The organism is Shewanella sp. c952 (assembly GCF_019654975.1).
In the GTDB taxonomy this organism is placed as follows: Bacteria; Pseudomonadota; Gammaproteobacteria; order Enterobacterales; family Shewanellaceae; genus Shewanella.
The window spans coordinates 1-57,671 of record NZ_BPEW01000005.1; the positions used below are offsets into that span (position 1 = coordinate 1).

Here is a 57,671-nt window from a genome sequence, read left to right on the forward strand (position 1 = left end):
TTGAGAGCATACAAAGACAGGAAGTTGAGGCTGCTGAAGTCGCATTGGCGAACGGCCATTAATACACTGCAAGGCTTAGTTCGGGATCCACAAGCAAGCTATTAAATTCGTGGGGATCCCTCAGGGTCAGTGTAAACTTTAATTGATACCCATACATTTGCTAATTCCACGACTCATTCCTAGACCCTTTGCACTAACGCGTTCCTGTCCAATAATGACTTACCGACTAAAATGCACTTGCTAGTTATTCATCTGAGTTGGGCTGTGCAAGCTTCTAAATCAGGGATGATTTAGCAGAGCCTATAGGGATATATTCACGGCGACTTGCAAAGGCTCAATGCAGCTGAATTACTTAAGCTCGATACTGATCTTAAGGCTCGCTACGTTAAATCTATCGTATCCAGAAATAAGTCACCAAGCGAGATTTTACAGTTACAGTCGAGGAACTACGCTCGACGACTCTGGCTGCATGCTTTGCTCTGCTAACCAGCGCTTTGCACTTGATTGCCCCATAATCTTAATCAGCGTCGGCTCTAGGTAACGGCCTAAATCGGGTTTGCGCCAATACATGTAACCAGGTAAAGGTTGTACAGTGCCTGCGCCAAAGGTGCGTTGTATAAGGCTAGAAAACTCGGCAATGCTGTCATCATTAGGTACTGTTAGCAGCGGCCAAAAATCGGTTAAAAAGGCATTGAAACTATCAAAGGATTGCAGCTGTTTTACACTGTAACGCTGTAATACTTGCGCCAAAATAGGAACGCTCCAGTGGGACATAAACTCGGTATTGGCTATCACATCGATATTGCGCCTATGGTATTGCTGCCAAGCTAAATCTAGGCTATTCGTTTCATTGGCTACTCGCCAAACTAGGTAAAGATCAGATAACCACTCATGTTGGTAGGTGCTGTTAATCTCTAGATTTAAGCTTTGCATTGCCGCTATCGCTTCAAGGTGACCCAACTCATGCCAGTAGGTCAGTTCATCTTGCCGATTAAGCGCTAACGAGTAATGACCCGTGCCCCAGTTTACGCTGCGCTTATGCGGCAGTTTATCAAAATCAGTCACCAAGACTCCGGCAATTTCGCGGTGAAGGATCGGTAACACCATGGCTGCACGTGCGCCCATTGAGAGCTGAAGTAATTGGCTGTTAGGCAACTGGAATCTAGCTGACTGCGGCAGTGTTTCTAAACAAGTCGCTAGTGTGTCACGTTCGCAGATGAGAGCCTTTTGGCTTGCAACATCCTCCCAAAGAAAACCACTTGAAAGCAGTAAACTCACAGCCAATGCTATAGCCATTGTAGTACTGCGCTATTGGGTTGCCATGGTGGTCTTAATCGGCTCAATGGGAGTTCCTCTGCAAACCAATAGCAACATGACTGCTGCACTTTGCTGCACTTAAATGTAGGAAATAACGCCACTATGGGGGGTTCTTTCACAGATTTAACCCTGATTGTACCTAATTTTTAATGATGTTGAGTAAATGTGGGCGAGATTGCGTTAGAATAATGAGTAATTTTTCAATGTATTCGAGTTTTCCGTGGTAGAAAAAGCCCAGTTTTCATCTCATCTTTATCACCCTAAGTACTGGCTCCTTTGGCTAGGTGTAGGCCTTATGCGCCTCACACAAGTATTGCCTTTGCGTATTCAAATGAAAATGGGCGCAGTGCTTGGCAGACTGGCAATGGGCATTGTTGGCAAACGCGTTAATACTGCTAAACGTAATTTGCAGCTGTGTTTTCCCGAAATGAGTGATGCCGAACAACAAACTCTGCTGCGTGAGAATTTCGAACAAACAGGTAAAGCCATTTTCGATACTATTAATGGTTGGTGGTGGTCGGATGAAAAAATTCAGCAGCATATGACCATAAAAGGCCAACAACATGTGCAGCAGACACTCGATAATGGCCAAGGGGTGATCTTGTTTGCTGTTCACTGTTTACCATTAGAGATGGGCGCACGGATCTTTGGCCAGTTCCAACCTGGTGTCGGCGTTTACCGTCCGCACAACAATCCGGTGATGGAATATTTGCAGGTAAAAGGGCGACTACGATCTAATAAGGCCTTAGTACCGAAAAGAGATCTACGCCAGATGGTGCGAAGCTTACGAGCGCCTAATGTTATCTGGTATACCGCCGATCAAGATTTTGGCCGTTCAAGTGCCACATTCATCCCATTTTTTGCCGTTGAAGAAGCCGCTACAATTACCGGAGCCACTACACTGGCCAAACTGGGGAAAGCTAAAGTGCTGCCCTTTTTTGTAGAGCGCAACAGCAGCGACACCGGTTACAATATCGAGATCCAAGCGCCACTGGACAACTTTCCTGGTGAGAATGAAATTGAAGATGCTAAGCGCGGCAATCACATCATTGAACAGATTATTAGCCGCAATAAATCACAATACATGTGGCTGCATAGACGCTTTAAAACCCGTCCTAATCCAGAAGATCCATCATTGTATAAGTAATCATTACAGCCCTTTGTAAAATTGACACCGGGCAACCGCTCACTTTGCTGCTAACCAATAGCAGCAAAGTATTATACCCGTACTACCTGAAGTCACTGTTTGTATAGATTTTATCCAGTCTAGTCCCCCACCTGCAGTGTTAAAGTATTAACTCATTGTCAAAAAGACACGCATTGTCATATAGACACTTGCAAATACTGTCCTTATGACAACGCTTTATTATCAACAAAAACACATACTCTATATAAATCAATAGTATAGACAATTGGCATATTATCTGCTCTAGCAAGGTTCGCCTGAATAACAATAACGTTGCGCTAAGAGGATTTATGAGCAAACAAAGACTAACTGCAATCGCACTACTGCTGGTGCTAATTGCTTCATTTACCGTACTGCTGAGTATTGGTAGTGAGATCTATCGAGAGAAGCCGCCTATCCCGACGGCTTATGTCGATAACCAAGGACAAACACTGTTTAGCAAAGATGATATCGAACAAGGTCAGTTAGTTTGGCGCTCTATGGGGGGGCATCAACTAGGGTCTATTTGGGGTCATGGTTCATACGTTGCACCAGACTGGACTGCAGACTGGTTACACAAAGAAGCTCAAGCTTGGTTAGATATCACAGCGATGCAGCGCTTTAATAAAGACTTTGCTCAACTCGATTCGCAGCAACAAGCAGGACTTGAGCAAGCTTTGCGAGAAGATATTCGTCGCAATACAGTCGTTCAGCAAGCCAATGGCGATACAGAGATCACTCTTTCAACCACTCGTATCGCAGCGATTAAACAGGTAGAACAGCACTATATAGCACTATTCGGTGACGACCCTAAGCTATCATCGCTACGCGAACAGTATGCGATGAAAGAGGGAACCGTTCCTAGCTTAGATCGCCGTGAAAAACTTAATGCCTTTCTATTTTGGGGAGCATGGGCTGCTGTTACTGAGCGTCCAGATACCGACTATACCTATACCAACAACTGGCCATTTGATCCGCAAATTGGTAACACGCCAACCTCTGACAACGTTGTTTGGTCTATTTTAAGTATTGTGACCCTAATTGCCGGTATTGGCGCACTTGTCTGGCACCATGCCAGCGGCAAACATGAAAGCTTACCCAAGCCTGCCGATCAAGATCCTTTGTTTTTTACTAAACCGACGAAGTCGCAGAAGGCTGTAGGTAAATACTTTGTCACCGCAATAGGTCTGTTTTTACTGCAGATATTGCTCGGTGGGATCACCGCCCACTATGCCGTCGAAGGGCAAAACTTTTATGGCATTCCACTATCAGAGATTTTGCCATACTCGGTCACCCGAACCTGGCACACCCAGCTGGCAGTATTTTGGATTGCCACAGCATGGTTAGGCACGGGGCTTTACATTGCACCTGCACTGTCAGGTCACGAACCTAAGTTTCAGCGCATTGGCGTTAACGTACTCTGGGTTGCCCTAGTGGTTGTAGTCCTTGGCTCTATGGCCGGTGAATGGATAGGCGTACAGCAGTACTTTGACCTAGACATGAACTTCCTATTTGGCCATCAAGGTTATGAATATATTGATTTAGGCCGCGTGTGGCAGGTGCTATTACTTGCTGGTCTGCTTATCTGGCTAGCGCTAGTTACCGCAGCCATGCGTCCGGCGTTAAAAGTTAAAGGTGAGATGCGTCCAGTTATTTGGGTGCTATACGCTTCATGTGTTGCGATTGGTCTATTTTACGGTGCAGGCCTATTCATGGGTAAACACACTAACCTCGCAATTGCCGAATACTGGCGTTGGTGGGTCGTTCACTTGTGGGTTGAAGGCTTCTTTGAAACTTTTGCCACCTCTGTGATCGCCTTGATGTTGGTTCGCCTTGGACTCATCCGTGCTCGCAGTGCTAATGCTGCAGTGCTATTTGCTACGGTTATCTTCTTAACAGGTGGTTTGATTGGTACTTTGCATCACCTGTACTTTACCGGCACACCAACCTCAGTGATTGCTTGGGGCGCAATTTTCTCTGCACTTGAAGTGGTTCCGCTAGCATTGATTGGTTTCGAAGCGGTTGAAAGCTACCGTCTACGCGCAGCAAGTCCGTGGATGATCCGTTACAAATGGGCGATTATGTTCTTTGTGGCAACAGCCTTCTGGAACTTAGTGGGTGCGGGCATATTAGGCTTCCTAATTAATCCACCTATTGCGCTGTACTTTATTCAAGGTCTAAACACCACAGCAACTCATGCTCACGCAGCATTCATGGGTGTATATGGCATGTTAGGCATGGGACTGATGTTGTTCTGCTTACGCGGACTAACTGGTCAAATGCAGTGGAATGAAAAGCTATTAAAAGGTGCTTTCTGGACCATGAACATTGGCTTAGCGGCAATGGTGTTTATGTCGCTACTGCCTGTGGGTATCGTGCAGTTCTTTGCTGTTATCGATAATGGCTACTGGTTTGCTCGCTCACCAGAGGTGATCCATAGCCCACTGGTTGAAACCTTAGTGTGGATGCGCATGCCTGGCGACGTATTGTTTAGCTTTGGCGGTCTGTTTATGGGCTACTTCCTATTCGACATTATCAAAAAAGCGCTTGGCAAAAAGAAAGCCGCTGAACTGGACAATGACCAAGCTTCAGCAAGTGCATAAACCGTAAAAGAAGCATAAGGTTAAGGGCGCTGTTATCTAGCGCCCTTTTTTATTCTCTATCTATACCCGTTCTACTTGAAAATGCTCGTTTCAGAGGCGTTGTGCCAGGTCAATTCTAGGCGCGTTAACGTAGAAATGGTTGTTCCCTTTTAAGTTAGTGCAACAACGAAGTGGGCTGGCACAAAGCCTTCTACGATGGGTTTTAATGGGCTTTACTCTGTGTTATTGATTTAACCAAGGGAATGACCATTAGTGGCAATCAATGCCGTGATTAAAGTCCATTAAATTCCCACTGAATTCTGCATCTTCAGGTAGAACGGGTATAACAGTATATTTGACACTGCCCACATTGAGCTTTAATGTCAAAAAGACAAAACACACATCGCACTTAGCAAAACAGCTCGCAGCTTAGCGACGCTATGGATATAACCTATGTCTTTAAGCCAAACCGATCTTACTCGTATCGCCTTAGATATTACTGCGGGTCTGTCTGATCACGACCGCTTCTCGCGCTTACTCGATACCATAAGACAAACCTTGCACTGTGACGCTGCAGCGCTGCTGCAATTTACTGGTCAGCAATTTAATCCGCTTGCTATCGATGGCCTCAGCCCAGATGTGCTTGGACGGCGCTTTATTCTCAGCGAGCATCCAAGGCTTGAAGCTATCGCTCGTGCTGGTGATATTGTTCGTTTTCCCGCTGACAGCGAACTGCCCGACCCTTACGATGGCCTTATTCCCCATCAAGGCGATCACTTAGTGGTGCATGCCTGTATTGGCTTGCCGCTATTAGCTAATGGCGATCTTATTGGTGCGGTCACCATCGATGGTTTCGATCCACAGCAGTTTAACGCCTTCAGCGACAATGAACTGCGCACCCTAAGCGCGATTGCAGCGGCATCACTCAGTAATGCCTTGATGATCGATAAACTGGAGAAACAAGCGGTACAGTCTCAAGAGGTCACGGCTGTTGCACGGATTAACACCGATGCGCCAGTGGAGATGATAGGTCAGTCGACTGCCATGAATGCGCTGAAAAACGAGCTTAATGTGGTGGCCGGCACCGACTTAAATGTGTTGATTTTAGGTGAGACCGGTACCGGTAAAGAGCTGGTTGCTCAATCAATACATCAGCTATCGAACCGTGCTAAGCAGCCGTTGGTTTATCTGAACTGCGCCGCACTGCCTGAATCAGTAGCTGAAAGCGAGCTTTTTGGCCATGTAAAAGGCGCATTTACCGGCGCGATAAGTCACCGTAGTGGTAAGTTTGAAAAAGCCGACAACGGCACACTCTTTCTAGATGAAATTGGCGAGTTACCGTTAGGGCTGCAAGCCAAACTATTACGAGTGTTACAGTATGGCGATCTACAAAAAGTCGGTTCAGATAAGAGCCTTAAGGTCGATGTAAGGATCATTGCCGCAACCAATAAAGATCTCAAACAGGAGGTGCTTGCAGGGCGCTTTAGGGCTGACTTGTATCATCGACTCAGTGTATTTCCGATTATGGTGCCGCCACTAAGAGAGCGAGATGGCGATATTACCCTGCTGAGCGGTTTCTTTGTCGAGCGTTGCCGCCAGAAATTAACCCTGAAAAGCTTAAGACTCGATAGCCACAGCTTAGCGCTACTCAATGGTTACGACTGGCCTGGTAACATTCGAGAACTGGAACATGTTCTGCACCGCGCGGCAGTGCTTTCGAGAGCGCAATCAACATCTGATAGTTGTCTTATCGCGCCGCAGCATTTTGACTTTCAAGCAGAAGCAATCCAGAGTGTTGCGAGCAAACCTAAATCTGGCGCCAAGGCATTGCCAAGCAACCAAACCTTAAAACAGGCTACGGCGACATTTCAGTCGCAATACATACAGCAGGTACTCACAGAAAACCAAGGCAACTGGGCTGCTACAGCCAGAGCATTAGCACTCGACTCAGGTAATTTGCACCGATTGGCTAAACGTATTGGCATAAAATAGCTAATCTAAACAAACGCTAGGCAAGATAGTAGCTAGATAGCAGCTAGATAGCAGCTAGATAGTAGCTAGATAGCAGCTAGATAGCAGCTAGATAGCAGCTAGATAGTAGCTAGATAGCAGCTAGATAGTAGCTATAAGCAAAACAGAAAAAATCATGTCGTTCTATTACGTTGCAAAAGGATTAAGCACATTGAGAACATTGGCAAACAGCTATTTTTTAAGCAAGCTAATTTGTATTGTAAGCATTAGCTGCAGCAGTGCTTATGCTGCAGAGGTTCAACAGCCGAGCAGCGTTAATGGCAGTTGCGATCTTAACGCCCAAGCGGCGCCTTTGTATCAAGCTGAGCAGCGGATCCAATATCGCCAATTAAGCAATGGCTTACAAGTGAGAACTTTGGCTGTCGACGGCTCATCATCGGTGTCTATTGCTAGTCAATTTGATGTCGGTTCTAGAGATGAAGTTAAGGGGCAGACGGGTTATGCCCACCTGTTTGAACATATGCTGTTTAAAGGCAGCAAAAACGCTCCCGGCGACAGCTATACTCAAACCATGAGCGAGCTGAGTGGTCAATTCAACGCCAGTACCTTTTTCGACTTCACCAATTATTACCTCACGATTCCAGCTCCGGCATTGGAACTCAGTTTGTGGTTAGAAGCTGATCGCTTCCGCTACCCCGCCCTCACTGCAACCACGGTAAAAAATCAGCAAGCTGCAGTGCTTGAGGAGATGGCCACCAGCATTGATAACCAACCTTATGTGCGCAAAGCAATGGAGTTCTTGTTATCTCAAGTTGAAGGCACGCCGTACGGCCATGCGGTGATAGGCTCTGTTGCCGATGTAAAAGCGGCGACGCCTGCATCGCTCAATGCGTTTCATCAGCGTTTTTATCGGCCAGATGCCATGCAATTGAGTTTAGTTGGCAATATTCCTAAGCAGACCGATACCTGGATAGACAATAGCTTTGCCAGCTGGGAACAGCCGAGTGATAAACGTCAGCCGTTGGCAGATCTCAACATTAATGCCAAGGCTGTACATGGTGAAATTATCGATGATCGCGGCCCCTGGCCTGCTGTATTGCTGGCTTGGCATACCGCCGGCGCCAGCTCCGAAGATGCACCAGCACTCGCACTGCTAGAGGCTTATCTGTTTCAAAATAAAAGTAGCCTCATTGAGCGCACAAGCCTAAAAGACCCCGACCAACTACTGACTTATTCTATTCCGCTACAAATGCAGCATCATGGAGTCACTAATCTGGTGCTCGTGCCTCGGGCGCGTACCTCACTTGATACATTAACCGACAATGTAGAGCAGCTTATCGCATCGGTAACGACTAAGCCGATTGCTGCGCAGCAGCTTTGCCAGCTAAAACAGATCTGGCTCGATAAACGTTTAGCAAGATTAGATAACCCCTCACTAATGGCTCGAGCCTTATCAGCGACTCAGCTACGTGACAGCGCTGCGCCATTAACTGGCGAGTGGCGAAGAATAAATACGGTTACTGCTGCCGATCTACAACGGGTTAGTGAGCGCTACTTTAGTCACAAACGAGTACGGTTGGATCTACTGCCACCGTGGCATATACGTGCAGCGAAGACAGTTCTTGAGTGGCTGCCAAAGGGCGCTGCAGATAGCCTTGAAGAGAGTGTAATGTGATGAGACATTGGATAAAGCAGCGGATGAGAGTGACAAGTATCGCATTGATAGGCTATTTAGGTCTGTACCTATTAGGTTGCCAACAAACTCACATTAAGTTTACCGATAGCGCATCGACCACATTACCGCAGTTCAACAACATCCAAGCAGCGCCTGTGGTTAATGCAATGCACTTTGAACTTACACATAGCGTTGAACAGCAAAACTATGTTGATGGCAGCAAATTATTTGTATTCTCTGACCCACAATCAGGCCTTGATAAGCTAACTCTTGTGGCATACAGCAAACAGCCTTTTGCTAATATGGATGTTTTACTCGCAGCATTTGAACAGAAGCGTCGCTGGCTAAGTGCAAAACAAAGTTTGAGCTGCGCCGATAGCATTCGTTTTCGCCCCACCTTGCACAGTATCGCCATCAGTATTAGCTGTCATCAACTGCCTGCTGAAGCCGCCACGCTATTAAGCGATTTTTGGCAAACAGATAGCTTTAATGAGATTGATATCAGCAACGTAAAACGTCAGTTAAAACTTGCTAAACATATCAACGCCTTTAGCGGTGCAGAGATAGACACTGTTTGGGCAAAAACCATTTTGGGCGAAACCCACACCTACAACCAAGCGCTCAATGACAGCGAGCTTGCCGACAACTTAACACTTGCAAGCCTCAACGCAGTTAAAGATAGAATACTCTCGCAATCATCTTGGGCAGTATTGAGCAATCAAGCTCTACTTTCCGGCGAAACTGGCGAAAAAAGCTTACCAAATATTCTCTTGTCTGATGCTGTAGCATTATCGGTAGCAGTCAATGCAGCAACAGATAACAGTGATGTTCTCCCAATAAATCAGCCCGATATCGCGCTCGGAAATGAACAGAAAAACCTCTATATTATCGACGCGCCAGGTAGCGTACAGACACAAATAAGAGTCGGTTATCCGCTAGCTAGAAACTCGAGCACGACAGCACCCCATCAAAAACCAGTCACCTTAGATAGCAGCGCTAGCGCACAAGACTGCCAACTATTAGCCAGCTGGCTAGGTCGCAGCTTTAGCGGCCGACTGTATTACGATTTGCGAGAGGTGCGCGGCCTAACTTATGGCATCTATGGTCGCTGCTATGACAATCCGCTTTCACGCACGATTAAGTTTTATGGCAGCACTCAGTTACAGCATAGCGGTGCCTTTATTGATGGGGTACTGAAACATCTTACACTCGCGGCCGACAGCCCTGTCAGCCAAGCTGAACTAAAGGCAATCAAGACCTATAACAGCAGTAAGCTGCTGCTTCGTCAAGATAACCCAATGGCACTAGAGGTTGATACGATTCGCCAGTTGACCTCAGGTTATTCTCCGGCATACCAACAGATGTTTGCCGATAAAATTGCTCAGTTGAATGCTGACGAGTTGCAAGCTATCGCCAATAATGTGTTCAGTCGTACACCCTATATCGTGATCCGCGGCGATCTAGATAAAATACGTCAGGATCTACAGCAGAAATTACCGAGTTGGCAAATTATTGAAGTGTCAGCCAATGACTAAACTTTTTAAATTAGCTTGTTATAATGCGCGCCATTGTGAGTAATAAAACGAATTATCGATGACATCTTTTAGCGCACCATTGCAACAATCTACTGCAAACGTTGAGCAGCAAAAATCTGGCCCATTGGCGCGCTATAAGCAGCATCTAAGTCAATCAGGCTTTGTCGACGATAAAAGCCAATATCAAACACTAGAAGCTTTAGAGAGTTTGTACCAAGCACTCACATCGACACACTCTAATAAGCCGCCCTATAAAGCAATTAACGGCTTATATTTGTGGGGAGATGTTGGCCGTGGCAAGACCTTTTTGATGGACATTTTCTATGAAAGTGTTGCAGGATTGCCGCGGTTAAGGTTGCACTTTCACCGCTTTATGGCACGTATTCACAAAGCGTTAATCGCCGAGTCAGGTCATAGAGATCCGCTACAGCGTATTGCTAAAAATATTGCAGCTGAGTGCCGTGTGCTCTGTTTTGATGAGTTCTTTGTATCGGATATTGGCGATGCAATGCTGCTTGGTAAACTTTTTGAAGCATTGTTTAGTGAAGGGATAACCTTAGTCGCCACCTCAAATATCCCTATCGATGAGTTATATAAGAACGGCCTGCAAAGACAACGTTTTCTCGCCACCATTGAGCAGTTAAACCAGCATACACAACAGTTACACCTTAGCGGTGAAGTTGACCACAGGCTGCATGATACTGCTTACAAACAACGTTATTTTGTTAACGATGCGAGGCACCAACATAGTGACTCTGCAGCGCACTTTGACTCAATGTTGAATTCATCAGTGCCTATTTCAACAGCACTCATCGTTCATGGGCGGGTGATTGAGACTATCAAATATAACGAGCATATAGCCTGGTTTAACTTTGATGCCCTATGCGATGGCCCACGTTCACAATTAGATTATATCGACATCGCCAGCCGCTTTAAGGTGGTGATCTTGTCTGCGGTGCCAGTACTAGGCGGTGAGCCGAGAAGCTGGATCCGTGCCCGTGGCACCGAAGATGGCGCTGTAGCGATAGAAACCGGCGAGAGACAGCTGTCCTATGCGGTTAATGATGATCCTGCCAGACGCTTCATCAGTTTGGTCGATGAGCTATACGATCAAGGTGTCACTTTGTATATCCAAGCCGATGTACCTATGGAGGCACTATATACCGGCGGCGCGTTAAGCTTTGAGTTTAGGCGAACCTTAAGTCGACTCACCCAAATGCAGTCAAAGGCCTATTCAAGTGATTAAGCCATCCTTCGCTGGTTAGACAGCTTAAGCTTGCTACAAGCCCAAAGACTCCGCTGCACTGAAGTTTGCTTTAAACGTAAAGGCAAAAGGAGAGTCACCATTATCTCGTAAGTGCTGCAGCCTATGCAGCGCCTCATCGATACTCGGAATATGCCCCACTGGCACCCACCACAGTACATAAGTGTCATCAGGCAAACTATGAAACCACTCTTTTTTACGACGTAAAAAGTCACGATGATGGGTACGGAACATGAAATTCTTTAGCGCATCAACCGAGGTCCAGGTCGACATGTTAATAATTACACTTGGATCCTCAAAAGCTTGTATAGCAGTGGCATCACCCGCTTCATCTTGTAAGCGCCATACAAAGCCATCACTAGCCTCTGCAGTGTGATTAACTGGATCTAAATTATCAACAAAATCACTAAGCTCTGGCGCCTCTATAGCGAACTTAGCTTTCGCGATATTAAGTTGCGCTAAATGCATGTATATCCTCCTTGATGGTGTTGTTGGGTTGCGGCTAAATAAACAGCTTTTCATTCCCTCTATCTTGGCTAGCTTCAAATATTAAGCTGCCTAGCTCAGTCCGAGTGAGTTCAATATGCTTGATTAACGCCTCTTTTAACGCAGACACCGGCATAGTGTTAACTAAGATATATCCCAGCAAACAGCTCTTTGCCAATTGCTTGCTCCTTCAAGCATCTCACAGCTATTTTTGATGATTAATCTCGTAGTCAAAATGATAACGGTGAACACCAGATTCTATCTTTATCATCATCGAGCCAGAGATCCCGGCAAGTTCTGCAGTACCAGAATCGGGCACCACCAGCACAGATAAACTGTCCGCACCTTTATCCATCACACCGGTATGGTGAAAAGAGACCTGGCCTTGTCGCCCATCAATAGCGCCAACAAAGGTTTCAATGGCGACGTATGCTGCCGATCCGACAGTCGCAGTGCGCTTACTCAACATCTGCCCTTCACTCGTGCCTGCAATATCACCAGAAAACAACTTAGTAAATGACATTCTACCCGCTTCAATGGCATCATCTTCAGCAGGGGTTAGCTCTATAGAAAACTCTCCAGTCGCAATCATTGCTATCTCCTTTATTTTATCTACTCGTTAAACTCAGCTCTGTAACCATCTCGGCGGACCCCTTACTCATGATATTTACGGATCATCGCTACTTTGCCATCTTCAATCTCTAACACTTCCATCATAATTGAAGTATAACTAACTGGCTGATTACTCTGCGGGTGGATCCCTTTAGCACTATGAGTGTAGCGAATCGCAATCGCTGTATCGTTAAAGGTAAAAAGATTGAGTAGTTCTGCGCTATATTCGCTATGTGCGCCTAGATAAAAAGTCATCCCTTTACGCATACTCTGCTTACCATCAGGGTGACGACTGTCATCGGTTTCATAGGGAATATGCTGGTGACCGACATCGTCGCTAAGTAACGCTAAATAATTCTCCAACTCTTTCTCTGTCGCACCGGGGGCTTGAGACGCAACCATCACCTCAAAATAATGCTGGGCAATTTGTTGCATCGTCGCTTTATCGTCTTCAGCTTGAACACCATTAATGCTTAATAAACCTAATGCTGTAATCAATACTGCAATCATCAAACGCTTCAAAATAAACTCCCTTTACTTGGAACTAGCTCCCCTGCAATCAAATCAACAAGAGGTTCGACATTAAAAGAGCTACCATAACACCAGTTTGATTTACCTTTCAATTATTTAGCAAATTACGATATTAGATATCGAATGAAGAGAATTAAGCTTATAGGAGGGTTAGCGATTAGCGATTTAAGCTAACTCACTTAATGAATATGAAGTTGGGTTGCTTGCTGAGCTGCTCATAAGTGGTAGCCGATTTGGCTTTGGCCTCAGCAACTTTACCAATGCTGTTCCACGCTTGCTGCACCAACTCTCTTGCAAAATAAATACCTGAGTACGAACACGAGAAACCAGCAAAAGGATGATGGGGCGACAGCCCCCAGTAATCGCCAAGTTTCCCCTCTTACTAAGCGGGTGTTTTCAGTTGATAACCAATTAAACTAATACAGCTTATTGAAAGAAGTGTCTTAAGTGAATGACTAAACCATTAAATAAACATCGCGATCATGCCGCCAATTGTCGCAGCCGCTTTAACATATTGACCTGCAGTATAAGAAGAGTCTTCTTTCTCTTCGACTTTATCTGGGTGATCAAGCCCTAACGCGCCAAAAGTAAACGATTTTAAATCAGACCCTTCATCACTTTCTGTGGTTGTGGTTGCACTTGCTTGTTGCTCTTGTGCAAGTTTGGTTTTTGCTGCCTCAGAGAGAGTCACCGAAGACTCAGCGATCTCTGGTTTAGCCGTTGAAGTAGAGGGGATATCTTTAGCTATAGCATCTGTACTGACTGCGGATAATCGACTTTTAACGTTTGCTAACGCATCTAAGTTATTGGTCAAATTACTGTTGACCCCGTTAACGTATGTCATCAAATAGTCCTATAAACAACAGCAAGTTATATTGATGTGCATAGTAGCAGTAATTTAATAAAATCCTAGTTAATGGAAAGTAAAATATGCTACAAAACGTATCAAGTTAAATCGCTGTTATAATTAGAAAAAACCGACGAAGTCATTAAAGGCTAGATAATGATGTTCAGCCCCACCGAATGCGCTAACCTCCAGCTGAGTGAGTCCAGTCAGTAAGGTTAAAAAGCCATCTCCTTTAGGATTAACAATCCTATCTGAGGTCAACAGCATTAAGTTACTCCTAGCGGTAAATTTTTCACCAAACTGGGCAACACTGTCTTTATGCTGTACCAGATAGTGTTTATCAACCCAACGTCCAGCGATGTAGATAGCATCACTGGCAGCTGCAGCAACCATCACTACCCCAACGTAGTTTTGCCCATCACTAAGCGCTTGGTTTATCTGCGAGAATGGCTCTTGAGTTTCATTAAGCACAAGTAGGTCTATATCGCCTTGTAACCTTTGCAATAAACCCTCTAAATCTTGCACGCTATTATCTACAATGACCAAAACCTTTGAGCTTTCAACATTGAGCAGAGTCGCGGCTAAAGGTTGTTCTGTTGCTGTTACCTCGTTCACGAAGAGCAGGCAGCACAGCAGAAGTAACCATGAGATAGGGAACTGTCTTGGAAACTTTATCTCCCTCGCCGCCTGATCTGCTCCTGCTTCGCTAAATAACTCCAGATGAGTCAAGTTGTCGTTAAAGGTTGAGTAAGTTGAAACATGCTTAAGGCTGTCCATATCACACCTCCTAGATTAAATAAGTCTATCGACCGTTAACCTAGGCAATGCATAGAACGAACCAAAATAATAACCAACTGATTTAATGGCTATTAACGCCGTAATGCTAAGTGGGAATACATAAAAACCTTGCGACAGTCTTATTTTGCGGAGCAATTTGCAGATAGCAAACAGACATAAGCTAAAGCTTATTTCTGTTTGCTAATAGATGGATTAAAGACGCTGAGCTAGTGCAGGATCTGCTGATAGATCTCAATAACCTTATTAGCATGGTGCTGCACGGTAGCTAAAGGTAAGGTCGTTTCAACCTGCTGCAGCGTTAACCTGTGGCTTTCATCGCGTAGGTAACAATAGGCTTGCGTTAACGCTTGAGCACTCGCGATTGGGATCAGTTCCAACTCAACTAACTGCTCAAAGATCCGTACATTGTCAGACCAAAATGACAATGCTTGATGTTCACTAGCGTTAGCCAGCACTAGATACTGCGCGATAAACTCAATATCAGCAATACCGCCAGGGCTTTGTTTAAGATCGAACATCCCTTCGTTTACTTTAAGCAAGTGCTGGCGCATTTTAAGCCGCATATCGCGCACCTCTTTAGCCAGCGCGGTATTATCACGGTTAGATTCTAAAACTTCTGAACGCAACTCATTAAAGCGACTCGACAAACTATTATCGCCGAACATAAAGCGGGCACGCACTAGGGCTTGATGCTCCCACGTCCAGGCATCAGTGCGTTGATAATCACCAAAGTTTTCAATTTCACTCACCAGTAAGCCAGATGCACCAGAAGGGCGTAAACGCATATCAACCTCATACAACTCACCCGATATTGTGCGAGTTGAAAATAAGTGCAGTATTCGTTGCGCCAACTTTAGGTAGAAGTGCCCGACATCAATCGCCCTATCACCGTCAGTTTGTCCACCTTGCTTAGCATTATGCAGAAACACCAAATCAAGATCTGAGCCGTAGCCCAACTCTAAGCCACCAGCCTTACCGTAGCCAATAACCGCAAAACCCATTTCATTGGCTTTTAGGTTGTCAGGCACACCATGGCGAGCAGAAATCTGCGCCCAAGCTTGTTGTACAACCTGCTCAATAATGGCTTCAGCCAAAAAGGTAAGGTGATCGCTCACCTGCATAACCGGTAAAACGCCTGTGACATCAGCAGCAGCGATCTTCAATTGCTGCGACAGCTTAAATTGTCGCAGTGCTTCCATCTGCTGCTCCATATCATCTTCGGGTACTCGAAGTAGATACTGCCTAAGTTCACTGCCGTAATCATCCAGAGCCGTAGTATCATATAATTGAGCGGGATCAATAAGCTCATCGAGCAACATTGGAAATTTGGCAAGCTGCTGGGCAATCCAAGGACTGGCGCAGCACAAACTAACAAGCTGCTGTCGTGCACCAGGGTTTTCACAAAGTAGTTCAAGGTAAGTCGTGCGAGTTAGGATTTGATCTAACACTTTAGATACAGGATCAAATGCCTTGGTTGGCTGAGAGTGAGCGGACAGGTCGCATAATAACCGTGGCATCAATTTATCGAGTGTTTCTCTACCACGTGGGCCAATTGTTCTGCGCACGACAGTATCGTGCCACCGGTTCAACATAGGCCACAGTTGAAGATCAACCTCTTGCTCTTCCAAAATCGCAAAAGCGGTCTCTTTCTCTTGGGCATTCCACAGTTGCTGTGACCAAGTTTCACTGTTGTCATCTTGATCATTACCACCGACTGTATCTTGAAAATGACGGTGAATACAGCTCATTGCGACTTCGATCTGTTGTCTCAGGTCCATTTCATTGTCAGCGTCAAATGCCCAACATAGCCGTTGCCAGTCAAGCTCATTGGCAGGTAATGTTTGAGTTTGCTCATCGTTTATCGCCTGTAACAAGTTTTCGACGCGACGCAGTAACAAATAGCTTTGCTTGAGTTCATCTAGCGCTAAATACTCAATTTGTCCTAGGTTATACAGAGTCTCAATCGCGGCAAACAAGCTCTGCTGCCGTAATGATGGTTCGCGACCACCACGTATAAGCTGAAAACTCTGCACCACGAATTCAACCTCTCGAATGCCACCCGCACCCAACTTTATGTTGTCATTTAGCTTTCTACGACGTACTTCTTGAGTAATAAGGCCTTTCATTTTTCGTAATGATTCAATAGCGGAAAAATCGAGGTAACGGCGATAAACAAAAGGTCTTAGCAAGTCGTGTAATTCATCAGAATCTGCGGTCCACGGACCTAACGCCCGCGCTTTGACCATGGCATAACGTTCCCAATCACGCCCCTGCTCTTGATAGTAATCTTCAAGACCACTGAAACTAACAACCAATGGGCCGCTTTCACCGTAAGGGCGCAACCTCATATCCACTCGATAAACAAAACCGTCTACCGTGACTTGGTGCAATAGGTTAACCAAGCGCTGCCCCATGCGGATGAAAAACTGCTGATTGTCGAGGGAACGGCGGCCACCAACCGTTTCACCATGCTCAGGAAAAGTGAATACAAGATCAATGTCAGATGAAAAATTAAGTTCTCTTCCGCCGAGTTTCCCCATCCCTAAAATCAACAGCTTTTGTGCAACCCCTTCAGGGCTAGTAGGCGTGCCAAGTGAACTGCACATATCTTGGTATAGCCAATCACGACCAGCAATAACCAATGCTTCGGCGAGCGCAGATAGATCTAATAGCGACCCTTCAAGCGAGGTATAGCCCATAAAGTCTCGCCATGCGATACACACCATTTGTCGGTTACGATACTGGCGGATGATTTTTTTGACTTGCTCTTCATCGCTTAGCGCACTTAATAACTCATGCAGTTCACTATCAAATAATTTTCTTTCTAGATCATCAAGTTGTTGTGCGAAAAGGCTGCCAATCCAACTTGGGTGTCTACACAGCTGTGTTGCGACGAAATCACTTAGCGCCATTATGGTTTTAAGCTCTTGCTGCTGCTCGTTAGATAAAGAGGCGAGCGCCTGTGGGGAGGTATCGACTAATCTTTGCCAGTAGTTTTCAACGTTAGCAGCCATTTGAGTGGAAACTTCTCTTTTACCCAGTAAAGCCGCGCGCATAATAATCCCTAACAATTTTGACTCTCGACATATTATGTCTTGAGTGCTATAAAAATGTGATTGAGTTTTTTAATTGATGTTGGCTGCATGAGTAAATTAACGCTTATATGCCTTTGAAACATCAATCATTGTATTTTTGTGCTCTAATACAGAATACTATACCCAAAGCATTAGTAATTGCAGTACAGCAAAGCTGTTTCTCTTGAGAATTCAATATTTCAGCACATGAAAGATCCAGTTCATGTACTAAAATAGCATGCTAGGCAGAGAAAATAGCCGCTAGAAACTGACAACCACTGATGCCTTACCTTAACTGAATATTTGGAGAAAGCATGGCAGGAATGCTAATTCGTGTTCTCACCGTTATTTTGGCGTTTTCGCTCGCAGGATGCGGTGATGATAGACCAGAGCAAATTGCAAAGTACCAACAGCTGACTCAACAGCGCTTGGACTCGCTTAGTACCATGCTCAATGACGGCCAAGTGCGTAATGCAAATTTATTGCAGCAATACACCAGCGTCCTATCTCAGCAGAAACCCGACTTGGCGCCGTTGCTAAATGAGTTGGCAACCGATGCGACCAATCGAGGCCCAATGTTTACCTCGCTGGTTAGAAGGTCAACCGAGGCTCAGAATGCGGCTAATTTTGTCGATCTTGATCAGCAATTGGCCGAAGTAGAGAACCTCTATCAAGCGGCAGATCCTAGCCTATATAACGATATGTTGTCCGATCCTCTCAACGTTGTAGCAGATATGTCTGACGGTGCACTGGCGCGGGTTAACTCTATTAGCCGTGAAGCTGCTGCATTAGCCAATGGTTCTGAAGATTTTGGCGCTGGTAGCCAACTAGTCGGCAACCCCTCTTACGGTAACTGGCAAACAGGCTCTAATGGCATGTCATTTTGGGCATGGTATGGCATGTATTCCATGTTCTCCAACCTGACTCGGGGCCCAATTGGATATGACCGCTGGTCTAGCCGTCGTAACTATAGCTATTACAATGATGTTGGCCGGTATCGTTATACATCGCCCAAACAAGCACGAGCACAAACTCAAACCTATGAGCGCACCAAAAAACAGTACAGCTCTCAGGGTAAAAGATTTGATAGCCCCTATGCCAAGTCGCGTACCGGCTCGACCAGTTTATCGAGGCAAAGTACTAGCACACCAAAAGCAAGTTCAACAGGACGCACTGCAAGTAGTAAGAGCAAGTTCCGCTCTAACTATTCTAAAGACAGTAGCTTTCGTAATTCCAGCAGTCGTACTACTCGCGGTGTTCGCCGAGGCAAATAATTAAGGGACTCTAATGACATTTTTTCTAAACAACGGCATTACGCCAGATCTGCTGATTATTTTAGCGATTGATCTTACTATCGCAGTTTTACTGCTGACCTTAATGCGTTATTTGCAAGGCTGGACAGTAAAGGTTAATAGCCGCCATGAACTTGCTGAGAATGATAACTTTGCCTTTGGGATCAGCACTGCTGGTGCTGTAGCTGCGCTAGGTATTGTACTTACAGGCGCGATTACAGGTGAAGCTGCTGAGTCATACTTAGTGGAAGCCATTGGCATGAGCGCTTACGGCTTATTTGGCTTATTCCTCATCAAACTTGGTCGCTTTTTACATGATAAAGTGGCACTGAATGAAATTGATAAGAATGCACTCATCGTAAAGGGCAATGTGTCTGTGGCGATTGTAGATGCCGCCGCCGCTATCGCAACCGCAATTATTATTCGCTCGGTATTGATGTGGGCAGAAGATCTAACCGTTTATACCTTCATCGCTATCTTTAGTGCCTTTGCTATCTCGCAGTTGATGCTAGTGATCCTGACTCGTGTGCGTGCCAATCGTTATGCTAAGCGTAACCAAGGCGCTTCAATGCAAGACGCATTAGCCCAAGGACACACAGCATTAGCTATTAGACACGCTGGATACATGCTGGCAATGGCATTCAGTTTCAATGCCGCAAGCCACTTTATTATTTTCAATCCAGAAGCCTATGTTGCTAACTTAATTGGTTGGTTGATGTTCTCAATCATTATGTTGTTGTCACTGTCTATTTTAATAAAAATCGTTAAAAAGTTAGTACTCGCTAACATTGACCTTTTTGATGAGGTAGAGAAGCAACATAATGTCGGCGTCGCCGCTGTTGAAATGGCGATCAGTGTTTCCATAGCACTTATTCTCGCCGCATTAATGGCCTAGTGAACATCTAAAAATGGGAGCGACCTCGCTCCCATTTTCATCATACAGTTAACCCAATAGACTCAGCATGCCAAACAGCTCTCAAATAGACACCTTAGCACCAAACACTGCAAAACCAGGTAAACTTGGCTGGTTTGATGACGTACTACTGCTTGGAATAATGGCAGTACTTGCAGGCTGTGGCCTGATATACGAATACCTGTTATCCCATTATGCCGGCCGCATTCTTGGTGCACTAGAAGCCGCTATTTACACCATGATAGGGCTGATGATTGTCTCTATGGGAGTCGGTGCTTTCGCTGCGCGTAAAATCCGTTGTGCATTTACCGGCTTTGCCGTACTTGAGCTCACTGTCGCACTATGTGGCTCATTAGCCATTTTAATCACAGCCGCGGTCATTGGCTTCGGCCAACAACTGCCATTAATTGTGGCCCAAACACTCGGCCTTCCCAGCGATCAACTACCTGATGGTGGCTTTATTGGCACCTTACAGAAACTCAGTGAGTACTTACCCTACTTTTGGGGCGTGTTGTTAGGCTTAATGATTGGGATGGAGATCCCGCTCATTGCGCGGGTACGCCAAGCACTATCAGAAGCTCACCTGATGCATAACGCTGGCACTATCTATGGTGCTGATTATATCGGCGCAGGCATTGGGGCGGCTATTTGGGTGATGTTTATGCTCGCCATTGATATCCAATTGGCGGCAGCGCTAACCGCTAGTTTTAATCTACTCGCGGGTTTACTGTTTATCTGGCGCTTTTGGGCACAGATCCGTCACGTAAAAATCCTGCTAGCAGGACACATAGCTGCCACCGGTATACTCATTATGTTGGCACTGCATGGCCCCACTTGGGAGCAAAGCTTTAATAACTTGCTCTATAAAGATAATGTGGTTTACGCCAAGGCGACACGTTTTCAGCAACTGACTTTCACAGAGCGACTCCGCGGCAATGGTTTAGGCCCTGTTCACTCGCTCTATATTAATGGTCGCTTGCAGTTCTCTAGTAGTGACGAACATATCTATCACTCTTTCTTAGTGCATCCGACATTGGCTGCTAGCGCCCGCCATGACAAAGTATTGATCATTGGTGGTGGAGATGGTTTAGGGCTCACTCAAGTGCTTAAATGGCAGCCTAAACAAGTCACTTTAATGGATTTGGATGAAGAGCTAGTTAAGCTATTCAAAAAACCGGATACCGATATGCCAGCGTATTTATCCCAAGCCTTGATGTCGCTTAATAAGGACGCGCTAAATGATCCAAGAGTTAGATTAATTTTTGATGATGCGTTTAATGGTGTCGATAAACTGCTTAAAAACGAGGAGAAGTTCGATGCGATTATTGTCGACCTTCCCGATCCAAGCCATCCGGATCTTAATAAGCTTTATTCCGATGCTTTCTATTTAAAGCTTAAGGAACTTATGAGTCGTGATGCTGCCTTAACGGTACAGTCAACATCGCCGTATCATGCACCGAACGCATTTATCTCTGTCGGCAATACCTTAGAGCTAGCAGGCTTTAAAGTTGACCAGTACCACCATAATGTACCTAGCTTTGGCGAATGGGGTTGGACTATTGCCACTTTAAGTGGCAAAAGCGCCAAATCTAGACTAAATGAGATACAGCAACTGCCTATAGACGATGCTTGGTTTACCCCTGAGCTGATGCACGCTGCTTTTGCTTTCCCGGGTAATTTTTATATCGACAAGCAAGCAATTAAACCCAATACCTTAGGCTCAAGCCAGCTGTATCAGTACCACCAGCAGGCTTGGCTAGAAAATCAGTAAGGTTTATTTTTAAACACTGAAGATAGCGCTTGACATATTATGTCGTGGTGGTATCTTTAATCGCAGACATAATATGTCAATGAGGACAAATATGAATATCCACAACATTGCCAACCATCTAAATGAACTTGGCGACAATAGCCACACTGGCTTTCAATTTGATTGTTATCCAATTGATGGCGACGTGGAAGTCTTACAGGTTAACGTTGTTGGCCGAGAAGAGATCCCCGTATTCGTATCGGTTACGGACAACCAAATCCTTTGCATCAGCTATTTATGGGGCGAGGATGAAGTGAATCAAGAGCGTCGTAGTGAGATGTTTGAGACCATGCTAGAACTCAACATCCCAATGCCACTTTCGTCATTTGCAAAGATCGATGACAAGTATGTGGTTTACGGCGCGCTATCTGTGCAATCAAGCATGGAAGAGATAGAGCAAGAACTGTCTGTTCTATCTGACAACTGTCTTGAAGTTATCGACGAACTCGTCGACTACCTTAAATAAAGGAGCCACATAATGGGCATTCTAAACAAAATTCTTACTGCTTTTCGTGGTGGCGCAACTGAAGTTGGCCAAGGTATTGTAGACGCTAACTCAACACGTATTTTTGAACAAGAGATCCGTGATGCTGAGAAGCACCTTACTAAAGCAAAACGCGACCTAACTGAAGTGATGGCTAAAGAGATGCAAGCCAGCCGTGAAGTTGACCGCTTGAAGCGTGCTGTAGCAGAACATGAAGGCTACGTAGCACAAGCGCTTGAAAAAGGTAACGAAGCATTGGCTCTAGAAGTAGCTGAGAAAATCGCTGAACTAGACCAAGAGCTAAATGACCAACAGTCAGCTAACGAAAGCTTTGGCGCACATGCAACTCGCTTAAAAGAGCTAGTGCGTAAAACTGAACGTCAAGTCACTGATTACCAACGTCAGCTAACAATGGTTAAAACCACTGAAAGCGTACAAAAAGCGACAGCGACAATTACTGACTCATTTGCGGGTAGCAACTCTAAACTGCTTAATGCTAAAGACTCATTAGAGCGCATCAAGGCTCGTCAGCAATCATTTGATGACCGTCTTAAAGCCTCTGAGACATTAGCGGAAGAAAATAGCGATAAAGCCTTGCACGATAAGCTAGCTGAAGCTGGTATTGGTGAGCAGAAGTCTAACGCTAACGCTGTACTTGATCGCATTAAAGCCCGTAAAGGCTAAAGGAGAGTGACGTGGGATTTCTAAGTAGCCTATTTGGCAAGAAAGAGGAACCTAAACGTCAACTCGATCACCCATCAAAGTTAAATAAGGGAGATATGATCTCCCTTGATGATAGCTTTGCGCTGCCTCCGCAACTGCGGGGTCAGCAACTGCGAGTTGAAGCGATCAATACCTATGAGTATGAACGCAAGCAACAAACTGAATGGGTGCTTAAAGGTCATGGTAGCGACACCATCTTCCTCGGACTCGATGAAGACGATGAAACCTACCTAGCCTTGTCGATTAAGGTTAACCGCGGTTTGGTAGATCAGCTTTTCGATTTGGAGCAATTTAGCGCCATTTTTGAAGAGCCAGGTAAAGCAGAGCTAACAACTAAAGAGTTGTCAGCTGAATTATCTCCAGAGTTTGAGCAATGGTTATCACCGCAATATCATCAGGTAAGTTTTGCAGGTTTTGGTTATTTTCACCGTCAAGATTATCGCGGTAAAAAACCACCTCAAGATGCAGATGGTGCAACGGGTGATCCTTTTGAATCATACCAATTATTGGATGATGATGAAGATAAAGCTATCGATATCGAGGTCTATGATGGTGGCGAAACCGATGTCATGCTGACACTTTATCGTCCTCTGTCTGACATTCGAGACTACTGGCCAGGTGAATAAATTAAAGGTTCTAAACTTAAAGGTTTAGAACCTTTTTTATTTCTGAGTCTATGAGTGATAGCATAAACTGATAAAGCAGATCCAATGGAAAGGTAATACCTGACACATGAGCAAGCCCAAAAACACCTTGCCTGAGCAATGGCAACAAAACCAAAAAGCTGCCAAGGCAACGCAAATTGCCTTTGATTTGGACGAAAAATTTCAATACGCCATTCGTAAAGCAGCGCTTGATGCGGGTGTTAGCCCATCCGATCAAATCAGAGATATTCTTGGTTTAACCGTAACCAAGCGTCCAAAACGCCCTCGCCTTACTGTGTCTTTGAGTGCCGAGGACTATGCGTTACTCGCAGAAAAGTACAACCTAACTGCGGAGCAGCAGTTAGAGATTAAAAAGCATGTTCTGGATGATTTAGTACAATTTAGTACAGACGACTAACCTCTCTTAGCCCTTCAGGGATTGAGTAGCGATAACGACGGATCGAAAAATGACCACAGAGAAGCGCTGGCTAATACAACCAGAAACGCCACCAACTCCTTTTCAACTCGCGATGATGCTGTTGTCGTTGCTTTCAGTGGTTGTAGTACTCGTACTTACATTTGGTGGACTTGACGGTGAGACTCGGCGTTTACTGTTTTTTATTGATACCAGTATTTGCCTTATTTTTATGTCACACTTTTTCTATGGCTTGTTCAAAGCTGATAATAAGAAGGTTTACTTTAAGCTCCACTGGATAGATTTTGTTGCCAGTATTCCAGCAATTGAAGCCCTTAGGATGGCGCGACTGTTTCAAATCCTCCGCGTTGTAAGACTTATCCGTATGACCCGCTCTTTGATTGTTCCGATGATCAAACAGCGTCGCCAAGCCACTCTAGCAAGCTTACTGGTTGCACTAATAACCATTTTAACTTTCGCATCTGTGTTAGTACTTATTGTCGAGAGTGGCGTTGAGGGCGCTAATATTGAAACCGCTGAAGATGCTATTTGGTGGGCGCTTGTGACAATATCGACGGTTGGTTACGGCGATTATTATCCTGTCACGACTGCTGGGCACATTATCGGCGGTGTGGTCATCGTCTGTGGTGTAAGCTTTTTTGGTGTCATTTCGGGTTACATGGCATCGGTCTTTGTCTCCCCAGATGAATCAGAAAAACTAGAGTCTCATAGCGAGGAGATCCGCTCCGAGCTTCATAATAGCCTTGCTCGTATGGAAGCTAACCAACAGATGCTATTAAACGAAATAGCAATCTTGAAAGAATCAATCAAGAATAAGGATTAGCCCACCAATTGCGTGGGCTTTATAGCAAGTGAGTGCAGGCTTAAACATTGCAATAAATCACCTCCCCCAACTCAAAGCAAAACCTCTATACAGCATTTAGAGTGTGCCTAAAGCAACTATCAAAACAACGTTCGAAACAACGTTCGAAACAACATTCAAAATAACTTCCCTATTAAAAGAAATAGGATGGCATCCTTAAATCTCTCTCCTCTTACCCGAACAACCTATTCGATATCCATATAGTAACCAACTCCATTCTATTTTAAGTTTCGTAGATACTAGCCTCACTCGACAAACACAACGCCGCAAACAAAGGCAAAGTCGAAACTTAAAGTTTTAATTTCAAAACCTTAAGAAGCTTTAAAAACACTTTTACTAATAGACAAAATAATTTGTCATTTACTTTGGATGATACGAATATGAAAAAATCACTAATTGCATTATCAACACTAGCAGCACTTACTTTCGGTTCAATCGGCGCAGCAAATGCTGATGTTATGAATGGTGTAACGGGTAAGATTGAAGCGGAATACACCACCCAAGACAAGCATGCAAACGTTGAAACCCAACTCGGTTACGACTTCAACTTCGGCGCAGTATCGGTTATCCCGTTCTTTGCAGCTGAAACAGCCTACTCAGGCGAGCGCAATCTAGAAGATGGTAAGCGTGAAGGTTTTGATAATGGCGGCCTAGGTGGCGGTATCAAGGTTCAAACCAACTTTGACAATTTCTACGCATATGTTGAAGGTCGTGCGATGCGCAAAGACCGCATAAAAATGGGACCTGAATTAGCTAAGAATGACCCTGGCCTAGTTAACAGCACAGTCAAAGAGTATCGCGCTGAAATTGGTACCGGCTACCAGTTTGACAATGGCCTAAGCGCAGGTATTGAAGCTTCATTTACTCAAGACCGTTTTGAAGGGCTCAAAGATGAAAAACGTGAAATATTCGCGGTAGCGGGTTACCAAGTGTCTGACAGCTTCAAGGTTTACGCCAAAGTAGGCCAAGCAGATACCGGCGTAGCGCAAGCTGAACTTGCGAAAAAGACAGTTAACGACGAATGGGAAACTAAAAGCGTTATCGGTGTAACTTACAGCTTCTAACCCTGCATTTGACATAATAAAGCCCACTTTAAAGTGGGCTTTTTGCTGTAGAACTCTTTAAGTTGTGCCTATTTAGCGCCAATAAGGTTCATTCTTCATCGCACTGCGACGAGAAAGCTCCATCGCTTGCACCAAACTTGATTCTTTATTTTCTAGCCAATCGCTAATATCAATATAAGCTAATTCACTAATCTGCTTTAATTGGCGGTAAGCGGCTAACGTTCTAATGCCTAAAGCCAAATCTTGCCAAGGCGTTCTAAATTGATCGCGTGACCTGTTTGAGTAAAGCTCACCATAAGCCACCCCGACAAACATACTGTTATCGAGCGCTTTGGCCACAGACAGATAATCTCGACTGCTTAAGTCATCATCTATCGGCATCACTTCCAATATCTTTTGCCACGACTTTTCTTGCAACTTATCGGCAAAATCTCTTAGACCTAAGTCTTTATCTATTACAACACTGCCATTGCTAATTTTCATCAATAGATCAACAAGGTGCACCTGTAGCCTACCGTAACAAATATCATCCAATAAATTGACAAACTGCTCTGGTATATCGAGTTGCTGCAATTTTGCATGAGCAATATCCACCAGCGCGGCTGACATTGGCAACTTAGTGATTAGAGACCCCTCTTTTTCCAATATCGAATATAGGCTCAGAGACTCTTCGATAAAGCTCAGCCTTTGCTCAATACAATCAAAGTCCTGTTCAAAGTCATCTGCCAGTAATGCAAATTGCGATAAGGTACTTCGAAGCAAACGAATGCAGGCTCTTAATCGATAGCACAACATGGGTAATTCCACAGGATTAAGCGCTACATCCAAAATCATTGCTTCAAGCTGTTGCCATCTATCCAAACCAACTTCAAGCAGGTTAATAGCAACCTGTTTAAGATTTTGTTCAGGCTTTAGCGCAATAAAATCTAACACTTCCAAATTAAATGGACTTGCCTGCGCTGCTAATTGATAACCACGCTGCGCTTTACTGGCTTTACCTAACCTCACCGGGATCTCTCTGCTAACAATGCCAGCGAGCACTAGCAAAGCATCTGTGTCACCGGCAAGTAATTCAAATTCTAATTCACAAATTGCTTCAGAGCGGTCATCCACACAGATATGACCAATATCTAAAGCGACCTCAACCAAACTATCATCAACAAAAACATGCCACTTTTGACGGACAAAATCGGTATTAAATAGGCAGCATAAATTTGATTGCACCTGATCAATATCAGCACCCTCTGGCCAAATTTTATCCGGAAACAAATTTAATTTGGGAAAGTCGTGATCAATATCAACATTAAATTCAGGTCGGGAATGAATGCCGCCTACAACCTGACCAGCTGTCTTAATGGTTTGCTCTCGGTGATTATTTATACCGCGAACACGTAAACCCATGTCCCACTGCCGTAAAGTCAGCTCAGGAGTTTCAAAATAACCATTGGTCAATTTTTCACGGCCTTTAGCATCTGAGTTAGGTACACTATCTAACAGATTTATAAGGTTTTCTTTTTGATTCTCGTTAAAGAAAAGTTTGAGCTCTATCTCAGCTTCCATCTATCTATTTTTCGCCTTGTCATCAAAATTTAATCAATCTGTCACTAAATCTACACAGTGTAATATTTTTGTAATAAAAACGCCGTAGGATTCGCTTTGCAGTTAAGATATAACTCGTTAGAATAAAAAACTGTTTAGTTAAATACAAAACACAGTTTTCTTACGCGGCCGCTTGGGTTAACATGCGCCCGCTTTTTCCAATATTGGAATAACCTAAATAGGTAAACGGCAATGCCAGTAAACTCTATTTTGGGCGTGTTTGCAAAATCGCCAATTAAGCCTCTTCAAGAGCATATCGACAAAGTGTATGACTGTGCGTCTACTCTTGTCCCATTTTTCGAAGCTACTGCCTCAGGTGACTGGGACAAAGCAGTTCAACTGCGCAAGCAAATAAGCTTTGCAGAGCAAGAAGCTGATTCACTAAAACGTGAAATCCGCTTAACTCTGCCCGGTGGTTTGTTTATGCCAGTCGAGCGTACTGACTTACTGGAGCTACTAACCCAGCAAGATAAGATCGCTAACAAAGCGAAAGACATCTCCGGCCGTATCATTGGCCGACAACTTGTTGTCCCTCATCCAATCCAAGAACCCTTTATTGCTTATTTGCAGCGCTGTCTTGATGCAGTCGCTTTGTCAAAAGAAGCTATTAACGAACTCGACGACCTACTAGAAACAGGTTTTAGAGGCCGTGAAGTGGATCTTGTAGCAAAAATGATCAGTGAACTAGATTCTATTGAAGATGACACTGATGACTTACAAATTAAGATCCGTAGACAGCTTTTTGCTATCGAATCTGAATTAAACCCTGTAGATGTAATGTTCCTCTACAAGATAATTGAGTGGGTTGGCGACTTGGCAGATCTTGCCGAACGAGTCGGTTCCCGCCTAGAGCTAATGTTAGCTCGCGTCTAATCAAAAGATTATCAAGGTAATAACATGGTTGATGTATTAGTCACCAACGGCCCATGGCTTATTGGCATAGCGGCTCTGTTTGGTTTTTTAATGGCATGGGGTATTGGCGCCAATGATGTAGCCAATGCAATGGGAACCTCTGTAGGTTCCAATGCGATTACAATTAAACAAGCGATCATTATCGCTATGATATTTGAGTTTGCAGGAGCGTATTTAGCAGGTGGCGAAGTCACCAGCACGATTCGTAAAGGCATTATCGACTCAACATTCTTTATTGAGCAACCTGAACTGCTCGTTTACGGCATGATAGCGTCTTTGCTAGCAGCTGGTATCTGGCTTATTGCAGCTTCTGCACTAGGCTGGCCTGTTTCAACCACTCACTCTATTGTTGGTGCCATTGTTGGTTTCGCAGCAGTCGGTGTAGGTACTGAAGCAGTTGAATGGGGCAAAGTTGGCGGTATCGTAGGTTCTTGGGTCGTCACGCCGGCAATATCAGGCTTTATCGCCTTTATGATATTCCAAAGTGTGCAGAAGCTCATCTTCAATACTGACAACCCATTAGAAAATGCTAAGCGTTATGTGCCTTTCTATATGGCACTTGCTGGCTTTGTGATGTCACTTGTGACAATCACTAAAGGTCTTAAGCATGTAGGTTTGCACTTCAGCGGCCTAGAAGCTTACGCACTGGCTTTTGTTATTGCAGGACTCGTCGGTGTGGGTGGCATGATTGCTATTAAGCGCTTAAAGATGGATAGCAAAGCAGATCGTCAAACTCAGTTTGGCAACGTTGAGAAAGTGTTCGCTATCTTGATGGTTGTGACGGCATGTTGTATGGCTTTTGCTCACGGTTCTAATGACGTAGCTAACGCTATTGGCCCGCTAGCAGCAGTTGTTTCTGTTGTTAACAGTGGTGGCGAAATTAGCAGTAAAGCACCGCTGGTTTGGTGGATTCTGCCTCTTGGTGCTGTCGGTATCGTTTTAGGCTTAGCCATATTTGGTAAGCGTGTAATGCAAACCATCGGTAAGAACATTACTCACTTAACACCGAGTCGTGGTTTTGCTGCAGAGCTTGCTGCTGCATCTACCGTCGTTATCGCATCGGGTACAGGTCTGCCAATTTCGACCACACAAACCTTAGTTGGTGCGGTATTAGGTGTCGGTATGGCACGTGGTATTGCTGCAATTAATATTGGTGTAGTGCGCAACATTGTAGTGTCTTGGGTGGTAACTCTACCTGCAGGTGCTGCACTTTCAATCATGTTCTTCTTCATGATTAAAGGTATTTTTAACTAAATACATGCACTAATAGCATAGAAATATTCTGCTATTTCATGAAGGGAGTTTGATAATATTTGTATCAAGCTCCCTTTTTGCGTTTTATGCCCCTTATTGCCTCTTGCATTAGGGCCTTTAAATCCCTAGCATGTTGGCTAAATTTCATTGATGAGAATAGATTGGTGTTAAGAATTCTAACTATTGTGGGAGCGTTACTACTTTCCCCTTCTTTATTTGCTGCGAACCAAACAAGTTACATCTCAGATGATGTTTTTATTTACCTCCATGGTGGACCGGGAACACAGTTCCGTATACTGGGCAGTGTAGAAGCAGGTCAGAAGGTAACGTCATTAGGCGAAGCACAAGGCGATTACAGCAAGATTATCGACCACAAGGGTCGTGAGGGCTGGGTTCAATCAAAATTGCTTAGCGCCAAGGTCAGTTTGCGTGAGCAACTACCTGCGCTACAAGCTGAGCTTGAGCAGACTAAAACTGACTTATCGACTGCACTGACAACTACAGATGCCAGTGTACAAGAGCTAAATCAGATTAAATCTCAGCTATCTAAAGCACAAAAAGCATTAGCCAGTGCCAGCCAAGAGCGAGATAGCGCTCAAGTGAAACTTGCAAGTATGCAAAAGAATGAGCGTTTTGAAATGTGGAAGCAAGGCGGCTTTATCGCTGCTGGCGGCCTCATTTTAGGGATTATTTTAGTTTACCTACCAAGGCCACAGCGTAAGCCTAAAAACCACTGGTAAAAAAACCATTATTTTCAAGAGCTATAGCCAGTGTTTTTAAACGCTGGCTTTTTATTTTATTCGCTACAACCCGCACCACAAGTGGCCTAGCCCACACATGAACAACCCCAAATCAAACAAACGTCACACAACAACCCACAAAGGTGTCGCTCATCACGTTTTGCAGGTATAATCGGCCGCGCGGAGACCTTAGATTGTATACAAAAATAACAACAGAGCTCTTGTCGCGACAACATCCCAGCAATATGCCTTACGGCCAAGATGGAAGTGATTAATATGTTCAAAGCGAGTGAAGTACTAGCTGGTCATTACGACTCAGCCGATCTCAACGAACTGTTCGAAGCGATCAGCAATAATTACATTGTTGACGAAGAACAATATTTATCAGAATTGATAAAACTGGTTCCGTCCAGCGATGAAGAGATCGACCGTGTGACAAATCGTGCACACGAATTAGTCAATAAAGTTCGTCAATACGATAAAAAAGGCCTGATGGTCGGTATTGACGCATTTTTGCAGCAATATAGCTTAGAAACTCAGGAAGGCATTATTTTGATGTGTCTTGCTGAAGCACTTTTACGTATTCCTGATTCAGCGACCGCTGATGCCTTGATAGAAGATAAATTATCAGGTGCAAAATGGGATGAACATATAAGTAAGAGCGATTCAGTGTTAGTCAACGCCTCTACTTGGGGATTAATGCTTACCGGCAAAATCGTTAAGCTTGACCAAAAAACTGATGGTAAACCAAGTAACCTACTTAACCGTTTAGTCAATAAAATGGGTGAGCCCGTTATCCGCCAAGCAATGCTTGCTGCGATGAAAATTATGGGTAAACAATTTGTACTTGGGCGTAACGTAAAAGAAGCGCTAAAAAATAGCGTCGATAAACGTAAGCTCGGTTACACCCACAGTTACGATATGCTAGGTGAAGCAGCATTAACCAAGAAAGATGCCGCTAAATACTTTGAAGATTACTCAAGTGCCATCGCTACGCTCGGTGCGCAAGAGTATAACGAGAGCGAAGCTCCTCGTCCTACTATCTCGATTAAGCTTTCTGCGTTACACCCGCGTTATGAGGTTGCCAACCAGGATAGAACTTTAACAGAGTTGCATGACACGTTGATCTTGCTTATCAAGCAAGCTCGCTCGCTTAATGTCGGTATATCTATTGATGCTGAAGAGATGGATCGTCTCGAACTATCATTGCAGCTTTTCCAACGTCTCTACAATTCAGATGCAGCTAAAGGCTGGGGACTACTCGGCATTGTCGTGCAGGCTTACTCAAAACGCGCTCTTCCTGTACTTTGTTGGTTGACACGTCTAGCTAAAATTCAAGGTGATGAAATTCCTTTGCGTTTAGTTAAAGGCGCATACTGGGATAGCGAACTTAAGTGGTCGCAAGAAAACGGTGAAGCGGGTTACCCACTTTATACCCGTAAAGCGGGCACCGATGTGTCTTATCTTGCTTGTGCTAGATACTTGCTGTCAGATTCTACTCGTGGTGCGATATACCCGCAATTTGCTAGTCACAACGCCCAAACCGTTGCATCAATAACCGCAATGGCTGGCGACAGAAACTACGAATTCCAGCGCCTGCATGGTATGGGTGAAGAGCTTTACGACACACTACTTGCAGAAAGTGGCGTGAAAACAGTACGTATCTATGCACCAGTTGGCGCCCACAAAGACCTGCTGCCGTATCTAGTTCGACGCTTGCTTGAAAATGGTGCCAATACATCATTTGTGCACAAGCTGGTCGATCCAAATACGCCTATTGAGTCATTGGTAGTACACCCACTATCAACACTCAAGGGATACAAAACCCTGGCTAACAACAAAATCGTCTTACCGGAAGATATCTTCGGTGCTGAGCGTAAAAACTCCAAGGGCCTCAACATGAACATCATTTCAGAATCTACGCCATTTTTTGCGGCTATAGAAAAGTTTAAAGAAACAACTTGGTCTGCTGGACCACTGGTTAACGGCGAAACCCTCAGCGGTGAAGTTAAAGAGATTGTCAGCCCGTTTGATACCACTAAAGTTGTCGGTAAAGTTGCATTCGCCAACAACCAAGCGATTGAACAAGCGCTTGCTGGTGCTGATGCGTCTTTCTCTCGCTGGTGTTCAACCCCTGTTGAAGTGCGTGCAAACGCACTACAGAAGCTTGCCGACCTGCTTGAAGAGAACCGTGAAGAGCTAATAGCGCTTTGTACCCGTGAAGCGGGCAAGAGTATTCAAGATGGTATCGATGAAGTGCGTGAAGCGGTCGATTTTTGTCGCTACTACGCAGTACAAGCGAAGAAGATGATGGGGCAACCAGAACTTCTTCCTGGGCCAACAGGCGAGCTTAATGAGCTATTCCTGCAAGGCCGTGGGATCTTTGTTTGTATTAGCCCATGGAACTTCCCGCTGGCTATTTTCTTAGGTCAAGTCGCTGCAGCACTAGCTGCTGGTAACACAGTGGTAGCTAAGCCCGCTGAGCAAACATCTATTGTTGGCTACCGTGCGGTTCAACTTGCCCATGAAGCGGGCATTCCAAAAGAGGTGTTACAATTCCTACCGGGTACTGGCGCAACTGTTGGCTCAGCAATCACTAGTGATGAGCGTATTGGTGGTGTTTGCTTTACCGGTTCAACTGGCACAGCAAAATTGATTAACCGCACGCTAGCGATGCGCGAAGGCGCGATTATTCCACTGATTGCTGAAACCGGAGGCCAAAATGCAATGGTTGTTGACTCAACCTCACAACCTGAGCAAGTGGTGACTGATGTCGTTTCATCATCTTTTACCAGTGCAGGTCAACGCTGTTCAGCGCTGCGAGTTCTGTTCTTGCAAGAAGATGTTGCTGAACGCGTCCTAGATGTCATGAAAGGGGCGATGGAGGAGCTAACTATTGGCGACCCAAGCTCGGTTAAAACTGACGTCGGCCCAGTTATTGATGCTACCGCAGCAGCAAACCTAAATGCTCATATCGACCACATCAAACAGGTTGGTACGTTACTTAAGCAAATAGAGCTACCAGCTGGCACTGAGAACGGCCACTTCGTTACCCCAACGGCAGTCGAAATTGATTCCATCAAGGTACTTGAGAAAGAACACTTTGGGCCAATTCTGCACGTCATTCGTTACAAAGCATCTGAGCTAAATAAGGTTATTAACGAGATAAACTCTACTGGCTTTGGTTTAACATTGGGAATTCACAGCCGTAACGAAGGCCATGCACTTGAAGTAGCAGATAAAGTTAACGTCGGTAACGTGTATATCAATCGTAACCAAATTGGTGCAGTTGTTGGTGTACAACCATTTGGCGGTCAAGGTTTATCAGGTACAGGTCCTAAAGCAGGTGGCCCACACTACCTAACACGCTTTGTGACTGAAAAAACCAGAACCAATAACATTACTGCTATTGGTGGTAATGCCACACTGTTATCTTTAGGTGACAGCGAAGACTGAAATGATTAGCTGATATCAGCTCATCATTTTCCTAGAAAAAGCCAGATTACAATCTGGCTTTTTTTGTGCCGCAATTGCAGTACCTGGAGGCAATACAATCGCTGGGGAAGTAAACAACAATCACTGCGATTTAAATTAAAATCAATGCTGTGAGCTCCATCCTGTTTTTTAGCTAAACCTTACACTCATTCTCGAGTACAATTCAGCCGAAAAACTTTTAAAAGCAAGTGCTTGCAAAAAAATCAACCGGAAACCATTAAAAAATTCAGGCTTGATAACGCCCCTACAACATTGAAGTAAAGTTAACCTCATGACACTAACAATTAAGCGAAAAATTCAAATTGCGATACTACTGACTTGTGCATTAATTAGCGCCGTACAGTCCTATATCTCTATTTCTCAACTTATTGAAGAAACCACAAACACCATTACTCACAGAATCAATGAGACAAGCTTAGCCACCAGTAACTTTATCGCTACTAATATTCAAATGGGCAGCAACTTACTACTGGCCAATGAATCTCTCATTAGCAAAAGTATTGATGTTGAACGCGAGATGTTACTCACATTACGTGCAGGTGGGTTCATGTCGGTTTATGCAGGCCTTGATAATGGCAACGTGGTTTATGGCAATCAAGACGAGGTGTGGCCAAGCGATTACGACCCAACGACTCGTCCTTGGTTTAAACAAGCTAAACGCAGCCAACAATTAATTTTCACTGATCCCTATCTCGATTTTGATGGCAGTATTGTGGTGACAATGGCCAAAGCTTTCTCTGGAGTAAACAGCGGTGTTATCGCGGCTGATATGACGGTTGATGGGATAACTGAACAAGTTGAACAGTTACAAGTACCTAATAACGGCTTTGCATTTCTAATCGACGGCAGTAATAAAATACTCGCTTTGAGTGATCATCAACGACTGTTCAAACCAGCGACCGAACTTAGCCCTTATTTCAACTCACACAATGTAGGGCAAGCACGTAGTTCTGGTTCGCTGCTCACGCTTAATTGGCATGGAGACCAACAAGATAGATTAGTTCAACTGACCGCAATTCCTGGCACCGACTGGACTTTGGGTATTGTGGAAGATGAACAGTTAGCGTATGCAGGCGTACAAAAGCAGATAACCCGAGTATTAGTGATAATGTCTGGGCTATTCATACTCATTCTTGCGCTAGCAACTGTTGCCCTGAATCGCATGTTTGCGCCGCTGCAAAAACTGACATTGGCACTAGAAGACTTATCCAAAGGACAAGGTGACCTAACCCAACGATTTGAAGTCAAACAAGCCGATGAGATTGGCACGCTATCACTGCACATGAATGCATTCTTGCACTCCTTGCAGCAGATGGTATCAGCGCTCGTCAACAATGCGCACGAACTCACCAAACAAGCGAATGATTCCTCGGCGCTCGTCGGCATGACCAGTGCGCAAATCGATAAGCAACATCAAGATATCGATCAAATAGCCACAGCAATTCATGAGATGTCAGCAACAGCAGGGGAAGTTGCCAATCATGCGGAATCCACTGCGAGTGCCGCCAGTGTCTCTGCCGAGAATTGCCAACAAGGGCAGCAGATCATTCGCGAAAGCAACAGTTCCATCAACCAGCTATCTCAGCAGCTTAGCCAAGCGTCCAATGTCATCACTGAATTAGAGCAAAACACTACAGAAATCAACTTGGTGCTTGCAACAATTCAATCAATTGCTGAACAAACTAACCTGCTCGCACTTAATGCTGCTATTGAAGCCGCTAGAGCAGGCGAACAAGGGCGCGGTTTTGCAGTGGTTGCAGATGAAGTTCGGGTGCTAAGTCACCGTACCCAGGACTCTACCGAAGAGATCCGCAATATGATTATCACACTGCAGAAGAACAGCCAACTAGCAGTAAGTAATATGAAAACCAGCACAAACATTGTAGTTGAAAGCGTTGATAACTCTGAGAAAGCACTCGATAACCTCGAAAAATTAACGTTATCAATTACAGATATCTCCGATATGGCAACTCAAATAGCGGGAGCAGCAGAAGAGCAACGTGCAGTGTCTGAAGATATTAGTCGTAATACAGAAGCGGTAAGAGAGGTATCAGACCTGCTCACCTCACAAACCAATAGCGTAGCGAATAATGCAGATGAGCTGCTTGCTATCGCCGCAGAGCTTAACGATAGAGTAGCTAAGTTCAAAGTCTAGCTTTATTGTGCTTAAAATATAGAGTGGAAAAAGGGCAGGATTATCATCCTGCCCTTTTTAATATGACAACACTGAGAATTAAGTCGCTAAATCAGTTTTTGCTGCAAGCTGGCATAGTAACTATCAGTTTCGAGCAGTTGCTGATGGTTACCAGAACAACGAATACTCCCTTGCTCCATCAGGTGAATCATATCCATACGTGACATGGCCGTTAAACGATGACTAATCATGAGTACTGTTTTACCTTTAGCAAAGCTAAATAGTAGATCTAATACCTCGCGTTCAGTTTGCTTATCTAAACCTTCTGTTGGCTCATCAAGCAGCAGCAATGGTGCATCCCTAAGCAAGGCTCTTGCAACACCAATCCTGCGTTGCTCGCCACCAGAAAGCTGGCGACCACCTTCTCCAATCCAATTGTCGAGCGGCTTCTCACCTTGCAGTAATGCGCTCAAGCCGACTTGCTGCAATACCGCAATCAACTTATCATCATCTTTACGGCTGCTATTTTCTAATGCTATTGCCAAATTGTCTCTTAAAGTGCCGCTAAACAGATAGATGCGCTGACTCACGACTGACATAGCGTCTCGCAACGCTTGTTCTGAATAAGCACCAGCATCACGACCATCGAGCTTCACCAGCCCACTTTGTGGTAGCCATTCTCTGGTGATTAACGACAGTAAGCTCGACTTACCACATCCGGTTTGCCCAAGCAGCGCCACTTTAGTCCCTGCCGGAATCGTTAAGCTAAGTTTACTTAGCACCGGGTGCTTTGCATCGTAACCAAAGTCAATATTAGACAGCTCAATATTGCCTTTGCTGATCTGAAGTTGACTTTCTGCGGCGTAAGTTACATCAGGCGTTTGTTCAACAACTTGGTTTAATCGTGTCGCCGCAGAGCTACAGGCCGACAGATGCTGAAATGCGCCCGCTAAAGGCATCATCATCTCAATCGTCGCCATCGTCATAAACACAATCATCGCAAGTTTGGGCCCAGGAGGTATAGACTCCCCCACCCCGGCGGCAGCCACATACAACATCACCAGAACTGCAAATCCATGACAAAAAATCAGACAGGCTTGGCTAAGCGATGTCACCAAATTCATCCGACTTTGGCTCACTATCATCAAATGCTCAGCAGTGTTCAAGCGCTGACGGTAAACCTCTTGGGCGCCAAATAGAGTTAATTCAGCTTGGCCTTGTAGGTATTCCAATAATTGCACCCGCAGCTGACGCTTTGTTTCAAGCTGCTCGATCCCTGGTTTACGCCCCAGAAAATAAAACACTGTCGGTAATAGCAGCCAAACGGCTAACAGCATGCCGCAGAGGATTACGGCGAACTTTGCATCAAACCACGATACAAAAAAGTACAGCCCTATCAACATCAACAATGAGGCCAGTAGCGGTGTTAATAAGCGCAGATACAGATGATCTAAGGTATCGATATCAGCAACTAGGCGATTCAACAGATCGCCACGGCGGATCCCTTGTAGGTTTTTAGCGCTAAGCGGCATTAACTTATTCCACACCCAGCAGCGCAAGTCGGTTAATAGACTAAATGTCGCCTCGTGCGTCGCTAATCGCTCACCGTAGCGACTTGCGGTGCGCACAATAGAGAGAAATCGCACACCACCCGCTGGGGTAAAGTAGTTAAACATCTGCGCCGTTGCGACTGTTAGTCCTGCTACAGCAGCTGCAGATAAGAACCAGCCAGAAAGTGACAATAGACCTATGCCTGCCATCAAAGTGGTGACACTTAAAAACAGCCCAATAAACATCATGAACCACTGGCTTTTAAAGCGCTTAATGTAAGGAAGTAATGCTCTCATCACTTATCCTCCTTAAGTTTAGTCGGGCTCTTTGCAAACTCGGCTGCATTAGACTGCGCCAACATCCGCTTAAATGCCCCATCGACGTCAACAAGCTGCGCGTAAGTTCCTTGCTGCACTAACAGACCTTTTTCCATCACTAAGACTCGATCCATTGCATGCAACGACTCGAGCCTATGGGTCACCATCAAACAGCCACTATCTTGCATCGCTGCGGTTAAGGCTCCCTGCACAGCTTGCTCACTTAAACTATCGAGGCTAGCTGTAGGTTCATCCAATACAAACAGTTTAGGTTGTTGCGCTAATGCCCTTGCGAGCGCAATGCGTTGTGCTTGACCGACCGATAGCCCAGCAGTTTGCTCCTGAATTGGAAAATCCAGCCCCAATGGCTGAGATTCAATAAAATCGAGGATATGTGCCTTAGCTAATAGCGCCTTGATGTCATCATCAGCTAATATTTGCCCTTGCGCAGTCTTGCCTAAGGCAACATTCTCCCGCACCGTACCGCAAAATAATTGTGGTTCTTGCCCAAGCCAAGCCAACTGTTTACGCCACTGCGACTTAGGTAGCTGATTTAGCTCAATACCATTCACTTTTAACTGGCCTTGATAGGGTAGAAATCCCAAAATAGCGCTAAGCAAGCTGGTTTTTCCAGCACCACTGCTACCCACAATAGCAAGATGTTCACCTGCTGCGAGCGAGAAACTAATCGGACCGAGTAACTTAGTGCCGTCCATGCTATACACCGCTAAATCAATAGCCTCGACTTGAATGGAACCCTCATAGTTAGCAGTATCTGTTTGCTGATCTGCTTTATCTTGTTCAGGGTGTTCAAGCAGCGCCATCAACTCTTCTGCAGCGCCAATAGCTTGCGCTTTAGCGTGATAGTGTGTGCCCATATCGCGCAGTGGCTGATAAAATTCCGGTGCTAGAATGAGGACAAATAGGCCAGTGAATAAACTAATCGAGCTACCGTAATGACCGAAATCCAAATGGCCTAAATAGCTAAAACCAAAATACACCGCCAATACAGCTATCGATAATGCGGCAAAAAATTCAAGCACGGCAGAACTTAAAAAAGCCATTCGTAATACCGACATGGTACGTTCTCTAAACTCTTCAGACGCCTTCTCTATCGCCTTGGCTTCTTTGGCTCCTTGATTAAACAACTTTAGAGTCGATAAACCTTTTAACCTATCCATAAAATGGCCACTCAAACGTGCCAACGCGCCAAAGTTCTTGCGGTTAGCATCTGCAGCCCCCATTCCCACCAAGATCATAAACATTGGAATGAGTGGCGCTGTAGCCAGTAAAATAACCCCCGCCGCCCAGTTGATAGGAAATACAACGATTAGAATGATCAGCGGAATAAAGCCCGCCAGCACAATTTGCGGCAGGTAACGCGCATAAAAATCTTGTAAGTCTTCTACCTGTTCAAGAACAATGCTAGCCCAACTACCCGCGGGCTTTCCTTGAATAAAAGCCGGCCCTAATGCCGCAAGCTTATCCATAACGGCAGCTCGCATATGTACCCGCAATTGTGCACCCGCCTTGAAGCTTGAACGCTCTCTGGCAAAAGCCAGCACCCCTCTAAAAATAGTCAGTAATAGCAGTAGCCAAAAATGATCGGTAAAAGCAGATTTTGGCAGTTCATCAATAATGATCCCCTGCAATATGGTGGCAATTAGCCATGCTTGGCACATCAAGCTAATTCCCGTTAAAACCCCAAATAGAATCGACAAATTAAGGTAATAACCACAGGCTGATTTTTGTAGCTTGAGCCAGTGAGTGAGCTTTTTTTCTACGCTTTTATCCATTGGTTTCCAGATCTGCTGTATGTGATAGGTAAGCTTAATAAATTATCGAATTAAATCGGCTAAGGGTTATCAGCCGCGGAGCTGTACTTAAGAGGACTGACTAAAGTATTAGTTCCGCACGCCAAAACAAATAGCGGTCTTGAGGTATATAAGCTTGTAGTATCGCAGGCATTAAACGCAGAATAAAACGCCAGTCTTGTATTTGTTACTAGACTCACAAAAATTGAGCTAGATCAAAGAATGAGGTGGATTGAAAATCAATTAGCTTATCCAATCAGTATAAGAAGTTGATCTACTCAGAATGTTTTATGGCGAGCTTATTCAAAATGAATAAATGACATAATGGTTGGTATTACGTTTCAGCCATAAAAAAACCGTGCAAGCTAAGCTCTGCACGGTTTACTTTTAAACTGGTCGCGATTAGCGACTAGTCATCTCAATTAACGTTCAGCGTCAGAACCATAATCGAGGTTTTCATCATCAAAATCATTGTTTGAATCCGCTTTTTCATCGCGAGCACTGCGCCATGCATCTGCTGCTGACTCTTTCTCATCCGCAGCTTTGTTACGCTCTTCACGTGCCTTCGCTTTGCGTTCGTTGCGCTTAACAAGATTCTCTAAGAATGATTTAAGCTCAGTCTCGCCCCATGCAGTTGCTTCAGCTTCTGTTGCAAAACCTTTTTGGGTTTTTGAAACAACGATTTTTCTAGCTGATTGGCGGCGAGTGATCTGGCCAGTCCAAGTTTCTTTATCTTGAACAATGCGAAAATCATACTTCTTTGTTTGTGTCATGTTACTTATTTTCCTAACAATAATCGTAATACTTTGAGCCCGACATTTAGATGTTCAAGCTCAATCAATGAGTAACAGCTACAGTCTTTACTTAGCTATTACTTTTAATATCCTGTTAGCGAGTTAACGCTAAAAATAAATCATAGTCGTAAATCAGCTCAGTGACGAGTGATTACAACTAGTCGCTACCACCGCGACTATCTATCATCTCGAGCTTACACAGCTTGCAATACAGCATGTAGCCAAGCATCGATTTTCTACCACTAATACTTGTTACCCAGTCACGCCGTTCCCAAGGAGGACGGTGGCGTACGTGCTGATGATGACCACAAGCTAGTTCTGCAACCCAATGTTGTTCATCATCTTGATGATAATTAGTAATGGCTTGTTGCAAGACGTGCGCCTTAAATAGCAAAAACATCGGCTAAATTTGGGTTGAGGTCGGTAGATAATCTTTCAGGGGCGCGAGATTAACACGTGCAGCTTCGAAACAACATCTTTTAAATGACTAAAAATCACACAAATAAAAGATTTTTTTCAAATAAGTGCTATTTGCTTACTATCTTCAGCCCTTAGACGATAAACAATCATTCAATACCCACCTAGCACTGCCATACTGATCAATGATGAATAGTATGCTGCTATCGTTTATTAAATGGCGCTTTTTAAGCAGATCCTGTAAGCTGCACGCCCGCTAGCACATGCTGGCTCCCCTATAACTGCAGTCAGCGCGCTTTACGCCAGCTTGGCTGGCCGAAATGAGACCAATCTATGAGTTTTGCGTCACTGGGCTTATCAGCCCAAATTTTGAAAGCTGTTGCCAATAAAGGCTATGACACTCCTTCTCCAATTCAAGCGCAAGCGATCCCAGCGGTACTTGAAGGCAAAGACGTCATGGCTGCGGCACAAACTGGTACGGGTAAAACTGCCGGTTTCACACTGCCGCTATTAGAGCTACTTTCAAAAGGCAACAAAGCACCAGCAAAACAAGTCAGAGCATTAGTGCTCACACCAACCCGAGAGCTTGCAGCTCAAGTGGGCGAAAGCGTTGAGGTTTATGGTAAAAACTTACCTTTGAAATCAGCGGTCATATTCGGCGGTGTAGGTATTGGTCCACAAATTTCTAAACTCAGCCGCGGCGTTGATATTCTGGTTGCGACCCCAGGGCGTTTACTCGATCTTTATAATCAACGCGCTGTTAACTTTAGCCAGCTTGAAGTGCTTGTGCTAGATGAAGCTGACCGTATGCTAGATATGGGCTTTATCCACGACATTAAGAAGATCCTTGCCGTGCTACCCGCTAAGCGCCAGAACTTAATGTTCTCTGCGACCTTCTCTGATGATATCCGTAAGTTAGCAAAAGGTTTAGTTAATAACCCGGTAGAGATATCAGTAACGCCGCGCAACGCCACAGCCAACACCGTTAAGCAGTGGATATGCCCGGTCGATAAAGGTCAGAAAGCCGCAGTATTGGTCAAGTTAATCAAGCAGCACGATTGGCAGCAAGTGCTTGTCTTTAGCCGAACTAAGCACGGCGCTAACCGTCTTGCTAAAAGCCTCGACGCAAAAGGAATTACCGCTGCAGCTATCCACGGCAATAAGAGCCAAGGCGCACGCACAAAAGCGTTAGCAGAATTTAAGAGTGGCGATGTTCGCGTATTAGTTGCCACCGATATTGCGGCACGTGGTCTTGATATTGACCAGTTACCGCAAGTGGTTAACTTCGACCTACCAAACGTGCCTGAGGATTACGTGCATCGTATCGGCCGTACAGGTCGAGCTGGCGCAACAGGGCAAGCCGTATCACTGGTAAGCGATGAAGAGATTAAACTGCTTCGCGATATCGAACTGCTTATCAAGCAAAATCTAGAGCGCAGAGTGATTGAAGGTTTTGAGCCAAGTCATAACCTGCCAGAGACAGATTTAACCCGTAAAACTCACGGACAAAACAAAGGTCCGCGTAATAGCAACGCTCGCGGCTCGAACCAAAAGCGTTCTAATTCAGGTGGCAAGCCAGCTAATCGTCAAGGCCAAAACCGCAGCCAACAAGATGGTGCAGGCAAGGTTGAGCATAAAGATGGCCAACGTAGCGGAGAAGCCGCCCGTGGTCATAAGCCAAATGATAAAAATCCAAGGCATGCTAGATCAAGCAAGCCGGGCTCAGCACCATTATCAGGCCAGCGCCGCACTCGTCGCAATGACACCAGCTCTCAAGGCTAAATGATTTAATATCTATCATCATAAAAAAGGCTCCCAATTGGGAGCCTTTTTTGTTTTAACTCGCGCAAACTTACTTAAGTTCTTGCTCGAAAAGCTTGTGTATACGGCGATATTCATCTAACCAGCTTGATGGTTGACGGAAACCATGTGGCTCAACAGGATAGATAGCCGTTTCAAACATAGGCTTTTCAAGTTCAATCAAACGTTGTACTAGACGCACACTGTCTTGAAAAAATACGTTGTCATCTAAAACACCGCTCATGATCAGCAATGGTTTTTGTAAACCTTCAGCGTGCTCTATTGGTGAGCTACGCTCATACGCAATGGGGTCAACATCTGGGGTATTCAAAATATTAGAGGTGTAAGGTGCATTGTAATGTGCCCAATCTGTTACCGGACGCAGTGCCGCACCCGCTTGGAACAGTTCAGGCTCATTAAATAGCGCCATAAATGTTAAGAACCCACCATATGAACCGCCGTAAGTCCCTACTTTGCCCGCATCAACATTGGCATTTGCCGCCATCCAACTGACGCCATCTTTAAGGTCTTCAACCTCAGGTGTCCCCATTTGACGATACACTGCGGTTCGCCAATCACGGCCATAGCCTTTTGAGCCACGGTAATCCATATCCATCACCACGTACCCCTGCTGCGCTAGTAAGTTATGGAACATGAACTCTCTAAAGTAGCCTGAGAAGCCGTAGTGAGCATTTTGCAAGTAACCTGCACCGTGGTTAAAAATAACCGCTGGATACTTGTCAGCGTTGTCTTTGCTATATCCTTGTGGCAAATAAACCCGTGCATACACTTCACCTGCACCATGCGTTGACGGTACAGCAACAACCTCTGGTGCTTGCCAAGCGTAATTTTTAAATGCATCGCTGGTATAGTCAGTTAGCTGCTTCATCTCGCCACCAAGTGGCTGCACAAATAGCTCAGCAGGTCTTGTGCGAGTAGAGGCATTGAGGAGTAACTGTTTGCCATCTGGACTCAAACTATAATCAAGCTGACCTTGCCATTGAGTCAACTGCTCATCTTTACCGCTAGCAATCTCTACTCGATAAACATTATCAATACCTGGATGGCTCTTATTAGCTTTATAGTAGATAAACTGCGCTTTAGGGCCTAGGGTAATATCACTCACCACATATTGGCCTTGAGTCAAAGCACGCGCTTTTTCACCACTGGCTTTTAAGTACAAATGTGAGTAGCCAGTTTCCTCAGAAAGGTAGTAAAGGCTATCGCTATCAGGTAACCAACCGTATTGATTAAAGTTGTAGTTAATCCACGCATCATCATGTAAACGGTGCTCTGTATTTAACTTGCCTTTAGTAAGATCAACTGTCGCTATCCAACGATCTTTATTGTCCACAGCTTCAAGCATTACCGCGAGTTTGTCGCCAGATTCACTCCATTGCATAGCGCTTTGTGACCAGCCCCAATCTTGAATGCGTTGGATCTTACGAGCTGACTTTTCACTGTTATAGCTTTCGCCTTTTGCTTTGGCGTTTTCAGCTTTCACACTTGCAAGCACATCTTCATCAAAACCAATAAGGCCTTCGATGGTGATATCTTTTTTGCTATGAGTTTGTAAGTCGAGCAGTACTAGACGTTCACCAGGTGGTGTATCTTCCGCTACGCGAGCTCGAGCAGGCACAGCATCCACATAACCATCCTTACCTAAGTAATTAGGCATAATGTCATGTTCACCGCGCCAGCTATAATCTTTGTCTCGCAGTGACAACAAAACATAGCGTCCATCTGGTGATAAACTCAGCTCTGTCACCGTTTCTGAATCGCCCAAATACCATGTCTTTGCAGACATAGTCGGATCCGCTTTAGCTAACGCTTCTTTATACTGCTGTTTAGATTTAGCATTACTTTGCTGTAGTGCAACATACTCAATAAGGCGATGCTGCTGTTTAGCGATATAGCTTGTTGGCTCTTGCACACCTTTTGGCTCTGCTGCCATTTTGATGTTTGCTAGCTGCTCAGACAGACCAGAGTTATGGTCTATCTTGAAAATATTGTCACCCTGCCAGTAAGCAATATCACCGTTGTTAAGAAAACGCACACCATCAACTTTAGTATTTTGACGGGTCAATTGAGTAATTTTTGACGAGCTGAGATCTTTAACGAACAAGTTACCTTGGTATATATAAGCTTTACGGGCTTTGTTATTATCGACTACCCCGTACTCTTGATCTGCTGTGTGTAATTGATTTAGGGCGAGTTCACTTGCAACGGTGTCAGTAATACTTTGCTGGTAATAAGTGCGAGTCGGTGAACCGTGAGCTTGGCGAGCAAAATAGATGGACTGACCATCGTCACTCCAATATGCGCCCTTTGCTTGTAAGCCCATCCAATCAGGATTAGCCATGATTTGGTTTAGTGTAAGCGCTTGGTCTACTTGTGGCGGTGCAGATAAAGCTACAACATTTGTTGAGAGATTCTTTTCTACTACTGGTGCATCTGTAGTCGTTGTCGAAGCGCAACCCGCTAAAATAGCGACTGTTAGCGCACTCAATCCGATATGACGAATGACGTCCTTCATTATCCATCCCTTTTATTATTGGTATTTTTGCGGACTTTTATACCACACTTTCTTAAAGGGACTTGTCTAAAATTGAGTAAACTTTGTAACAGATAGTAGCAATTTATCCCCATCAGTATAAAGATTTGCTCGCTCGACGAGAGTTTAGCTGTTTAAAGAGAGGCTTTGAGTGAATAACATTGCATTTCGTCGCTCAAGTTCATTAACGCAATATCACAGCCGCTAAAGTCGCCTTAAGCAATGTTTCTTATTTCTGGCTTATTACTTCAGTGTTGAGTAAACGTATAACGGTACCACCATTAGGTCATTTACCCGCCTTAAATTAATTTGTCAAAAACACTCAGAGTAGAGCAAATTCACATATTGATTGCTATTAGGTGATATCTATAAAATTGGCTAACAAGTTATGGCCTTGCTCAGTCAAAATAGATTCTGGGTGGAACTGCACAGAGTAAATTTTACTAGCGGCACAACTCATCGCCATTATCTCACGGCCATGAATTGGATCGTCATACCAAGCATCCAAGCTAAAACCTGCGGGAACTTCATCAATCAATAACGAGTGATAACGGGTAACCGTTAATGGATTATTAAGGCCGTCGAAAAGACCTATTCCGTTATGGACGATTTTACTGGTTTTGCCGTGCATCACTCTTTTAGCCTTTACGACTTCAGAACCAAAAACTTGTGCTATGGCTTGGTGCCCTAAACAAACCCCTAGAATAGGGAGTTTGCCAGCAAATTCTTGTATGACCTTTAGCGATAGTCCTGCTTCATTTGGTGTACATGGACCGGGGGAGATCACTATATGAGTTGGGTTAATAGACTCAATATCTGCAAGGGTAAGCTCATCATTTCGCTTAACGATAATACTTTGCTGCAATTGCTGAAAATATTGCACCAAGTTATAAGTAAAAGAGTCGTAGTTATCGATCATTAAGATCATAGCGATGCCGTAAACCTGTTCTTCTTTAGCGCCATTTAATGTCAAAGCTCGAGAAGCTCGCCTTTGATGCCACTGAGTAATAGTGTAGTTGGGCGCAGATGCTATCACAGAGTTAACACATCTTCACCGCACTCTAGCTTTTCAGTAAATTTTTCCAATAAAAAAGCCAGTCAAATGACTGGCTTTTCTGTCTGGTTACAACCTATTTAACTAAGGTCAAATGACCTCGGCGTTTAGGTTCCTTAACCTCTTCTTTGATCTCTTCAGGCTCGCTCACTTCAACAACAGGTTCTTCTACTACAGAAAGCCCCGCTTCTTCAGTTTCTTCTAATTGGTACGCCTCTTCAACATCAAAGACTGTACCGGCGCCATTTTCTCTGGCATAGATAGCGACAATTGCAGCCATAGGCAACAAAACCTGCTGAGGTACACCGCCAAAACGTGCACTGAACTCAATAAACTCATTAGTGATCTGTAGTCCGCCTACAGCACTTTCGGTAATATTAAGTACAATCTGACCATCTTTAACATACTGCTGTGGAACTTGAGTGCCAGGCACATAAGCATCAACAACAACATGGGGCGTTAACTGGTTATCCATCAACCAGTCATAATAAGCCCTTAACAAATATGGACGATTCGGGGTTAACTCTTTCATTAGATACCCATGCGCATTTCGCGCTCAGTCTCTGTCAAAGAAGCTTTAAATGATTCGCGGTCAAACAGGCGAGTCATGTAGGCTTTAATATCTTTTGCAGCACGGTTATCGAGCTCGATACCCAATACTGGTAGACGCCATAATAATGGGCCTAAGTAGCAATCGGCTAAACCGAACTCTTCACTCATAAAGTAAGGCACTTCACCGAAGATAGGTGCGATAGCGGTTAAGCTTTCTGTCAACTCTTTACGAGCTGCTTCAGCACGATCGCCTTTTCTAATGCGCTCTACAAGTGCATACCAATCTTCTTCGATGCGGTGCATCCAAAGACGAGTTTGGCCACGTGAAACCGGATAAACAGGCATTAGTGGAGGATGAGGAAAACGCTCATCTAAATATTCCATAATAATGCGAGAGTTATACAGTACTAATTCTCTGTCAACCAATGTAGGTACAGTGTTGTACGGGTTTAGCTCGATCAAGTCTTCAGGGATCTCATCTGGATCAACCTGCAATACGTCAACCGTTACGCCTTTTTCAGCAAGAACGATACGTACCTGATGACTATAAAGGTCATCTGCGCCTGAATACAGGGTCATGATTGAGCGTTTGTTGGCAGCAACAGCCATTGATACCCTCCGGGATTCACAATTCAAAAAGCAAAAATGCAAAAGCAAACGAGGAGCAGAGCTCCCCGTTTACAATATGCGGATAATACATTCTACCCTTTAATAGGGCTTAGTGTACATCTTTCCAGTATTCTTTCTTTAAGAGGTAGGCCACAATAAAGAAAATAAATAGGAAGCCCATCACCCACCAACCTAAGCTTTCACGCTCAAGTTTTACAGGGTCGCCAGCGTAAACCAAGTAGCCAGTGATATCACGGACATATTGGTCATACTCTTCTGCAGTTAGGGTACCGCCAGTTGCAACTAAAGTGCCGTCATCCTGTTTAACTGATAAACCTTGAAGTTCTTGTAGAACATGAGGCATACCAACAGATGGGAAAACTGTATTGTTCACACCAAAAGGACGAGATTCATCTTTATAGAAACCCTTAAGGTATGTATAAATCCAATCTTCACCACGAACACGGGCAACCAAAGTTAAGTCTGGTGGCGTTGCACCAAACCACTTAGCGGCATCAGCTTCAGGAATTGAGTTCTCCATCAGCTCGCCGATTTTAGCATCGCCATGTATATAGTTAGCACGCATATCGTCTAGCGAAATGCCTAAATCAGTCGCTACACGTTCATAACGTTGATACTGAGTGCTATGACAACCGGCACAGTTATTTTGGAAGTGATCCAAACCACGTTGCAGCGACTCTTGGTCATTTAGGTCAATGTTAGCACTTTCAAGGTGGGCACCGCCGCCTGAAGCCATTGCCAAAGTTGGAACCAACGCTACTAATGCAATCAATAGTTTTTTCATTAGTGTGTCAACCTCTCAGGTACTGGCTTAGTCTTCTCATTCTTACTATAAATCCACAGTAGTAAGAAGAAACCGAAATAAGTCACCGTGAAGATACGCGCCGCAATCGTAAGAGCTGGAGTAGCAGGAACTGCACCCAAGTAGCCCAACACGACGAATGAAACTGCAAACTGGCTAATATTCAGTTTGTGGATCATGCTACGGTAGCGAATTGACTTAACACTACAGCGATCTAACCAAGGTAAGATAAACAGTACAGCAATGGCTAAGCCCATGCCGATAACACCCATTAACTTATCTGGAATCGCACGCAAAATTGCATAGAAAGGTGTGAAGTACCAAACTGGCGCAATATGCTCTGGAGTCTTCATTGGGTTAGCCGCTTCAAAGTTTGGCTTCTCAAGGAAGTAACCACCACCTTCAGGCATAAAGAACAATACATAACAGAAGACAATCAAGAAGCCAGCAACGCCCATGATATCTTTAACTGTGTAGTAAGGGTGGAATGGGATACCATCTTTTGGCCAGCCATTCTCATCTTTGTTCTTCTTAATCTCGATACCATCAGGGTTGTTTGAACCCACTTCATGCAGTGCAATAAGATGTAAGAACACCAACACGACAAGTACTAACGGTAGCGCGATAACATGCAATGCGAAGAAACGGTTCAAGGTCGCGCCGGAGACAACAAAGTCACCACGGATCCACAATGTTAGGTCATCACCAATAACAGGGATAGCACCGAACAATGAGATAATTACTTGTGCACCCCAGTAAGACATCTGTCCCCAAGGTAGCAAGTAACCCATAAATGCTTCAGCCATCAACACCAGGAAGATAAGCATACCGAATAGCCATAGTAGTTCTCTAGGCTTCTGGTATGAACCGTAGATAAGTCCACGGAACATGTGCAGATAGATCACCACAAAGAAGGCCGAAGCACCGGTGGAGTGCATATATCGCAGCAACCAACCATACTCAACATCACGCATGATGTATTCAATTGAAGCGAACGCACCTTCTGCAGTTGGTACATAGTTCATTGTTAACCAAATACCTGTAAGCAGTTGGTTAACAAGCACAAGCATGGCTAGTGAGCCAAAAAAGTACCAAAAGTTAAAGTTGGTTGGTGTCGCATATTGACCTACATGACGGTTATACGTCGCGGTCATCGGGATGCGTGCATCAATCCAATCAATGATATTCTTAACCATTACGCAGCTCCTTTATCAACACCGATAATCACGGTGCCATCATCAATATACTGATGTGGAGGGATAACTAAGTTCAATGGCGCAGGTACACCTTGGAATACGCGACCAGCCATATCAAACTTAGAACCGTGACAAGGACAGAAGAACCCTGAAGCAACACCCTCTACTTGCTCGCCAAACGTGTCAGGCAAGTAAGTTGGAGAACAACCTAGGTGAGTACATAAGCCAACGGCTATGAAATACTCTGCCTTAATTGAACGCCCTGGGTTTTGTGCGTATACAGGCTGCTGTGGTTCAACAGAGTCTGGATCGCGAAGCTGAGCGTCAATAGTAGGTAGACCGTCTAAGATCTCCTGTGTACGACGAACAACCCATACAGGTTTACCACGCCATTCAACTCGAATAAGTTGACCTGGCTCGACTTTACTTATGTTTACTTCAACCGGCGCACCTGCTGCTTTCGCTTTGGCACTCGGATTCCATGACTTTATAAACGGAACCGCTACAGCAGCGGCACCAGCACCACCTACTACGGCGGTTGCTGCGGTCAGAAATCTGCGACGTCCGGTATCGACTGGCGCATTGCTCATCCACTTGTCTCCAGAGAGTGTTGGAATTTTTGTTTTATTAAGTTTCTTAAATTCTGACCTAAGTCAGAGAATAAAAATCTAAATTTGAGGCGGGGCTCATTATAGCCAAAAATTAGAACCAGATCATAGTTAAAACACACAACAAAGTTAACTATGTTGCTTTTAGTGCCGATTCTGCACAAAAAGAAAGCATCTCAACTAACATTTTCTACTAATTAACTTAAAATAACATGAAAATGCATTTTGATTATATTGTTCTAAATTAGTTACTTATGTATTTTAAAGTAATGTTATTGTGGATACAGCAGAATAGTTGACTGAATTGGTAGGAATAAAAATCCAGCTTAAAAATTAAATCATTCAAGCATAAAAAAGGCCTAACAGATGTTAGGCCTTTTATTGCTCAAGTGATAGAGGTTATTTACCAGTAGAACTCTTCATATATCTAAAGAACTCACTGTCTGGCTCAAGTACCATGACATCACGATCACCGTCAAAGCTCGATCTATAAGCATCTAAACTACGCATAAAGCTAAAGAACTCAGGGTCTTTAGTATAAGCGTCTGCATAAATCTTAGCGGCTTCTGCATCGCCTTCACCACGAATGGTTAATGCTTTACGCTGCGCTTCAGCTGTTTGAATGGTCACACTAGCATCTGTCTTAGCGCGAATGATTTCAGCTTGCTCTTGCCCTTGAGCGCGATGCTCTTTAGCAACAGCTTGACGCTCAGCACGCATACGCTGGTAAATACTAGTACTAACGTTTGCGGGCAAGTTTATCTGCTTAACACGAACGTCAACAACTTCGATACCTAAGTCTGCAGCACTCTCAGAAGCATTTTCAAGTGCGTCAGATTGCAGTTCATCACGACTACCCGAAACGATCTCTTTAATCGTACGGCGACCAAACTCAGTACGAAGGTCGTTGTTGATCTTGCGTTGTAGCAAGCTTTCAGCATTGGCCTTAATACCACCATTGGTTGACAAGTAGTAACGTTCAAAATCTAAGATACGCCACTTCACATAAGAATCGACCATAAGATCTTTCTTCTCTGAAGTTACAAAGCGATCTGCTGCGCCATCTAAAGTCTGTACACGAGAATCCATGAACTTGATTTTATCAAGGCCAGGAATCTTAATGTGTAAGCCAGGCGTGTAAACGCGTGTAACACCGTCATCTTTTAGGACTTTACCAAAACGAGAAACAATAGCTCTCTCGCCTTCATTAACGACTAAAAGTGATGACAAAATGATTGCAACAAGTACAGCTGCTATTACCGCAGTAAATTTACCCATACTTAATTCCTCCCCGTACGATCACCTCTTGATGGACGACCATCAAGAGGCATGCTGCTATTATTTGTCGTGCTGTTGACCGACATTATAGGCTGTGCGGGTTTACTTTTAGTGCTAACAGACTTATTTGACTGGCTATTTTGCATCAACTTATCGAGTGGTAAATACATTAAGTTGCCGCTATTTTTAGCATCAATAAGCACCTTGCTAGTCCCACTCATTACTTCTTGCATCGTATCAAAATACATACGTTCACGAGTAACATCTGGGGCTGCCTGATATTCAGGAAGCAACTGTTCAAAGCGGGCAACTTTACCTTGCGCTTCAAGCGTGACTCTTTGCTTATAAGCTTTAGCTTGTTGATCCATTCTTTGTACAGTACCACGAACCTTAGGCTCTAACTGACGAGAGTATGCTTCAGCTTCACGGATAAAGCGTTGTTCATCTTCTTGAGCAGCAATCGCGTCATCAAAGGCATCTTTAACCTCTTCTGGTGGGCGAGCAGGCAAGAAGTTAACGTCAACAATCACGATACCTAGTTTATAAGGTTCGATAATACGTTCGATTTCATTCCACGTATCACGACGGATCTTATCTCGACCTGTAGTCAAAATATCGTCCATGGTGTTGTGACCGATCACATAGCGCAATGCACTGTCAGTGGCTTCACGTAAACTAGCATCAGCGTCAACTACGCTGTAAAGATAGTTCTTGGCATTGTTGACACGAAATTGTACGTCTAGCTGAACTAAGACCACATTTTCATCAGCCGTTAGCATGCTACCAGAAGCAGGGATCGAGCGAACCGTTTGCACGTTCACTGGAGTAACTTCATCAATGAAGGTTGCTTTCCATTGAAGGCCTGGATCAACTTCTCCAATATAGCCACCAAAACGCAACTCAACACCTTTCTCGGCTTCTTTAACAGTGTAGAAGCCAGATAGCCCCCAAACCACAACAGCAATAGCCAAAACAATCACTAAGCTCATTGAACTTATGCCATTGCCTGAACCATTGCCTTTTCCGCCAAAGCGTTTAGAAAGGTTACGAAAAACTTCATCTAGATCTGGTGGTCCCTTATCGTTACCACCTTTCTTTCCCCAAGGGTCTTGACCCTTGTTACCGGGCTCGTTCCAAGCCATTTAGTACTCCATAGTGTATGAAATAAACGAGATTACTAAAATTACTATTTATACGGCGACATCATCGACGATAAAAGTTTCTATTTCACCAAGGCTCTGCTTTACCAGTCGACGCCAATCGGCCTCTAACAGGCGAACAGAGATCATACAGTTCCCCAGATCGTCATATTCTTTCTGCTGTATTACATCCAGTTTATAAAACTGGCCGAGATAATGCCCTGCCGAAGCGGGGATTTGCAAGGCTAGTTCTTTGACAGCTTTACCAACTAAATCGTTGATCGCTTCTTGAACTAGTTCCAAGCCTTTTTGCTGCTGGGCAGATACCCAGACTCTGATTGGCTTACCTTCATCATCATAATCAATGCGAGGTTTCACCTCATCCAGCAGATCGATTTTATTACATATAATCAACTGAGGAATTTCGTCGGCATCGATCTCTTTGAGCACGCTTTGTACCTGCTCAAAATTATCAGCCATATTTTCATCTGCGCTATCGACAACATGCAATAACAAATCTGCTTGTCGTGTTTCCTGCAATGTCGCTTTAAATGCAGCAACAAGGTCATGAGGCAAATGCCTAATAAACCCAACTGTATCCGCCAAGACAATATGACCATCTGGCAGTTCCAGTTTTCGCAATGTTGGATCTAACGTAGCAAAGAGCTGATCAGCAGCGTAAACATCTGACGCTGTTAATGCATTAAATAGTGTCGATTTACCAGCATTTGTGTACCCGACTAAAGAAACCGTCGACATATCACTTCGCTGTCTGGCTCTACGACTTTGATCACGCTGTTTATCAACTTTTGCTAAACGCTTATTAATTGTGCGAATTCGCCCTCTCAATAAACGCCTATCAGTTTCAAGCTGGGTTTCACCAGGCCCACGAAGGCCAATACCACCCTTTTGCCTTTCAAGATGCGTCCAACCTCTGATAAGACGTGTAGACATGTGGCGCAGTTGCGCTAGCTCCACTTGTAACTTGCCTTCATAGGTTCTCGCTCTCTGAGCAAAAATATCTAAAATCAATGCTGTTCTGTCGAGCACTCGACATTCACACAAATGCTCAACATTACGCTCTTGAGCTGGGCTCAATGCGTGGTTAAATATCACTACATTGGCTTCTGTTGCCGCAACCATCGCAGCTAATTCTTCAGCTTTACCCGAACCGACAAAAAATTTACGGTCCGGTGCCCGACGACTTCCTGTAATGACACCGATTGATTGAGCACCAGCAGATTCAACTAAAAGTTTAAGCTCTACTAGGTCTTCTCGGTTATCTTCATCAGAGAAGTCGATATGGACAAGTACCGCTCGTTCTCCTGCCTCATAACGATCAAACAAAAAGCAATCTCCTCAAAAAATTACTTCTCATCACTTTCGTCATGCTGCGCGTTATAACCAGCTTGTGCATTTGTCGCCTGGTGGTTACTTACGTTAAATGGGCGTGATGGCACCACTGTAGAAATGGCATGCTTGTAAACCATCTGGCTTACTGTATTTTTAAGCAAAATTACAAACTGATCAAAAGACTCAACTTGTCCTTGTAACTTAATGCCGTTAACAAGATAAATAGATACTGGAACGCGTTCACGACGCAATGCGTTCAAAAACGGGTCTTGTAAAGATTGCCCCTTTGCCATTTTCTAATTTCCTTTTTTATGTAATATCAATAGTAATTCTAATACTAGAAAACTTTATTCTTTGGTTTTAGTATTATACAGCTATCGCCAATTAGCTAGCGACTATATCGCAATACTGTATCAAGATTATTTTCAGCACCGCTTTCAAGCCAAATTAAGTCTGGCCAACCACGCAACCATGTTAATTGACGTTTTGCTAATTGCCTAGTAGCCACAATAGCTTTTTCAACCATAGTTTCATAGTCATATTCACCATCTAAATACTGCCAACATTGTCGATAGCCTACGCAGCGCATAGAGGGCAGTTCTAAATGTAAGTCATCACGTGACTTTAATTTTTCAACTTCTTCAACAAACCCTAGACCTAACATAGCCTTAAAACGAGTTTCTATTGCTTTATGTAACACCTTTCTGTCGTTAGGTGCAATCGCAAATTGAATCGCCTCGTAAGGGAATACCTCTGACTTTACTTTCGTTAACTCAGTTAAAGACTTGCCGCTGATCCGAAAAACCTCTAATGCTCTGGCTAATCGCTGGGGATCATTTGGATGAATACGCGCTGCCGCAACGGGATCAATCTCTTTCAATTGATCATGCAGAGCTTGCCAGCCATCCGCTTGTGCTTCAGCCGCTATTTGCGCTCGAATCTCTTCATTGGCACCAGGAAGAGGTGATAATCCTTCTATCAAAGCTTTAAAATACATCATAGTGCCACCCACCAGTAACGGGGTCTTACCACGGCTGATGATATCTTCTATTTTGAGCAATGCGTCTTTTCTAAAGTCTGCTGCAGAGTAGCTTTCTGCAGGGTCAATAATATCAATCAGATGATGAGGAGCAACAGCAAGCTCTGCGGCATCCGGCTTAGCACTGCCAACGTCCATTTGTTGGTAGATCAATGCTGAGTCCACGGAAATAATTTCGCAGTCATAATTTTTAACCAGCTCAATAGCCAACGCAGTTTTACCTGATGCTGTTGGTCCCATTAAGGTGATTATTTTATGTTTTTTCTTATCTGTCACTCTGAGATTCTTTCATCCATTGCAGCCAAGGAAGTTCTTGGCTTTGCTTATAAAGAGCACTTTTTGCGCTAGTATCTAATGCATTAAATGCTAACCACGCCTCGGCGCTGGCAGTAAAACGACTTGAAGCTTGTGTCGCGAGCCAATGAACTAATGCATCATCGCTCGGCTCCTCAAATCGGATCCATTGTAATAACTCTGGGATCAAAACAGCCAATTGACTGTCTCTCAGATATGGGGGCACTTTTTTAATAATCAACTGCCCGAGTCGGATAGATAGCTCAATTCCTAGTTTTCTTAGCAATAGTTCTCGAGTTTCAATGACTTCATTCCAAATATTATCGACAGGAACCGCCACAGGCATCAGCAAAGGCTGACCCACTAACCCTTGTGCCAATTTAGCTTGGATCTGTTGCCGTGCGGTCTCTTTAATCACATCAGCAATACTGAGTAAGCGAATACTATCCTCTTCGACTATGACCCAATATTTATCAGCCAATACTGCTGGCATTTTCACGCTAGCGTCCGACACTGCCGAAGCATGCGGATTGCTGACCACTTTGCCGCTTGCAGGTACTGCATCGGTTGTACTGCTGCTCAACAAACTAGCATAAGCTTCTAAGCTACTTTGGCTGGGCAGTTCAACATCAGTCCTTTGAGTCGCAGCTCTTAAAGGTGTTCTATAACTAGACTGCCCTTGATTATAGCTTGTTGCTGTTGTCGTCAAAGGGCGTTCATTGACTGCTGCAGCTTTCGTATCTGGCTCACTATAACGGGTAGAGGAAGCATAACTATTTGCACTGTTAGGTTCAAAAATTGCTCCGCTTTCATCTGTAGGTTCAGCTTGCGCCTCAAGCCCCAACTCAGATGACTGCGCCATAGCAGATTGCAGAGCTTGCAAGATATAATCATGTACATAACGGCTCTGATGAAAACGCACTTCATGCTTAGCGGGATGAACGTTGACGTCAACTTGATGAGGGTCTAACTCGAGCATCAACACATAGCCCGGAGAAACACCTGCTGCATATTCAGAGAATGCCTGCCTAACGGCATGATTGACTAATCTATCTTTTACCAATCGACCATTGACATAAAAGTACTGCGTTTCACAATAGCCACTGGCAGCTCCAGGCGCTTGCAAATAACCGCTTAACGTAAGGTCATTATGATTACAGTTTATATGTAAGCAGGTTTCTGAAAATGCTTTACCGCACACTTGAGCCAAACGCTGTAAATATTGGATTTCGGTCATTGCAGGTCGATAATTACGCACACTTTTACCATTATGTTTAAGGGTAAAGTGGATATCTCTTCTGGCTAAAGCAATGCGCTTTAGCCACTCATCGATATGGGTAAACTCAGTTTTATCACTTTTTAAAAAACGACGGCGCGCAGGCGTGTTAAAAAACAGGTCAACGGCCTCGATAGTGGTTCCCACGGGATGAGCAGCTGGCAGTATTTGTACCGCCATCTCGGTGCCTTCGGCTTTCGCCTGCCACGCTTCAGCTTGGGTTTCAGTTCTGGACGTTAACGTTAGGCGCGAAACAGAGCTGATACTGGCTAACGCTTCACCGCGAAATCCAAAGCTCATAATGGCTTCTAAATCATCTAGAGACTTAAGCTTTGAGGTCGCATGACGAGATAACGCTAAGCTCAAATCTTGCTTAGGGATCCCAAAACCATTATCTCGAATACGGATCAGTTTGCTGCCACCTTTGTCTATTTCAATATCGACTCGGGTTGCACCTGCATCTAAACTGTTTTCGACCAACTCCTTGATAACAGAAGCAGGCCGTTCAACAACTTCACCTGCCGCTATTTGGTTAGCCAGTTGAGGTGGTAATTTTTCTATAGCCATTATTTACTCTTTAACTGCAACATATTTATGCCCGCGGTATAACTAACGTCTGCCCTATTCTTAAAGAATCAGATTTCAGTTTATTAGCTTTTTTTAAGCTACTAATTGAGATCTGGTATCGATGAGCAATAACTGACAATGATTCACCGCTGCGGACTTTATGCTTAGTGTTACTTCTACTTGCAAGTAAAGAGTTAACCGGAGGGTTGGCCTCAAAATACTTAACCACGCCCTTATGCACCGCTTTGGCGAGATTATTTTGATGCTCTCTTTGGGAAAGGAGGCGCTCTTCTTTATGGTTGGAGATAAAGCCAGTCTCAACCAATATTGATGGGATATCAGGCGACTTTAGCACCGCAAAGCTAGCGGACTCTGGCTTATGCTTGTGTAGCTTTGTCACTTTACCCAAATTAGATA

At 44.4% G+C, this 57,671-nt stretch carries 48 protein-coding genes (1 of these 48 running past the window's edge); 21 read left to right on the plus strand and 27 right to left on the minus strand.

Translation table 11 applies throughout. The annotated features are described in order from the left end of the window. Positions 1 to 432: 432 nt before the first annotated feature. Positions 433 to 1,296 carry a hypothetical protein gene (locus K5R16_RS05330; RefSeq protein ID WP_220736512.1) on the minus strand — a complete coding sequence of 288 codons (864 nt, stop codon included), beginning with the start codon at positions 1,294 to 1,296 and terminating at the stop codon, positions 433 to 435. Positions 1,297 to 1,537: 241 nt separating this feature from the next. Between K5R16_RS05330 and K5R16_RS05335 the strand changes: the two genes are divergently transcribed. The 6 genes from K5R16_RS05335 to zapE all read left to right on the plus strand — a co-directional run bounded on the left by K5R16_RS05335 (position 1,538) and on the right by zapE (position 11,491). Further along, the gene (locus K5R16_RS05335) at positions 1,538 to 2,464 is read left to right on the plus strand and encodes an LpxL/LpxP family Kdo(2)-lipid IV(A) lauroyl/palmitoleoyl acyltransferase (protein WP_220736513.1); all 927 of its coding nucleotides are present in this window, start codon (positions 1,538 to 1,540) and stop codon (positions 2,462 to 2,464) included. Between the two features lie 329 nt (positions 2,465 to 2,793). Next, positions 2,794 to 5,085 (plus strand): nitric-oxide reductase large subunit, encoded by a 2,292-nt coding sequence (locus tag K5R16_RS05340; protein WP_220736514.1) that lies wholly within the window; start codon positions 2,794 to 2,796, stop codon positions 5,083 to 5,085. Positions 5,086 to 5,517: 432 nt separating this feature from the next. Further along, positions 5,518 to 7,056, plus strand: a complete 1,539-nt coding sequence (gene norR / locus K5R16_RS05345; RefSeq protein ID WP_220736515.1) for a nitric oxide reductase transcriptional regulator NorR — start codon at positions 5,518 to 5,520, stop codon at positions 7,054 to 7,056. A gap of 154 nt (positions 7,057 to 7,210) precedes the next feature. Beyond that, positions 7,211 to 8,710: a pitrilysin family protein gene (locus K5R16_RS05350; protein ID WP_220736516.1), complete on the plus strand. Its 1,500-nt coding sequence runs from the start codon at positions 7,211 to 7,213 to the stop codon at positions 8,708 to 8,710. Further along, a complete protein-coding gene (locus K5R16_RS05355; RefSeq protein WP_259649772.1) occupies positions 8,710 to 10,245 on the plus strand; it encodes a pitrilysin family protein in 1,536 nt (511 codons plus the stop codon). The genes K5R16_RS05350 and K5R16_RS05355 overlap by 1 nt, the downstream gene beginning before the upstream one ends. A 58-nt stretch (positions 10,246 to 10,303) precedes the next feature. After that, positions 10,304 to 11,491 (plus strand): cell division protein ZapE, encoded by a 1,188-nt coding sequence (gene zapE / locus K5R16_RS05360; RefSeq protein WP_220736517.1) that lies wholly within the window; start codon positions 10,304 to 10,306, stop codon positions 11,489 to 11,491. A gap of 33 nt (positions 11,492 to 11,524) precedes the next feature. Here the strand turns inward: zapE and K5R16_RS05365 are convergent, their stop codons facing one another. The 7 genes from K5R16_RS05365 to glnE all read right to left on the minus strand — a co-directional run bounded on the left by K5R16_RS05365 (position 11,525) and on the right by glnE (position 17,839). Continuing rightward, complete coding sequence (locus K5R16_RS05365) at positions 11,525 to 11,977, minus strand: DUF3291 domain-containing protein (protein ID WP_220736518.1); 453 nt, start codon at positions 11,975 to 11,977, stop codon at positions 11,525 to 11,527. A gap of 34 nt (positions 11,978 to 12,011) precedes the next feature. Then, on the minus strand, positions 12,012 to 12,173 hold the full coding sequence (locus K5R16_RS05370) for a hypothetical protein (protein ID WP_220736519.1): 162 nt from the start codon (positions 12,171 to 12,173) through the stop codon (positions 12,012 to 12,014). A 27-nt stretch (positions 12,174 to 12,200) separates the two neighbouring features. Continuing rightward, on the minus strand, positions 12,201 to 12,587 hold the full coding sequence (locus tag K5R16_RS05375) for a DUF3224 domain-containing protein (RefSeq protein ID WP_220736520.1): 387 nt from the start codon (positions 12,585 to 12,587) through the stop codon (positions 12,201 to 12,203). A 62-nt stretch (positions 12,588 to 12,649) separates the two neighbouring features. Next, the gene (locus tag K5R16_RS05380) at positions 12,650 to 13,117 is read right to left on the minus strand and encodes a nuclear transport factor 2 family protein (protein ID WP_220736658.1); all 468 of its coding nucleotides are present in this window, start codon (positions 13,115 to 13,117) and stop codon (positions 12,650 to 12,652) included. Between the two features lie 484 nt (positions 13,118 to 13,601). Beyond that, positions 13,602 to 13,982, minus strand: coding sequence for a hypothetical protein (locus K5R16_RS05385; RefSeq protein WP_220736521.1), 381 nt, complete (start codon positions 13,980 to 13,982; stop codon positions 13,602 to 13,604). 123 nt (positions 13,983 to 14,105) lie between these two features. Then, a complete protein-coding gene (locus K5R16_RS05390; protein ID WP_220736522.1) occupies positions 14,106 to 14,762 on the minus strand; it encodes a DUF4347 domain-containing protein in 657 nt (218 codons plus the stop codon). 227 nt (positions 14,763 to 14,989) lie between these two features. Next, positions 14,990 to 17,839 (minus strand): bifunctional [glutamate--ammonia ligase]-adenylyl-L-tyrosine phosphorylase/[glutamate--ammonia-ligase] adenylyltransferase, encoded by a 2,850-nt coding sequence (glnE, locus tag K5R16_RS05395; protein WP_220736523.1) that lies wholly within the window; start codon positions 17,837 to 17,839, stop codon positions 14,990 to 14,992. 332 nt (positions 17,840 to 18,171) lie between these two features. Between glnE and K5R16_RS05400 the strand changes: the two genes are divergently transcribed. The 9 genes from K5R16_RS05400 (at position 18,172) to K5R16_RS05440 (ending at position 26,085) form a co-directional block, all read left to right on the plus strand. Next, on the plus strand, positions 18,172 to 19,131 hold the full coding sequence (locus K5R16_RS05400) for a hypothetical protein (RefSeq protein WP_220736524.1): 960 nt from the start codon (positions 18,172 to 18,174) through the stop codon (positions 19,129 to 19,131). A gap of 13 nt (positions 19,132 to 19,144) precedes the next feature. Continuing rightward, a complete protein-coding gene (locus K5R16_RS05405; protein WP_220736525.1) occupies positions 19,145 to 20,044 on the plus strand; it encodes a DUF350 domain-containing protein in 900 nt (299 codons plus the stop codon). A 67-nt stretch (positions 20,045 to 20,111) separates the two neighbouring features. Further along, the gene (locus tag K5R16_RS05410; RefSeq protein ID WP_220736526.1) at positions 20,112 to 21,833 is read left to right on the plus strand and encodes a polyamine aminopropyltransferase; all 1,722 of its coding nucleotides are present in this window, start codon (positions 20,112 to 20,114) and stop codon (positions 21,831 to 21,833) included. Between the two features lie 91 nt (positions 21,834 to 21,924). After that, positions 21,925 to 22,338 (plus strand): YjfI family protein, encoded by a 414-nt coding sequence (locus K5R16_RS05415; RefSeq protein ID WP_220736527.1) that lies wholly within the window; start codon positions 21,925 to 21,927, stop codon positions 22,336 to 22,338. Positions 22,339 to 22,350: 12 nt separating this feature from the next. Then, complete coding sequence (locus tag K5R16_RS05420) at positions 22,351 to 23,040, plus strand: PspA/IM30 family protein (protein ID WP_220736528.1); 690 nt, start codon at positions 22,351 to 22,353, stop codon at positions 23,038 to 23,040. Between the two features lie 11 nt (positions 23,041 to 23,051). Continuing rightward, complete coding sequence (locus K5R16_RS05425) at positions 23,052 to 23,705, plus strand: hypothetical protein (protein ID WP_220736529.1); 654 nt, start codon at positions 23,052 to 23,054, stop codon at positions 23,703 to 23,705. 106 nt (positions 23,706 to 23,811) lie between these two features. Beyond that, positions 23,812 to 24,141 (plus strand): hypothetical protein, encoded by a 330-nt coding sequence (locus K5R16_RS05430; RefSeq protein ID WP_220736530.1) that lies wholly within the window; start codon positions 23,812 to 23,814, stop codon positions 24,139 to 24,141. A gap of 49 nt (positions 24,142 to 24,190) precedes the next feature. Then, positions 24,191 to 24,982, plus strand: a complete 792-nt coding sequence (locus K5R16_RS05435; protein WP_220736531.1) for a potassium channel family protein — start codon at positions 24,191 to 24,193, stop codon at positions 24,980 to 24,982. A 419-nt stretch (positions 24,983 to 25,401) separates the two neighbouring features. Next, on the plus strand, positions 25,402 to 26,085 hold the full coding sequence (locus K5R16_RS05440; RefSeq protein WP_220736532.1) for a hypothetical protein: 684 nt from the start codon (positions 25,402 to 25,404) through the stop codon (positions 26,083 to 26,085). Positions 26,086 to 26,157: 72 nt separating this feature from the next. Here K5R16_RS05440 and K5R16_RS05445 read toward each other — a convergent pair whose 3' ends face one another. After that, on the minus strand, positions 26,158 to 27,645 hold the full coding sequence (locus K5R16_RS05445) for a CYTH domain-containing protein (RefSeq protein ID WP_220736533.1): 1,488 nt from the start codon (positions 27,643 to 27,645) through the stop codon (positions 26,158 to 26,160). A 231-nt stretch (positions 27,646 to 27,876) separates the two neighbouring features. On the opposite strand from K5R16_RS05445, the gene K5R16_RS05450 reads away from it, so the two are divergent. The 5 genes from K5R16_RS05450 to K5R16_RS05470 all read left to right on the plus strand — a co-directional run bounded on the left by K5R16_RS05450 (position 27,877) and on the right by K5R16_RS05470 (position 36,240). Continuing rightward, positions 27,877 to 28,557, plus strand: coding sequence for a TIGR00153 family protein (locus K5R16_RS05450; RefSeq protein ID WP_220736534.1), 681 nt, complete (start codon positions 27,877 to 27,879; stop codon positions 28,555 to 28,557). A 24-nt stretch (positions 28,558 to 28,581) separates the two neighbouring features. Continuing rightward, a complete protein-coding gene (locus tag K5R16_RS05455) occupies positions 28,582 to 29,850 on the plus strand; it encodes an inorganic phosphate transporter (RefSeq protein WP_220736535.1) in 1,269 nt (422 codons plus the stop codon). A gap of 164 nt (positions 29,851 to 30,014) precedes the next feature. Then, positions 30,015 to 30,590, plus strand: coding sequence for a TIGR04211 family SH3 domain-containing protein (locus tag K5R16_RS05460; protein WP_220736536.1), 576 nt, complete (start codon positions 30,015 to 30,017; stop codon positions 30,588 to 30,590). Positions 30,591 to 30,851: 261 nt separating this feature from the next. Beyond that, a complete protein-coding gene (putA, locus tag K5R16_RS05465; RefSeq protein WP_220736537.1) occupies positions 30,852 to 34,046 on the plus strand; it encodes a bifunctional proline dehydrogenase/L-glutamate gamma-semialdehyde dehydrogenase PutA in 3,195 nt (1,064 codons plus the stop codon). Positions 34,047 to 34,356: 310 nt separating this feature from the next. After that, positions 34,357 to 36,240 (plus strand): methyl-accepting chemotaxis protein, encoded by a 1,884-nt coding sequence (locus K5R16_RS05470; RefSeq protein WP_220736538.1) that lies wholly within the window; start codon positions 34,357 to 34,359, stop codon positions 36,238 to 36,240. Between the two features lie 86 nt (positions 36,241 to 36,326). Here K5R16_RS05470 and cydC read toward each other — a convergent pair whose 3' ends face one another. From cydC to K5R16_RS05490, 4 genes are all read right to left on the minus strand, one after another. After that, positions 36,327 to 38,066 (minus strand): cysteine/glutathione ABC transporter ATP-binding protein/permease CydC, encoded by a 1,740-nt coding sequence (cydC, locus tag K5R16_RS05475; RefSeq protein WP_220736539.1) that lies wholly within the window; start codon positions 38,064 to 38,066, stop codon positions 36,327 to 36,329. Then, the gene (gene cydD / locus K5R16_RS05480) at positions 38,066 to 39,883 is read right to left on the minus strand and encodes a cysteine/glutathione ABC transporter permease/ATP-binding protein CydD (protein WP_220736540.1); all 1,818 of its coding nucleotides are present in this window, start codon (positions 39,881 to 39,883) and stop codon (positions 38,066 to 38,068) included. Before cydD ends, cydC begins: the two co-directional genes overlap by 1 nt. A gap of 440 nt (positions 39,884 to 40,323) precedes the next feature. Further along, entirely contained in the window at positions 40,324 to 40,674 is a 351-nt protein-coding gene (locus tag K5R16_RS05485) for a DUF3622 domain-containing protein (RefSeq protein WP_220736541.1), read from the minus strand. Positions 40,675 to 40,852: 178 nt separating this feature from the next. Next, positions 40,853 to 41,068: a DUF3565 domain-containing protein gene (locus K5R16_RS05490; RefSeq protein WP_220736542.1), complete on the minus strand. Its 216-nt coding sequence runs from the start codon at positions 41,066 to 41,068 to the stop codon at positions 40,853 to 40,855. Positions 41,069 to 41,445: 377 nt separating this feature from the next. On the opposite strand from K5R16_RS05490, the gene K5R16_RS05495 reads away from it, so the two are divergent. Next, positions 41,446 to 42,894 (plus strand): DEAD/DEAH box helicase, encoded by a 1,449-nt coding sequence (locus K5R16_RS05495; RefSeq protein WP_220736543.1) that lies wholly within the window; start codon positions 41,446 to 41,448, stop codon positions 42,892 to 42,894. A 70-nt stretch (positions 42,895 to 42,964) separates the two neighbouring features. Here K5R16_RS05495 and K5R16_RS05500 read toward each other — a convergent pair whose 3' ends face one another. From K5R16_RS05500 to K5R16_RS05565, 14 genes are all read right to left on the minus strand, one after another. Further along, a complete protein-coding gene (locus K5R16_RS05500) occupies positions 42,965 to 45,448 on the minus strand; it encodes a prolyl oligopeptidase family serine peptidase (RefSeq protein WP_220736544.1) in 2,484 nt (827 codons plus the stop codon). 373 nt (positions 45,449 to 45,821) lie between these two features. After that, positions 45,822 to 46,394 carry an aminodeoxychorismate/anthranilate synthase component II gene (locus tag K5R16_RS05505; RefSeq protein WP_220736659.1) on the minus strand — a complete coding sequence of 191 codons (573 nt, stop codon included), beginning with the start codon at positions 46,392 to 46,394 and terminating at the stop codon, positions 45,822 to 45,824. A gap of 202 nt (positions 46,395 to 46,596) precedes the next feature. After that, positions 46,597 to 47,052, minus strand: a complete 456-nt coding sequence (locus K5R16_RS05510) for a ClpXP protease specificity-enhancing factor (RefSeq protein ID WP_220736545.1) — start codon at positions 47,050 to 47,052, stop codon at positions 46,597 to 46,599. Next, a complete protein-coding gene (sspA, locus tag K5R16_RS05515) occupies positions 47,052 to 47,681 on the minus strand; it encodes a stringent starvation protein SspA (protein WP_220736546.1) in 630 nt (209 codons plus the stop codon). Before sspA ends, K5R16_RS05510 begins: the two co-directional genes overlap by 1 nt. 109 nt (positions 47,682 to 47,790) lie before the next feature. After that, entirely contained in the window at positions 47,791 to 48,486 is a 696-nt protein-coding gene (locus K5R16_RS05520) for a cytochrome c1 (protein WP_220736547.1), read from the minus strand. Beyond that, entirely contained in the window at positions 48,486 to 49,700 is a 1,215-nt protein-coding gene (locus K5R16_RS05525; RefSeq protein ID WP_220736548.1) for a cytochrome bc complex cytochrome b subunit, read from the minus strand. The genes K5R16_RS05520 and K5R16_RS05525 overlap by 1 nt, the downstream gene beginning before the upstream one ends. Then, positions 49,700 to 50,290 (minus strand): ubiquinol-cytochrome c reductase iron-sulfur subunit, encoded by a 591-nt coding sequence (gene petA, locus K5R16_RS05530; protein WP_020910985.1) that lies wholly within the window; start codon positions 50,288 to 50,290, stop codon positions 49,700 to 49,702. Before petA ends, K5R16_RS05525 begins: the two co-directional genes overlap by 1 nt. 417 nt (positions 50,291 to 50,707) lie before the next feature. Continuing rightward, positions 50,708 to 51,586 (minus strand): protease modulator HflC, encoded by an 879-nt coding sequence (hflC, locus tag K5R16_RS05535; RefSeq protein WP_220736549.1) that lies wholly within the window; start codon positions 51,584 to 51,586, stop codon positions 50,708 to 50,710. A 2-nt stretch (positions 51,587 to 51,588) separates the two neighbouring features. Continuing rightward, positions 51,589 to 52,728, minus strand: a complete 1,140-nt coding sequence (gene hflK / locus K5R16_RS05540; protein WP_220736550.1) for an FtsH protease activity modulator HflK — start codon at positions 52,726 to 52,728, stop codon at positions 51,589 to 51,591. A 48-nt stretch (positions 52,729 to 52,776) separates the two neighbouring features. Further along, positions 52,777 to 54,072: a ribosome rescue GTPase HflX gene (gene hflX / locus K5R16_RS05545; RefSeq protein ID WP_220736551.1), complete on the minus strand. Its 1,296-nt coding sequence runs from the start codon at positions 54,070 to 54,072 to the stop codon at positions 52,777 to 52,779. Positions 54,073 to 54,092: 20 nt separating this feature from the next. Then, on the minus strand, positions 54,093 to 54,371 hold the full coding sequence (gene hfq / locus K5R16_RS05550) for an RNA chaperone Hfq (protein WP_202286414.1): 279 nt from the start codon (positions 54,369 to 54,371) through the stop codon (positions 54,093 to 54,095). Between the two features lie 95 nt (positions 54,372 to 54,466). Next, a complete protein-coding gene (gene miaA / locus K5R16_RS05555) occupies positions 54,467 to 55,393 on the minus strand; it encodes a tRNA (adenosine(37)-N6)-dimethylallyltransferase MiaA (protein ID WP_220736552.1) in 927 nt (308 codons plus the stop codon). Continuing rightward, entirely contained in the window at positions 55,383 to 57,254 is a 1,872-nt protein-coding gene (gene mutL, locus K5R16_RS05560) for a DNA mismatch repair endonuclease MutL (RefSeq protein ID WP_220736553.1), read from the minus strand. Before mutL ends, miaA begins: the two co-directional genes overlap by 11 nt. Positions 57,255 to 57,279: 25 nt before the next feature. Beyond that, on the minus strand, positions 57,280 to 57,671 hold the 3' end of the coding sequence (locus K5R16_RS05565) for an N-acetylmuramoyl-L-alanine amidase (RefSeq protein WP_220736554.1). The gene runs 928 nt beyond the window's last position; the window shows 392 of its 1,320 coding nt (coding positions 929–1,320); the start codon falls outside the window, past its right edge; it ends in the stop codon at positions 57,280 to 57,282.

What these genes read in the sequence shown, in the direction of transcription:
- K5R16_RS05330 (WP_220736512.1), bottom strand. Translation starts at nt 1,296, where the DNA reads ATGGCTATAGCATTGGCTGTGAGTTTACTGCTTTCAAGTGGTTTTCTT.
- K5R16_RS05340 (WP_220736514.1), top strand. Translation starts at nt 2,794, where the DNA reads ATGAGCAAACAAAGACTAACTGCAATCGCACTACTGCTGGTGCTAATT.
- norR (WP_220736515.1), top strand. Translation starts at nt 5,518, where the DNA reads ATGTCTTTAAGCCAAACCGATCTTACTCGTATCGCCTTAGATATTACT.
- K5R16_RS05350 (WP_220736516.1), top strand. Translation starts at nt 7,211, where the DNA reads ATGTCGTTCTATTACGTTGCAAAAGGATTAAGCACATTGAGAACATTG.
- K5R16_RS05355 (WP_259649772.1), top strand. Translation starts at nt 8,710, where the DNA reads ATGAGACATTGGATAAAGCAGCGGATGAGAGTGACAAGTATCGCATTG.
- zapE (WP_220736517.1), top strand. Translation starts at nt 10,304, where the DNA reads ATGACATCTTTTAGCGCACCATTGCAACAATCTACTGCAAACGTTGAG.
- K5R16_RS05365 (WP_220736518.1), bottom strand. Translation starts at nt 11,977, where the DNA reads ATGCATTTAGCGCAACTTAATATCGCGAAAGCTAAGTTCGCTATAGAG.
- K5R16_RS05375 (WP_220736520.1), bottom strand. Translation starts at nt 12,587, where the DNA reads ATGATTGCGACTGGAGAGTTTTCTATAGAGCTAACCCCTGCTGAAGAT.
- K5R16_RS05380 (WP_220736658.1), bottom strand. Translation starts at nt 13,117, where the DNA reads ATGATTGCAGTATTGATTACAGCATTAGGTTTATTAAGCATTAATGGT.
- K5R16_RS05385 (WP_220736521.1), bottom strand. Translation starts at nt 13,982, where the DNA reads ATGACATACGTTAACGGGGTCAACAGTAATTTGACCAATAACTTAGAT.
- K5R16_RS05390 (WP_220736522.1), bottom strand. Translation starts at nt 14,762, where the DNA reads ATGGACAGCCTTAAGCATGTTTCAACTTACTCAACCTTTAACGACAAC.
- glnE (WP_220736523.1), bottom strand. Translation starts at nt 17,839, where the DNA reads ATGCGCGCGGCTTTACTGGGTAAAAGAGAAGTTTCCACTCAAATGGCT.
- K5R16_RS05400 (WP_220736524.1), top strand. Translation starts at nt 18,172, where the DNA reads ATGGCAGGAATGCTAATTCGTGTTCTCACCGTTATTTTGGCGTTTTCG.
- K5R16_RS05405 (WP_220736525.1), top strand. Translation starts at nt 19,145, where the DNA reads ATGACATTTTTTCTAAACAACGGCATTACGCCAGATCTGCTGATTATT.
- K5R16_RS05410 (WP_220736526.1), top strand. Translation starts at nt 20,112, where the DNA reads ATGCCAAACAGCTCTCAAATAGACACCTTAGCACCAAACACTGCAAAA.
- K5R16_RS05415 (WP_220736527.1), top strand. Translation starts at nt 21,925, where the DNA reads ATGAATATCCACAACATTGCCAACCATCTAAATGAACTTGGCGACAAT.
- K5R16_RS05420 (WP_220736528.1), top strand. Translation starts at nt 22,351, where the DNA reads ATGGGCATTCTAAACAAAATTCTTACTGCTTTTCGTGGTGGCGCAACT.
- K5R16_RS05430 (WP_220736530.1), top strand. Translation starts at nt 23,812, where the DNA reads ATGAGCAAGCCCAAAAACACCTTGCCTGAGCAATGGCAACAAAACCAA.
- K5R16_RS05435 (WP_220736531.1), top strand. Translation starts at nt 24,191, where the DNA reads ATGACCACAGAGAAGCGCTGGCTAATACAACCAGAAACGCCACCAACT.
- K5R16_RS05440 (WP_220736532.1), top strand. Translation starts at nt 25,402, where the DNA reads ATGAAAAAATCACTAATTGCATTATCAACACTAGCAGCACTTACTTTC.
- K5R16_RS05445 (WP_220736533.1), bottom strand. Translation starts at nt 27,645, where the DNA reads ATGGAAGCTGAGATAGAGCTCAAACTTTTCTTTAACGAGAATCAAAAA.
- K5R16_RS05450 (WP_220736534.1), top strand. Translation starts at nt 27,877, where the DNA reads ATGCCAGTAAACTCTATTTTGGGCGTGTTTGCAAAATCGCCAATTAAG.
- K5R16_RS05455 (WP_220736535.1), top strand. Translation starts at nt 28,582, where the DNA reads ATGGTTGATGTATTAGTCACCAACGGCCCATGGCTTATTGGCATAGCG.
- putA (WP_220736537.1), top strand. Translation starts at nt 30,852, where the DNA reads ATGGAAGTGATTAATATGTTCAAAGCGAGTGAAGTACTAGCTGGTCAT.
- K5R16_RS05470 (WP_220736538.1), top strand. Translation starts at nt 34,357, where the DNA reads ATGACACTAACAATTAAGCGAAAAATTCAAATTGCGATACTACTGACT.
- cydC (WP_220736539.1), bottom strand. Translation starts at nt 38,066, where the DNA reads ATGAGAGCATTACTTCCTTACATTAAGCGCTTTAAAAGCCAGTGGTTC.
- cydD (WP_220736540.1), bottom strand. Translation starts at nt 39,883, where the DNA reads ATGGATAAAAGCGTAGAAAAAAAGCTCACTCACTGGCTCAAGCTACAA.
- K5R16_RS05485 (WP_220736541.1), bottom strand. Translation starts at nt 40,674, where the DNA reads ATGACACAAACAAAGAAGTATGATTTTCGCATTGTTCAAGATAAAGAA.
- K5R16_RS05495 (WP_220736543.1), top strand. Translation starts at nt 41,446, where the DNA reads ATGAGTTTTGCGTCACTGGGCTTATCAGCCCAAATTTTGAAAGCTGTT.
- K5R16_RS05500 (WP_220736544.1), bottom strand. Translation starts at nt 45,448, where the DNA reads ATGAAGGACGTCATTCGTCATATCGGATTGAGTGCGCTAACAGTCGCT.
- K5R16_RS05505 (WP_220736659.1), bottom strand. Translation starts at nt 46,394, where the DNA reads ATGATCTTAATGATCGATAACTACGACTCTTTTACTTATAACTTGGTG.
- K5R16_RS05510 (WP_220736545.1), bottom strand. Translation starts at nt 47,052, where the DNA reads ATGAAAGAGTTAACCCCGAATCGTCCATATTTGTTAAGGGCTTATTAT.
- sspA (WP_220736546.1), bottom strand. Translation starts at nt 47,681, where the DNA reads ATGGCTGTTGCTGCCAACAAACGCTCAATCATGACCCTGTATTCAGGC.
- K5R16_RS05520 (WP_220736547.1), bottom strand. Translation starts at nt 48,486, where the DNA reads ATGAAAAAACTATTGATTGCATTAGTAGCGTTGGTTCCAACTTTGGCA.
- K5R16_RS05525 (WP_220736548.1), bottom strand. Translation starts at nt 49,700, where the DNA reads ATGGTTAAGAATATCATTGATTGGATTGATGCACGCATCCCGATGACC.
- petA (WP_020910985.1), bottom strand. Translation starts at nt 50,290, where the DNA reads ATGAGCAATGCGCCAGTCGATACCGGACGTCGCAGATTTCTGACCGCA.
- hflC (WP_220736549.1), bottom strand. Translation starts at nt 51,586, where the DNA reads ATGGGTAAATTTACTGCGGTAATAGCAGCTGTACTTGTTGCAATCATT.
- hflK (WP_220736550.1), bottom strand. Translation starts at nt 52,728, where the DNA reads ATGGCTTGGAACGAGCCCGGTAACAAGGGTCAAGACCCTTGGGGAAAG.
- hfq (WP_202286414.1), bottom strand. Translation starts at nt 54,371, where the DNA reads ATGGCAAAGGGGCAATCTTTACAAGACCCGTTTTTGAACGCATTGCGT.
- mutL (WP_220736553.1), bottom strand. Translation starts at nt 57,254, where the DNA reads ATGGCTATAGAAAAATTACCACCTCAACTGGCTAACCAAATAGCGGCA.